Origin of the sequence: Candidatus Xenohaliotis californiensis, assembly GCF_963930935.1 — a bacterium.
Lineage (GTDB): Bacteria > Pseudomonadota > Alphaproteobacteria > Rickettsiales > CAWVOK01 > Xenohaliotis > Xenohaliotis californiensis.
On sequence record NZ_CAWVOK010000033.1, the window covers coordinates 1 to 57,671 of the forward strand.

General features: G+C 31.1%; 47 protein-coding genes, 4 tRNA genes and 1 rRNA gene (1 of these 52 running past the window's edge). 24 read left to right on the plus strand and 28 right to left on the minus strand.

The features are described from left to right. On the minus strand, positions 1–2,910 hold a 2,910-nt coding region (locus AABI72_RS04200; RefSeq protein ID WP_338364711.1), incomplete at its 3' end, for an efflux RND transporter permease subunit. A 104-nt stretch (positions 2,911–3,014) separates the two neighbouring features. Between AABI72_RS04200 and AABI72_RS04205 the strand changes: the two genes are divergently transcribed. Then, positions 3,015–3,100 (plus strand) — tRNA-Leu (locus AABI72_RS04205). A gap of 468 nt (positions 3,101–3,568) precedes the next feature. Here AABI72_RS04205 and AABI72_RS04210 read toward each other — a convergent pair. The 11 genes from AABI72_RS04210 to AABI72_RS04260 form a co-directional block, all read right to left on the minus strand. After that, complete coding sequence (locus AABI72_RS04210) at positions 3,569–4,648, minus strand: glycoside hydrolase family 3 N-terminal domain-containing protein (RefSeq protein ID WP_338364713.1); 1,080 nt, start codon at positions 4,646–4,648, stop codon at positions 3,569–3,571. Between the two features lie 66 nt (positions 4,649–4,714). Further along, on the minus strand, positions 4,715–4,897 hold the full coding sequence (locus AABI72_RS04215; protein ID WP_338364715.1) for a hypothetical protein: 183 nt from the start codon (positions 4,895–4,897) through the stop codon (positions 4,715–4,717). Then, a complete protein-coding gene (lspA, locus tag AABI72_RS04220; RefSeq protein ID WP_338364717.1) occupies positions 4,897–5,379 on the minus strand; it encodes a signal peptidase II in 483 nt (160 codons plus the stop codon). The genes AABI72_RS04215 and lspA overlap by 1 nt, the downstream gene beginning before the upstream one ends. Next, positions 5,366–6,286, minus strand: coding sequence for a SurA N-terminal domain-containing protein (locus tag AABI72_RS04225; RefSeq protein ID WP_338364719.1), 921 nt, complete (start codon positions 6,284–6,286; stop codon positions 5,366–5,368). Before AABI72_RS04225 ends, lspA begins: the two co-directional genes overlap by 14 nt. After that, a complete protein-coding gene (locus tag AABI72_RS04230) occupies positions 6,276–8,996 on the minus strand; it encodes an AsmA family protein (protein WP_338364722.1) in 2,721 nt (906 codons plus the stop codon). Before AABI72_RS04230 ends, AABI72_RS04225 begins: the two co-directional genes overlap by 11 nt. A 143-nt stretch (positions 8,997–9,139) precedes the next feature. Next, entirely contained in the window at positions 9,140–10,630 is a 1,491-nt protein-coding gene (locus AABI72_RS04235) for an ATP-binding cassette domain-containing protein (protein WP_338364724.1), read from the minus strand. A 128-nt stretch (positions 10,631–10,758) separates the two neighbouring features. Then, positions 10,759–11,793 (minus strand): phenylalanine--tRNA ligase subunit alpha, encoded by a 1,035-nt coding sequence (gene pheS, locus AABI72_RS04240; protein ID WP_338364726.1) that lies wholly within the window; start codon positions 11,791–11,793, stop codon positions 10,759–10,761. Positions 11,794–11,930: 137 nt separating this feature from the next. Then, entirely contained in the window at positions 11,931–13,376 is a 1,446-nt protein-coding gene (locus tag AABI72_RS04245; protein ID WP_338364728.1) for a hypothetical protein, read from the minus strand. Further along, a complete protein-coding gene (gene rplT / locus AABI72_RS04250) occupies positions 13,376–13,759 on the minus strand; it encodes a 50S ribosomal protein L20 (protein WP_338364730.1) in 384 nt (127 codons plus the stop codon). Before rplT ends, AABI72_RS04245 begins: the two co-directional genes overlap by 1 nt. Then, entirely contained in the window at positions 13,752–13,961 is a 210-nt protein-coding gene (locus tag AABI72_RS04255) for a bL35 family ribosomal protein (RefSeq protein WP_338364732.1), read from the minus strand. The genes rplT and AABI72_RS04255 overlap by 8 nt, the downstream gene beginning before the upstream one ends. Before the next feature lie 853 nt (positions 13,962–14,814). Next, positions 14,815–14,888, minus strand: a tRNA-Met gene (locus tag AABI72_RS04260). A gap of 97 nt (positions 14,889–14,985) precedes the next feature. On the opposite strand from AABI72_RS04260, the gene AABI72_RS04265 reads away from it, so the two are divergent. The 4 genes from AABI72_RS04265 to AABI72_RS04280 all read left to right on the plus strand — a co-directional run bounded on the left by AABI72_RS04265 (position 14,986) and on the right by AABI72_RS04280 (position 18,627). Continuing rightward, a complete protein-coding gene (locus AABI72_RS04265) occupies positions 14,986–15,546 on the plus strand; it encodes a DUF3833 family protein (RefSeq protein ID WP_338364734.1) in 561 nt (186 codons plus the stop codon). Then, on the plus strand, positions 15,533–16,222 hold the full coding sequence (locus tag AABI72_RS04270) for a metal ABC transporter ATP-binding protein (protein WP_338364736.1): 690 nt from the start codon (positions 15,533–15,535) through the stop codon (positions 16,220–16,222). Before AABI72_RS04265 ends, AABI72_RS04270 begins: the two co-directional genes overlap by 14 nt. Positions 16,223–16,382: 160 nt before the next feature. Continuing rightward, complete coding sequence (locus tag AABI72_RS04275) at positions 16,383–16,925, plus strand: inner membrane-spanning protein YciB (protein WP_338364738.1); 543 nt, start codon at positions 16,383–16,385, stop codon at positions 16,923–16,925. 82 nt (positions 16,926–17,007) lie between these two features. Further along, positions 17,008–18,627 carry a PHA/PHB synthase family protein gene (locus tag AABI72_RS04280; RefSeq protein WP_338364739.1) on the plus strand — a complete coding sequence of 540 codons (1,620 nt, stop codon included), beginning with the start codon at positions 17,008–17,010 and terminating at the stop codon, positions 18,625–18,627. Between the two features lie 42 nt (positions 18,628–18,669). Here the strand turns inward: AABI72_RS04280 and AABI72_RS04285 are convergent. Next, positions 18,670–18,746 (minus strand) — tRNA-Asp (locus AABI72_RS04285). Between the two features lie 155 nt (positions 18,747–18,901). On the opposite strand from AABI72_RS04285, the gene AABI72_RS04290 reads away from it, so the two are divergent. The 3 genes from AABI72_RS04290 (at position 18,902) to AABI72_RS04300 (ending at position 22,290) form a co-directional block, all read left to right on the plus strand. After that, positions 18,902–20,005 (plus strand): hypothetical protein, encoded by a 1,104-nt coding sequence (locus tag AABI72_RS04290; RefSeq protein WP_338364741.1) that lies wholly within the window; start codon positions 18,902–18,904, stop codon positions 20,003–20,005. A 213-nt stretch (positions 20,006–20,218) separates the two neighbouring features. Beyond that, complete coding sequence (locus tag AABI72_RS04295; RefSeq protein WP_338364743.1) at positions 20,219–21,217, plus strand: hypothetical protein; 999 nt, start codon at positions 20,219–20,221, stop codon at positions 21,215–21,217. Between the two features lie 203 nt (positions 21,218–21,420). After that, the gene (locus AABI72_RS04300) at positions 21,421–22,290 is read left to right on the plus strand and encodes a hypothetical protein (RefSeq protein ID WP_338364745.1); all 870 of its coding nucleotides are present in this window, start codon (positions 21,421–21,423) and stop codon (positions 22,288–22,290) included. Here the strand turns inward: AABI72_RS04300 and AABI72_RS04305 are convergent. From AABI72_RS04305 to AABI72_RS04320, 4 genes are all read right to left on the minus strand, one after another. Further along, positions 22,280–23,071: an AAA family ATPase gene (locus AABI72_RS04305; protein ID WP_338364747.1), complete on the minus strand. Its 792-nt coding sequence runs from the start codon at positions 23,069–23,071 to the stop codon at positions 22,280–22,282. The genes AABI72_RS04300 and AABI72_RS04305 overlap by 11 nt on opposite strands. A gap of 153 nt (positions 23,072–23,224) precedes the next feature. After that, positions 23,225–23,300: transfer RNA gene (locus AABI72_RS04310), tRNA-Ala, on the minus strand. Between the two features lie 45 nt (positions 23,301–23,345). Continuing rightward, a complete protein-coding gene (locus tag AABI72_RS04315; protein ID WP_338364749.1) occupies positions 23,346–23,900 on the minus strand; it encodes a hypothetical protein in 555 nt (184 codons plus the stop codon). A 350-nt stretch (positions 23,901–24,250) separates the two neighbouring features. After that, positions 24,251–25,243, minus strand: a complete 993-nt coding sequence (locus tag AABI72_RS04320) for a hypothetical protein (protein WP_338364752.1) — start codon at positions 25,241–25,243, stop codon at positions 24,251–24,253. Positions 25,244–25,700: 457 nt separating this feature from the next. Here AABI72_RS04320 and AABI72_RS04325 point away from each other — a divergent pair, with 457 nt between their 5' ends. Then, a complete protein-coding gene (locus tag AABI72_RS04325) occupies positions 25,701–27,077 on the plus strand; it encodes a hypothetical protein (RefSeq protein ID WP_338364754.1) in 1,377 nt (458 codons plus the stop codon). Positions 27,078–27,202: 125 nt separating this feature from the next. Next, positions 27,203–28,453 carry a hypothetical protein gene (locus AABI72_RS04330; RefSeq protein ID WP_338364756.1) on the plus strand — a complete coding sequence of 417 codons (1,251 nt, stop codon included), beginning with the start codon at positions 27,203–27,205 and terminating at the stop codon, positions 28,451–28,453. Between the two features lie 290 nt (positions 28,454–28,743). On the opposite strand, the gene AABI72_RS04335 is transcribed toward AABI72_RS04330, so the two are convergent. Further along, positions 28,744–29,649, minus strand: coding sequence for a bifunctional 5,10-methylenetetrahydrofolate dehydrogenase/5,10-methenyltetrahydrofolate cyclohydrolase (locus AABI72_RS04335; protein ID WP_338364758.1), 906 nt, complete (start codon positions 29,647–29,649; stop codon positions 28,744–28,746). A 246-nt stretch (positions 29,650–29,895) separates the two neighbouring features. Between AABI72_RS04335 and AABI72_RS04340 the strand changes: the two genes are divergently transcribed. Then, positions 29,896–32,166 (plus strand): histidine kinase dimerization/phospho-acceptor domain-containing protein, encoded by a 2,271-nt coding sequence (locus AABI72_RS04340; RefSeq protein WP_338364761.1) that lies wholly within the window; start codon positions 29,896–29,898, stop codon positions 32,164–32,166. A gap of 140 nt (positions 32,167–32,306) precedes the next feature. Beyond that, positions 32,307–33,623 carry a ribosome biogenesis GTPase Der gene (der, locus tag AABI72_RS04345; protein WP_338364763.1) on the plus strand — a complete coding sequence of 439 codons (1,317 nt, stop codon included), beginning with the start codon at positions 32,307–32,309 and terminating at the stop codon, positions 33,621–33,623. Positions 33,624–33,873: 250 nt separating this feature from the next. On the opposite strand, the gene groL is transcribed toward der, so the two are convergent. After that, complete coding sequence (gene groL / locus AABI72_RS04350; RefSeq protein ID WP_338364765.1) at positions 33,874–35,553, minus strand: chaperonin GroEL; 1,680 nt, start codon at positions 35,551–35,553, stop codon at positions 33,874–33,876. A 93-nt stretch (positions 35,554–35,646) separates the two neighbouring features. Next, the gene (groES, locus tag AABI72_RS04355; RefSeq protein WP_338364767.1) at positions 35,647–35,943 is read right to left on the minus strand and encodes a co-chaperone GroES; all 297 of its coding nucleotides are present in this window, start codon (positions 35,941–35,943) and stop codon (positions 35,647–35,649) included. 348 nt (positions 35,944–36,291) lie between these two features. Between groES and AABI72_RS04360 the strand changes: the two genes are divergently transcribed. The 5 genes from AABI72_RS04360 to AABI72_RS04380 all read left to right on the plus strand — a co-directional run bounded on the left by AABI72_RS04360 (position 36,292) and on the right by AABI72_RS04380 (position 41,709). Beyond that, complete coding sequence (locus AABI72_RS04360; RefSeq protein WP_338364770.1) at positions 36,292–37,740, plus strand: amino acid carrier protein; 1,449 nt, start codon at positions 36,292–36,294, stop codon at positions 37,738–37,740. A 26-nt stretch (positions 37,741–37,766) separates the two neighbouring features. Continuing rightward, positions 37,767–39,206, plus strand: coding sequence for an amino acid carrier protein (locus AABI72_RS04365; RefSeq protein ID WP_338364772.1), 1,440 nt, complete (start codon positions 37,767–37,769; stop codon positions 39,204–39,206). A gap of 105 nt (positions 39,207–39,311) precedes the next feature. Next, positions 39,312–39,899 carry a TlpA disulfide reductase family protein gene (locus AABI72_RS04370; protein WP_338364774.1) on the plus strand — a complete coding sequence of 196 codons (588 nt, stop codon included), beginning with the start codon at positions 39,312–39,314 and terminating at the stop codon, positions 39,897–39,899. Between the two features lie 2 nt (positions 39,900–39,901). Beyond that, positions 39,902–40,828 (plus strand): signal recognition particle-docking protein FtsY, encoded by a 927-nt coding sequence (ftsY, locus tag AABI72_RS04375; RefSeq protein WP_338364776.1) that lies wholly within the window; start codon positions 39,902–39,904, stop codon positions 40,826–40,828. Between the two features lie 95 nt (positions 40,829–40,923). After that, positions 40,924–41,709 carry an SDR family NAD(P)-dependent oxidoreductase gene (locus tag AABI72_RS04380; protein ID WP_338364778.1) on the plus strand — a complete coding sequence of 262 codons (786 nt, stop codon included), beginning with the start codon at positions 40,924–40,926 and terminating at the stop codon, positions 41,707–41,709. Positions 41,710–41,820: 111 nt separating this feature from the next. On the opposite strand, the gene AABI72_RS04385 is transcribed toward AABI72_RS04380, so the two are convergent. After that, a complete protein-coding gene (locus AABI72_RS04385; RefSeq protein ID WP_338364780.1) occupies positions 41,821–42,468 on the minus strand; it encodes a ribonuclease D in 648 nt (215 codons plus the stop codon). 69 nt (positions 42,469–42,537) lie between these two features. On the opposite strand from AABI72_RS04385, the gene rnhA reads away from it, so the two are divergent. Further along, positions 42,538–43,017 carry a ribonuclease HI gene (gene rnhA, locus AABI72_RS04390; RefSeq protein ID WP_410520608.1) on the plus strand — a complete coding sequence of 160 codons (480 nt, stop codon included), beginning with the start codon at positions 42,538–42,540 and terminating at the stop codon, positions 43,015–43,017. A gap of 2 nt (positions 43,018–43,019) precedes the next feature. On the opposite strand, the gene mltG is transcribed toward rnhA, so the two are convergent. Together mltG and rodA are read right to left on the minus strand one after the other, a co-directional pair. Next, complete coding sequence (mltG, locus tag AABI72_RS04395) at positions 43,020–43,979, minus strand: endolytic transglycosylase MltG (protein WP_338364783.1); 960 nt, start codon at positions 43,977–43,979, stop codon at positions 43,020–43,022. Further along, entirely contained in the window at positions 43,976–45,079 is a 1,104-nt protein-coding gene (rodA, locus tag AABI72_RS04400) for a rod shape-determining protein RodA (protein ID WP_338364788.1), read from the minus strand. Before rodA ends, mltG begins: the two co-directional genes overlap by 4 nt. Before the next feature lie 129 nt (positions 45,080–45,208). Here rodA and gshA point away from each other — a divergent pair, with 129 nt between their 5' ends. Then, on the plus strand, positions 45,209–46,411 hold the full coding sequence (gene gshA, locus AABI72_RS04405) for a glutamate--cysteine ligase (protein WP_338364789.1): 1,203 nt from the start codon (positions 45,209–45,211) through the stop codon (positions 46,409–46,411). On the opposite strand, the gene AABI72_RS04410 is transcribed toward gshA, so the two are convergent. The 3 genes from AABI72_RS04410 to AABI72_RS04420 all read right to left on the minus strand — a co-directional run bounded on the left by AABI72_RS04410 (position 46,394) and on the right by AABI72_RS04420 (position 49,508). After that, a complete protein-coding gene (locus AABI72_RS04410; protein WP_338364792.1) occupies positions 46,394–47,869 on the minus strand; it encodes a UDP-N-acetylmuramoyl-L-alanyl-D-glutamate--2,6-diaminopimelate ligase in 1,476 nt (491 codons plus the stop codon). The genes gshA and AABI72_RS04410 overlap by 18 nt on opposite strands. 4 nt (positions 47,870–47,873) lie before the next feature. Continuing rightward, on the minus strand, positions 47,874–48,581 hold the full coding sequence (locus tag AABI72_RS04415; RefSeq protein WP_338364795.1) for a Bax inhibitor-1/YccA family protein: 708 nt from the start codon (positions 48,579–48,581) through the stop codon (positions 47,874–47,876). 180 nt (positions 48,582–48,761) lie between these two features. Continuing rightward, positions 48,762–49,508, minus strand: a complete 747-nt coding sequence (locus AABI72_RS04420) for an RsmE family RNA methyltransferase (protein WP_338364797.1) — start codon at positions 49,506–49,508, stop codon at positions 48,762–48,764. A gap of 68 nt (positions 49,509–49,576) precedes the next feature. Here AABI72_RS04420 and ndk point away from each other — a divergent pair, with 68 nt between their 5' ends. Both ndk and AABI72_RS04430 read left to right on the plus strand, forming a co-directional pair. Next, positions 49,577–49,996, plus strand: coding sequence for a nucleoside-diphosphate kinase (ndk, locus tag AABI72_RS04425; RefSeq protein ID WP_338364800.1), 420 nt, complete (start codon positions 49,577–49,579; stop codon positions 49,994–49,996). Then, a complete protein-coding gene (locus AABI72_RS04430) occupies positions 49,993–51,294 on the plus strand; it encodes a phosphoglycerate kinase (protein ID WP_338364804.1) in 1,302 nt (433 codons plus the stop codon). Before ndk ends, AABI72_RS04430 begins: the two co-directional genes overlap by 4 nt. A 301-nt stretch (positions 51,295–51,595) precedes the next feature. On the opposite strand, the gene AABI72_RS04435 is transcribed toward AABI72_RS04430, so the two are convergent. Next, entirely contained in the window at positions 51,596–52,549 is a 954-nt protein-coding gene (locus AABI72_RS04435) for a hypothetical protein (protein ID WP_338364806.1), read from the minus strand. A gap of 347 nt (positions 52,550–52,896) precedes the next feature. Here AABI72_RS04435 and gltX point away from each other — a divergent pair, with 347 nt between their 5' ends. Next, positions 52,897–54,315, plus strand: coding sequence for a glutamate--tRNA ligase (gene gltX / locus AABI72_RS04440; RefSeq protein WP_338364808.1), 1,419 nt, complete (start codon positions 52,897–52,899; stop codon positions 54,313–54,315). Between the two features lie 171 nt (positions 54,316–54,486). Here gltX and AABI72_RS04445 read toward each other — a convergent pair. Continuing rightward, positions 54,487–55,990 (minus strand): 16S ribosomal RNA (locus tag AABI72_RS04445). A gap of 428 nt (positions 55,991–56,418) precedes the next feature. On the opposite strand from AABI72_RS04445, the gene gcvT reads away from it, so the two are divergent. Further along, complete coding sequence (gene gcvT, locus AABI72_RS04450) at positions 56,419–57,474, plus strand: glycine cleavage system aminomethyltransferase GcvT (protein ID WP_338364810.1); 1,056 nt, start codon at positions 56,419–56,421, stop codon at positions 57,472–57,474. 193 nt (positions 57,475–57,667) lie between these two features. Beyond that, positions 57,668–57,671, plus strand: partial view of a glycine cleavage system protein GcvH gene (gene gcvH, locus AABI72_RS04455; protein ID WP_338364812.1) — the 5' portion only. Its footprint extends 386 nt past the window's final position; the window shows 4 of its 390 coding nt (coding positions 1–4); it begins with the start codon at positions 57,668–57,670; its stop codon lies off the right edge, out of view.

Here is a 57,671-nt window from a genome sequence, read left to right on the forward strand (position 1 = left end):
AGTTGTTGCAGCTGTTAGCAGAATTCGTGCAATTCTGCTAACAGCTGCAACAACTATAGACTTTTTAACAGTCATACCAGAAGCAATATTCTTCATATAAGCATCAATTAATAAAATATTATTATTCACCACAACTCCAGCCAGAGTTATTGTTCCAATACCACACATAACTATACCAAATGGTCTAAAGGTTACCAACAAACCAAAAAAAACCCCTAATGTTGAAAAAAATATTGCAGTAACTATAGCAAACGTATATTTAACTCTATTAAATTGAGCTAAAAGCACCAATATTACTCCACTTACAGCTATAACAAAAGCCTTATATAAAAAACTCTTAGATTCATTTTGATCTTCATAATCACCTGCAAATTTTACTGCAACATCAGGATCATAGTTTGAAGCAATCCATTCAGAAACATCTTTAAGTCCTAACTCTATCGATGTATCTTTAGACAAGTTGGCAAGAATAGTTATTGCACGTATTCTATTAACCCTATGAATTTCTTCTATCTTATTATTAGGAATAATGCTAGTAAAGCTATCTATAGGTACTGAGCCATTAACAGATGGCACTCTTAGTGATTTTATGCTACCAAGATTTCTACTTTCTTCAGGAAAGCGAACTACTATATCCACCTCTTCTCTACCTGTTATTGGTCGATATGATGAAACTTTAGCGCCATTTGTTACCATACGTATAAAATTACCTATAACTGCATTGTTCAAACCATATAATGCAGCCTTTTCTCTATCTACAACAACATTCCATGAAATTTTTAACTTATTTATGTTATCTTCTATATTAAGAAATTTATCATTAGACTGCATAAAACCAACTAATCTAGAAGCATATAATTCAACCTTTTCAGGATAGCGTGATGACACTCTTATTTTCACTGGCTTGCTACCTTTTGGCCCTTGTGATTCTTTAATCACTGCAACATTAAAACCAGCAAAATCACTAACCCTTTCCCAAAGATCGGCAATGATAGCTGATGCTCTGCGTCTTTTAAGCCATTGCACCAACTCAAGCTGCATTGATCCAACTAAATCACCAGTAGACGACTCCTTGCCACTGCTTTGTGCACCAATTCGCGTATAAATAGCCTTAAATTCAGGTGCTAAATCTGCAATTCTTGATTCAATCTCCATCATTGCCAAATATTTTTCATGTATTGATAGATTGCCAGCAGAGCGTACATCAATAGAAAGATTGTCTGGCTCTACATCAGGAAAAAATTCCACACCCCTGCCAAACAAAAAATATCCTCCTATCATTACAAAAGACACAGATATAATAAGTGTAATATATCTTATTGGATTATTTAATGCACCCATTAGCATTTTTGCATATACTGCATAAAACCTCCTTAACCCATCCAACTCACCATTTTCTATTGCAAGTGTTGATTTTATCATTTTTTTTGATTTAGCAGATACACCACCAAATACTGCACCTAAAGTTGGCAGAAACACTATTGAAGTTAACAATGAACCAACCAATGTAGCTGATAAGGTTGTAGGCAGGTAGAATATAAACTCTCCCATTATACCTGGCCAAAAAACCAGTGGGAAAAAAACAATTATAGTAGTTGTTGTTGAAGAAATAATTGGTGCAACTACAGCCTTGGCAGCACTACCATAGGCTTCAAACCTACTGCTACCAGCAATCATTTGTCTATCTGCATATTCAGTAACAACTATTGCAGAATCAACTAAAATCCCTACAGAAAGTATTAAGGCAAACAAAACAACTATATTTAAAGTAAAACCAGCGTAAGAAACTATAATAATTCCTATTAAAAATGATATTGGTAATGACATTGCCACAAGCAATGCTGATCTTAACCCCATAAATACTGAAATAACAATTACTATCAACAATGTTGCAAATATAACATTATTCTCTAAGTCACTAAGATTATCTTTTATTGGAACAGAATTATCCTGAGAAAAAGAGATACTTATATTAGATGGTAAAAATGGTATATATTTATTAACCACAGACTTAACATCATCAATAACATCTAAAGCACTAGATCCAGTTTTTTTTGATACTTCCAGCACAACTGCTTTTTTAGAGTTAATACGTGCCATACTTGTTGGATCTTTAAATGAACTTTTTATCTGAGCAATATCCTTAAATAACACAACTTCACCCTGACGTACTAGCACAGGTGTTTCTAGTAATTCATTAGCATTTTCAATTAAGCCAGAAACTTCTATAGAAAACACTCCATTATCCTTTGATATCTCGCCAGCTGGTATCATAACATTGTTGTAAGCTAGGCTATTTAACACTTCATCAAGCCTAAGATTATATGCTTCAATCATAGTTGGTGATACCAATATCTCTACAACCTCTTCTCTTTTGCCAACAATTGATACCTCTACCACATTGTGCACCACCTCTATTTCATCACGTAAGCGATCTGCAGCCCAATACAACTCTCTGTCTGAAGCAGACCCAGATAAAGCTATATTTAGAACAGGAAACAAGCTGATATTTATTTCACGAGCAACCAGTGACAGTGCATCCCTAGGAATATCAGAGCGTATGCTATCAAGCTTACCACGCACATCAGCTAGTGCTTTATCACTATCAAAACCAACATTAAACTCCAACACCAATGATGCACTTCCACTATATGCTGATGAGCGCATCTCTTTAACTCCTTCTATGGCAGATAAATGGCTTTCCATTGGTTTAATCAAAAGTCGTTCACTATCCTCAGCAGAAATGCCTTCTAATCCAGTTGTAACATATATAATAGGAATCTTAACATCAGGTGACATCTCTTTGCTCATATGCAAATAATTATACCAACCAACAATTAATAGCATTAGAATAGTAAATATAATAACTCTATTACGTTGCAACAGCAGATCTATAAATGACTTAAGCACAAGATGACAATACTTATATTTATTCAAATATACACACAATAAGTATTACATGTACAGCTATTGTTGATTTTTATATAAATGACACATATAATCAACTATATTAAGCGGTTGTGGTGGAACTGGTAGACACGCAGCGTTGAGGTCGCTGTGGCAAATAGCCTTGGAAGTTCGAGTCTTCTCAACCGCACCATATAATGAACTTTTTGGTATATATGTTAAAATAAATACACACATTATTAATAAATTTATTAATAATTTTCTTGTTCATATCATATTATTAACATTATTGCAGTGAAATATTCATCTTGCATAAAATGAACGAACTAAGTGTATCATTGACAGCTATTGAAGATTGCAGACCTTATTATGAAAAATTAATGCCAGTAAACAACAGTTTGCTTCATTATCAAACTGTAACACAAGCATGCAACACTTAAAAAATCAGATCAAATTTTACTGAATCTATATTATGATATAATAGATAGAAATTTTTTGTCTAATTATTAAATGACAATGATTTAAAGCCTTATAAATCTTAGTATTTAGCTATAAATAATTCCATCATGCAAATTATTTCTACTAACTAATAAAGTTGACAATTTTTTCACTATGCTAACATTAAAGTAGTGCTCACAAAATAAAACTAAGTGATCATTAGTTATTTAATACTGCTAATTCTTTCTGCATCTTTCTGAATTTTTTTCCATGTTATATTTGTTAAAGCTGTTGATGACTCAGTTGACCTAGTTGGCAAAGCATCTGATATCTTGTTCAATAGCTCATCACTAGCTTCAGGTATTGATGCAAGGAATTCAGCATTTTTTGCAGCACCTTCTTCACAGTAAAGCACTATATCAACACCAGCATCAATTGCTCTTTCTGCCACTTTACATATATCTTTATCAATATTATATACAGCTTTCATTTCTATAGCATCAGTCACTAAAATCCCTGAAAATCCAATATGCTTACGTATAAAATCAATAACTTTTTTAGAAATAGAAGCTGGAGAGTCACCATCAAGGGCTCGATAAATAATATGGGAAACCATTGCCCATTTTGCATTATCTTTCAAATCCTGAAAAATTTTAGCATCAGATTCTGTCAATTCATCAAGTGAGCTAATGCTATAAGCAAAATCTTCATGTGTATCTTGCAATGTACAGCCATGTCCTGGAATATGCTTAACTACAGACAGAATACCATTTCCTTCCATTGCTTCTATAACAATCTTACAACTATTAACAATGCCATCAACTTTACTACTAAAAGTCCTGCTGTTTAAAATTTTTATAGTGGCATTCTCACGCCATAGATCAGCAACTGGAGAAAAATTAACGTTTATACCTAAATCTAACATTTTTTGTGCAGTAAGTATGTTTTGCTCTTTAAGAAGAGTATTAATATCTTTGTGCAAATTAAAAGACTCTAAACTATCTTTGCCATCTATGGACTCATGTGCACAACGAAAAAAACCTGCACTATATGTTCTTCCTCCATCTTCTTTTATGATGTCTTCTAACCTGCTAACTTCACCACCTTCTTGATCTATTGCTATATGCACATAATCATGATCCAATGTAATTTTTATCTCAGACACCAATTTTTTAAGCTGATCATAACTGCTAATGTTTCTTTTAAAAAGTACTACACCCAATGGCTTATAAGTTTTTAGATTCTGCTTCTCAGCATCTGTGAGCTTCTCTCCAGAGACACCAACAATCACTCTTCTCACCATAAGGCCATCCTTCTAAATAAAACACTATACTATAACTAAATCAATATACAATGCAAACAATATAAATTATTTAGTGCCAGTATCTTTAATTGATTCTAGATCATTTTCTAAAAATGGTGGTTTTAACAAATCTTGGTTATCAATGATATGCATACTACTATCAATAGATATTAAACCAATTTTTTTACCAATTTTTGTACCACAAGCAGGTAAAGTAAAGCATATAACAATAAGTAATAAATAACGCATTAAATCCTCTTCTTGGAAAAACCACTAAAAACAATCAAAATACTACCAAATGTTACAGCAGTATCAGCAAAATTAAAAGTTGGCCAATGATAGCTTTTAACATGAAAGTCTATAAAATCATAAACAGCTCCATAATGTAAACGATCATATACATTGCCCATAGCACCACCAATCATTAAAGAAATAGCAAGAGCAAAAACAATACAATCATTGTATTTCTTAATAAAAAGAAACAACAAATATATGGCTATAAAACAAGAAACAAAAACAAGCATTAATGGTGGTAAAGAATCCATTAAGCCAAAACCAACACCAGTATTCCAAACAGAAGTTAAATTAAAATAATTGTTTATTGAAACAAAATCATAATCCTTAAGCAAAGTAGAAACCATAAACTTTGTTAATCTGTCTACAAAAAAAACTATTAACAAAAGCACTAAAGCTGTTCCTATAGTCTTAGATGAATTTCTATTGCTGTTCACTTGCATAATACCTTGCCTTTATCTTATTTAAATAAGCCATCTTATTAGCTGATACTTTAAGTTCAAAAAGCTTTCTGTATACTTCCTCATCATCCAAAGACTTTGCTTTGTCCACAGAACACAAAACTATAAACTCATTATCATTAATAGCATTACTTAACTTACCAATTGACAATCCTTTTGTAATCTGCCTCTTAATTTCAGTATTCATATCAGCAAATAACAAAGAAGCATCTGAAGCAACTTGCAAGCCAAAGGTATTAGCAAATGATTCTATATCCTTACAATCAATGTAATTGCTATATGCACTGGAGTTAATTGTAGAAACATCTTCAGCAAATAAACTTTTTATATTATATATTTTACCATATCTATTATTATTTTGCTCATGCCACTCTACTATCTCAGCATCACTAACTGAGATGCTAGGAATCACCATCTCATTAACTAATTGGCGCCAAAGTAACTTAGCTTTAGCTTGTGCAAAAACTTTCTCCCAACTTAAACCATTTTCCACAATTTTTTTAGCAAATTCATCAATACTTCTAACTCTAAAAGAGTCTACCATATATTGCACAACCTCTCTATCAGAGAGCATAATACCAAAATGTTCTGCTTCATCTAAAATAAGTGTTTGCTCTATAAAATTATCTAAAACCAACTGCTTTAAATTATTATCAGGCAGTGGCTTACCAAAAAATGGACTCCTAGCAATAGCAATACCTTCTCTCATATCTTTATCAGATATTACATGCCCACCAACTATTGCAACAATCCCCATACTATGGGCAGTAAATATTACAAAAATTACAATAATTAAAGATACTCTTTGCATATTCAAAAAATTTTTTTTTATTTTACAAAAAATTTTTACAATAAGATACATAAAAATATCACTAATTTGCATCAAGTGGATTAATTCCTTGGAAAACCAATTTCTCTAACTGATCAGCATTAAAAGAACGTACTGGATACTTAACAAAACCTTTAAGCTCTAAATCAGCAGCAACTTTTTGCTTAGATGTAGGTGGGATAAAAAAAATGCGAACAATGCCATGCATTAATAAAGTGGGCAAATGAACATTAGCAGATATTGAGCTAGCAGTTCTACTAGTTAAGCTTGTTGCCTCAATCTTAGCTAACCCCTTTTCAATTAACATTTTTAAATCAGATGATTTAAACAATGTTTTACCAGAATATGCACTCTGTTCTGCAATTGACAACATCTCAGATTTTGTACTAGCAGCTGTTATATTATCAGCAAAACTATTAAAATCAACACCATTAACTGTAAATTTCCGCACAGCAACATTGCAGGCACCATTAGCATTACTCATAATATCAGCAATACTATTACCAGAACCATTAAAACTTCCACTAATACTAACATAGCCATCTCTAACTGATTTTAAATTAATAAACTCTGATAATTTTTCCATCTTTGCCTCAGCAAGTGAAAATGCTAAATTAGCCATAATTTTCCTATAAATTCCAATATAACCATTGATTGTAAATTTGCCATCAGCAAACATTGCACTAGAGTCCTCTATGTTAATATTGTTATTGCTTAAATTAACATTAAGTAAAACATTCTCCATTACTATATTGGCATAACTAAATTTATCCACTGATATTTCTATCTGTGCTCTAACATCTCGTAAAAAATCAATATCAATTGTTTTCCTAGGCCAAGAAAAATCAGCACCAGAATCAGTAACATTTCTAACAATATGATTACTATCTGACGAAAAATGCAAATACCTTGAATTCAACTTAGCATAAACTACAGGCATTGTAGAATTATAAATTATACGTACATCACCACGTAAATCAATATTAGAGGATGTAAGCTTCAATTGCTTAACAACAAGTGTATTGCTATACATCTCTAAGCTAAAAACAGAATCATGAATTACCTCAGATGCACCAACAACAAACTCTTTAACATGCACTTCTGCTTTTGCACGCAACTTTGGATTTGTTAACCAAGAAAAACTCTGTGACAAATCACGATTAGCTAAAGCATTGTGTAAGATGCTCACATCTAAAGTACCTACATCCAAGTTAGCCACCACCATTTGCTTGTCACCACCCCATTTATAGCGAAATGAGCCATTTAATTCATTGGCCTCTGCCTTAAAGGCTAAACTAACAAAAGATGCAATGTATGGTGCTAAAATTAAAGATGTCTTCAACTGAAATCTTCCTGACATATGATAAATACTGCTCAATGCATCATAACCAGGAAAGAGTGTCAAAAAAGCTGTGGCATCCATACCAGTAACATGCACAGAGCCATCAAACCTAGGACGCACTTGATTGCTATGCATGCTGCCAGAAACATGCATTACACTTTCTCCAGGCATCAAACATCTCATCTCATACAATGACAACTCACCAGCAGCAATATCTCCTTCAGCTACAAGTTCTTTAATGTTAAAATCACGATATTTAATTGAATCTATATGTATTGTAAAAAGACCATTTATAGTTTTAGGAATTTTAAAATCCATACTAGATATCATACTATTTTTATACTCTCCTCCTTTAATTGGCTGCATAGCACTTAAATCTATATTTTCTACATGCATATTTAATTCTGACTGAGCACTGGATGAAAAATTATATTTCAAATCCATTACACCATTAATGCTATTAGAAGTAAGTTTAAAATTATTAAAATCTATACCATTATTATTAGCAACAATATTGGCGTTAAGTATATATTTTTCATTCATAGAATAATTACCAAACACACTACCAGAAGCCCCTACTGATAGCATATCTAATGCTGTAGTAAGATTATCACCTTGTGCCTTTAGTGCACCTTTAAGGTGATATCCATTGTCATCAAGTATGCTATTGCCATCAAAACTTAAACCTATATGATATGCATCAACTCTTGCAGTAACTTCGTTAGAATTTTTATCAGTAGCATAAGAATCAACTTTCATTTTATAAACAATATTATTGATCAAAAATGACATATCTGCATCAACCTTGCCTTTATTAATTGTCATTTTACCACTAATCTTGTTTATTTCTTTATCCATCATTCTACTGCCAAAGATCAATGCACAATCAGTAAAATTAACAGATAGCATGCTCTCACCACCAGTAATATCAGATAACTGATCCAAGCTAAACTTAGCACCAGATATTTGCAAGTTATCAGCACTCACCACCCCAAATAATGCTCTATATATACCAAATTTAATTTGCATCTCTTCTATAATTGTAGAAGAGCTTGATGTATCATTACTGTCATGATTAATATACACATCCCTTAATACAATGCTACCTGGCACCAATGATCCACTTACACCACCTTGAACTACAACAGTAGAATTTAGTTTATCTGATAAAATTTTTGCTATTTTTTCCCCATATTTATTCCAGTCAATAAAAAATGTCTGTGCAGCCAAAACAATAAATGTAAATGCAAAAGATGATACTATAATTACTTTTACTATAGAGTTAATCAACTTTCTGTTTTTTTCAGTTCTGAAATTGTTAATGCGATGTAGTAACACTGAAAATACAGCAAACAATTTAAATAAATTAGCTATTAATAATTTAAGCAGTGATGACCAATTAATGCTTTTTAACTTATTCATTGTACCAAGAAATAAAAGTGATTTTTTTCAATTTCAACTAAAAATATAAATTTCTATTAAATTCTTGATATTGTATAGCATGAGATGCAAACAAGCTACAATAAAAGCCAAACAAATCTTAGAAGTCTAAACTATTAAAAGCATCAAAAACAATTACTGTCAGTTATTTGACCATTTTCAATACGATAAACTCTATGGCTCATTGATCTAACAACTTCCAGATTATGACTAACTAAAATATAAGACAAATTAAAATGTTCTTGCAATGAAAGTAACAGATGCACTATTCTTCTTTCATTTACAGCATCCAAAGAAGATGTGCATTCATCCATAATTACAACACTAGGACGCACTGCCAAAACTCTTGCAATTGCAATACGCTGCCTTTCACCACCACTGCATTCATGTGGATATTTATCAATAATACTTTCTTTTAACCCTACGCTACTTATCATGTTTGTAATAGTGTTATATATCTCATCTTTATTAGACAGCAAGTTATGTGTCACAATTCCCTCACTCACTATCTCTCCAACTCTCATTGAGGGATTCAAGCTACTAAATGGATCCTGTAACACAACCTGCATTTCTTGATGTCGGAGCTTATCATGCACTCCAACATCTTTACCCAATAACACTATCTTGCCAGTAGGTTTAATAATGCCCAAAATAGACTTAACAAGAGTTGACTTACCAGCACCACTTTCACCAATAATTCCTATAGTTTCTCTTCTATGTAATCCAAAGCTTATATTTTGTAGTATAGTCTTCTTTTTAACATGAAATAAAAAATTTTTTTTAGCTATATAGCTGAGATTGTTAATTTCTAAAACAAATTCTTTATCTGGCACTGATTGCACTCTAACTGGCTTATTAGAAAGCATAAGCTGCTTTGTGTATTTATGTTGTGGATTTTCATACACATCTTTTGTTATGCCACATTCACGTATAATACCTTTTTTAATAACACAAACTCTATCAGCTAGGCTACGAGTAAGTGATAAGTCATGTGTAATAAAAATTATTGACATTCCTTGTGTTTCTCGAAGGCCATGCAATAAATCAACAATACTTTCCTGTGTTTTAGCATCAAGTGCAGTTGTAGGTTCATCAGCAATAAGTATTCTTGGCTTATTTGCAATTGCAATTGCAATCATAACACGCTGCCTCTGGCCACCAGATATCTCATGTGGATATGTATTATATTGTCTTTTAAAATGAGCAATACCAACCATATCCAACAATTCCTCAGTTCTACTCCTAACATAATCACTATTAACAGAGTTATTATGAATTAAAATAGCCTCAGCTATTTGACTATGTATATCTTTTAATGGATTAAGCGATGCAAGTGGATCCTGAAAAACTATTGCTATCTTAGAACCCCTAATACTATAAAGTACCTTATTATCTACTTCTAATAAATTCATACCATCAAACAAAATTTTACCTGTCTGACGAGTAAAGCTACGATTAAGCTGCATAATAGAGTTAGCTATTAACGACTTACCAGAGCCACTCTCGCCAATAATTCCTAGTATTTCCCCAGCCCTCAGCTCTAATGAAACATTTTTTACAACATCAGTATCCTGATTAGCAAAACCAATAGACAAACCTCTAATGGAAAGCAACATTACACACCCAAAAAAATAAGCTTATTAAACACAATCTTAAAACAACTATCACAAATCTTGCTGACTTGGGAGAACTAGCATAATCAATAAGTTCATTTATAGCAAACATCTAAAAACTTCCAAACAAATCAACAAAATGGTGCAAAACCAGCTTTTTTCATCCACCTGATATCAGGATTAAAAAATCTACGTAAATCATTAATCCCATATTTTAACATAGCTAGCCTCTCTAAACCAATACCAAATGCAAATCCTTGATGATCCTTCTCACTTAAGTCCACAGATGACAAAACATTTTCATGCACCATGCCACAGCCCATAATTTCTAACCATTTATCACCAACATTACTAAGTTCAAAACAATCATTACTTTTTCTATATAGAACATCAACCTCAGAGCCTGGATCAACAAAAGGGAAAAAACTTGGTCTAAAACGAAACTTAAGCTTATTTGAATTAAAAAATTTCTTCAAAAACATAGAGATATACCATTGCATATTGGAAAAATTAATCTCTTTGTCTATACATAATCCTTCAATCTGTGTAAACATAGGTGTATGTGTAGCATCCCAATCTCTACGATATACCCTGCCAATAGAAAACATCATATATGGTGGTTTGCTATTCTTCATTGTTCTTATTTGCACTGAAGATGTTTGAGTGCGTAACATCAAACGCCCATTATTAGAATATTTATTAAAATAAAAGCTATCCTGCATCTGGCGTGCTGGATGATTCTGAGGAGTATTCAACAAAGTAAAATTATAATGCTCATCTTCTATTTCTGGACCAGTAGAAAATGCAAATCCCATACCGCTCAAAATATCATAAATTTCACTAGCCACTTTAGATAAAACATGCACAGAGCCAGAATACTCTTCACGAATTGGTAAGTAGTAATCTTCTTCATCCTGCTGTTCTATAGTCTTCATTGAGCTCAACACATTTTTCAATGCAGTATTAAACTCATTTTTTAAATTATTTAATTTCATTCCCACTATAGAGCGTTCTTCTACTGGCAGATTACGTAAATCATGGAGCTGAGCAGTAAGCAGTGCACTTTTGCCTAAATATTTAATACGCAACAGCTCACAATCCTTTATGTTTCTAACTTTTTGTAGATCATTATGGAATTTAGTGTGCAAAGTATCAAAGTTAAACATACAAAATGGATGAATGTATCCAACAATATGGCTGTAAGTTTAATAACAGCTTGAATACTTGTCAATTACAGTTAGTGATATTAGCAATTAATTATTAAAATGTATGCTGCACATAACAATTAATTGATACATGCCAATTAAGGTGATTGAGATTGAACTAATCCATCTTTTGCTGTTTCATGATCTGATAAAATAGTAGGTATTGCTTTATTAATATCTCTTCCCTGATCTTCTGTGGCAAATAAATTGCCATCATAGTTATCATATAATTTATTTAAATCATCCTCAGTAGATACAGCCTTGTCAGCATCATAATTTTCATCAACATCTGTAACATCTATTGGTTTATTAAATTCCTCATAATCTTGATTATTAGCAGATTTCATGCCAGTATTCTTAGTAGAGCCTAATATGTCTTTACTCAAATCATTTTCAGCACCTCCTTTCTTTGTCCACTCTGCTGGTGAATCTTTCTTACGAGAGTTTACTCCATCAACTGAGCGTATATCAAAAACTGAAAAACCATAGATATAGTGCCCATCTTGAGTAACCCCTCGAGTCAATGTACGTAGCATAAAATCTAAATGATCAGCAAGCTCTGGAGGAAAGCTATAAAATGCTCTATCTTTAAGGCATTTTTCCTTAGTGGTAAAATCACTACCATTGTCACTCATCAATCCAACAAAAAATAAGTCATCTTTACTACAACCAACTCGCTTAAGACTAAAACCATTATTATTCTCTGAATTATACATAACATTCCATTCAACAATACGCTCATCATTTGCAGGTGCTATAACAAGTGGCAATAATGCACCTTTGAAATGATTAGCTATAGATTGATCAAATAACAAAGGATTCACAACTCTCTTTGCAAGCTGTCTGATTGGACAAAGAATCTTTCTATGAATATCTTGCAACAAACCATATTTCTCACCAGTTAAGCATACAACTGTCAAAACAGATGCTATATTACAAATATCTTGAAATCTTAAAATAAAATCCTTACCCAAGGCATTTTTGTCTTGCACTAAAGTAACATCCTTGTTTTCTTTGATTTCATTTTCACGAGATTGTAAATCTTTCTCCAACATTGTTATTGCACCCATTATTGCAGAAACAAATGATTCTGGTGTTTGATTATTCTTAGGATTATGAGCCTGATCAGAAGATTTATCAGATGCATAATCAGAGCCAAACAATAAACGATATTCATATGGCAAAACTCTTGGACGTAAAAAATGCACCTGCATCCAATTTAGCACATCTACTCTTGGAGTATTTTCATCATATGCAGAATCTTTCACCCAATTATCTAAGAACAAATATATTTCAGATTCAGCTAAAGGATGTGGAAGCAATGTTATATTATCAGCAATAAAGCATAATATAGACACTGGGAGAAAAGCTGTCCAGTAAACAAACTTCTTAAAAAAATTTGATTCAGATGACATATTAAGCAAATTTGCTCTCAATCTATAAATTGTCTTGTAAACTGAGATATTAATACCATCATCTACTTTTGTAGCAAGGGCATTCTTTAAATCTGCAGGGTTAAAATAAGACTTTGGTTGTTTAGGCATTAGTCAACTTGCTTTGCCTCAGATGTAAATTTAATGGTTGGTGCAACCTTCTTAACTAATACACTAAATGCATTTGGCTGATTAATGCACATTTCAGACAAAGATTTACGATCTAAAGAAATATTTGCTTTGCTAAGTAAATTAATAAACTGTGAATATACCAAACCATGCTGTCTAACAGCTGCATTAATACGCTGAATCCATAAAGCACGCATTTGTCTCTTACGATTACGCCTATCACGATATGCATATTGTGCTGCACGTTCTACTGCCAATCTAGCTGTACGAAAACAATTTTTTGCCCTACCACGATAACCCTTAGCAAGTTTGATAAATTTTTTATGACGTGCCTTAGTTGTAACGCCACATTTAACTCTAGCCATTTAAGCCTCCTAATTTAAAATACTTCTTTACTATAGTAGCTGCACCACCTACTAGGGTTACAGTACCTTTTTGTACTCTATTAGCTCTTGAGCTTATCTTACGCATATTGTGCCTTTTTTTAGCTTGAGTAGCAATAACCTTACCATTTTTGGTTATTCTAAAACGCCCTTTTAAGCTACTTTTACTTTTTAATTTTGGCACTACAACCACCAATAAATTTTTAAAAAATTCTCTATAAAAAATATAACATAAATAAACATTTTCATCAAGAATAAATACTTAAAAAAATAAACAAATTGATTGAAAAATTTATATAAACACAGCATATGTTTAAGGAAAAATAAAAATGTTATCGTGTTTCTCAAAACACTACCTACTTAAAATGAAGGATGGTTGCTAAGTATTTGTGCATTAAAAAATGAAGATGAAGTTTTAACATTCATTAATGCTACTATCAAATAGATAGTCACTAAAGAATGGTTAAAACAAAATATTGCTTAAGTCAGATCAAAATAAAAGAATATTTTATAAAATGCTGTAATCTTAAAAGAATTTTTGACATCAGTTTTCTTTATCAAAGAGAGTATTTATCACATATTCCTCAAAGAAAATCAATTACCAAACAAAAAGTATAATTTATAATATTAAACTTTAGGAATCTATTTTAGAATAACCATTATTAACCATATTAATATTATATTTTAAATATTAATATCAGAATTCTAGTCCCCAAACCCCTCTAATACCTACACTGTAACAGTATTAACTTCTGCAAATCAATAATATAAAAGCTTATTTCCATGTTTCTATTAAGATGAAATAAAAGTAAATATTTAAATTAAAGCTATTATTTAAATCAATAAAATGTACTCCTACAAAAAATCCTAAATTTTTAAATAGAGTTAATTTATTATCAATATTTAACTAACAAAAAATGATAATTCTACTAACCAATAATCTAAGTAAAACAAAACATAATTACAAACTTAAAGCACAATCATTTCTAATCACATAGTTGAAATCTATAAAATTTGGTGCTATAATTTACTAAAAATAGCTGGAGAGGGATTCGAACCCCCGACACCAAGATTATGATTCTCGTGCTCTAACCAACTGAGCTATCCAGCTATTTAATCAGTATATATAATTACTGCTTGTGCTTCAACTGAATTCTACAATTTTCTAAGCATAATTATTAACTAATAAAAATTGCAATGAGGTAACCATGAATAGATTTCTAATTTTTTGCCTATCTATTGTATTTTGTCTTTATGTCTATGCAAATATAGGAATATTATATCCTATTCAAATTCAGACTGCAAAGGCAGTGCCTTATATGAGTATACAAAAATTTTTTAATGGTGAGATTATTGGCTGGGGTGTGGTCAAAAAATGGAATGGGGTAATGAAAAATATGATACACCTAAAGATTACAGGAACATGGACTGATAATGTTGGCAACATAATACAACATATTAAACTTGATAATGATGAAAATATAGAACTAGACTGGAAAATAAAGATAGACAATAAAAACTCCTATACCATCATGGCAAAACATTGCATACCTAGATCATCTGGCTTCCAGCATGGTAATATTAGCTCATTTAGTTGCAAAACTAGGAGCATGAAAAATGGCAGGGTTGGAGATTATACATTTGAGACTATGATGTATTTGGTTGATAAACATAATATGCTAGCCAATACTAAAATAAAACGCTATGGTTTTGTTATAGGAAGTGTGGTATTTAATCTACAGCATGTTTTAACAAATGAAAAAATCTAGTATGCATCTATTGCTACATGGAAAAAATTTATGCCTAAAACTTGGTCATAAGGAAGTATTAAATTCTATTAATATAAAAATCTGTAAAAATGAAATCACTGCAGTTATTGGACCAAATGGTGGGGGCAAAACATCTCTGTTAAAAATATTATGTGGAATTATAGAACCTCTCTCAGGACAAATATTGAAAAAAAATAACTTAATTATTGGTTATATACCACAAAAAATAAATATATGCACAATGATGCCGCTAAGCGTTAAAGAATTTATTAATCTCAACAATCAAAATACTAATAAAGAGTGGGGTGATAAAATATTCAATTTAACCAACATCAGAAGAATTATGGATTGCAGAATGCACTGTTTATCTGGTGGGGAAATGCAACGTGTTTTGCTAGTGCGTGCTATGCTGAAAAAACCAGACATACTAATTATGGATGAGCCAACTAATCATATGGACATTCATGCAAAAAACAATTTCTATAACTTATTACACAAAATACATAAACTATGGGAGTGTGGTATAGTGTATTCATCACATGATGTATCAACTGCAATGGATCAAGCCAACCATGTACTTTGCATTAATAAATATATTAGATGTCAAGGCTGCCCTAGGGAAGTAAGATGCAATCCTAACTTTCTAAATGCTTTTGATATGCTTGATTCAGCTTAAATAGTTTTGCTATAAATAATTTATTAAAATAATAAAAATTACTAATTTTGGTTACTTGTTTTTAAAAGGTTTATTAGTAAAATTTAATTACATTAAACAGCAAACTATATGCTACTTACTCCAACACTGTATATTATTTAACTCTTAACATGACAAACCTATGCTAACAAAAGCTATTCAAAACACTCTAAACTCTCTAAGTATAATAATTTTTTTTATAACATATAAAACAATGGGAATTTTATCTGCTTCGGCGGTACTAGTTGTTTTCAGTATTTTTCTCTTTGGTTTTAATTACTTAGTAATAAGATGGCTGCCAATAAGCAATATTATATCGCTTGCTATTATATGCATTTTTTCTTCAATGACAGTGGTCACTGGTGATGATAAATATGTAAAACTCCATATCACTTTATTAAATATCTTTTTTACTCTTATGTTGCTCACTGGTATACTGCTAAAAAAGAACTTCTTGCGTTTTATCATAGGAGACATGCTGCCATCAGGTGGGGCAATTTGGATTAATATCTCAAAATACTGGACTGCATTATTCTTTATCTTAGCAATTGTAAATGAAATAATTAGAACACTAGCCTCCACAACTATATGGATTTACTCAATCACCTTTGGTGCCAATATTGCAACATTTTGCTTGGTTATATTTCAGATAAGATATATAAAAAAACACCTTGCAATACGCTAAGAGATTGCCTAACAGATTAAGAATCTATTAATGATTAATTGATAGTGATAAGTCTAGTTTATCTGCAATCCTCATAATACTAATGACACAAGATATAGGCTTACCACCATGGTATGTGGACTTCATGCCTTTAATATCAACAGGATATCTACAATCTGTTTTTAGTGGATATATTAGCGAATTAAGCAATATATTTAATAATACAAATTTTTTGCAAAAACTATCCACCACAATGAGTGAAACATATATTAACACATTAAAAAATTTCACAAAAAATTCAACAAACAATCCACTGGTCAATATTTATGAAACACTTAACATAACACAAGAAACATTTAAAAATCTGCTGCTTAGTGAGATAAGGATTAAATGCAATGATGATAAAAACTTTGTAGCACTAAATTTTCTATTACAGATATTCTTTGATACATTTTCCACTCATAACAATATTTTTTTAAATCCTTGCTACTGGGAGAAAATCTTGGAAAATAATGGGGCAAATCTGATTAATGGTATTAAAAATTTCTACTATGATGCCTTTCTTAATTCTGGCACTATCTCTACAGTGGATAAAACTATGCACAGTATTGGTGATGATATAGCAAACACCCCAGGAATGGTAGTTTGGCAAAATGATCTAGTACAATTAATACGATACAAACCCTGCAACAAAGTTTATAGTATACCATTGCTTATAATACCACCTTTTATTAACAAATATTACATATTAGATATTGGCAAGGGAAAATCTATTGTTTCATGGCTTGTACAACAAGGATATGACACTTTCTTAGTCTCATGGTGCAATCCAACACCATCCATGACCAATCTTAAGGTTGAGGACTATGTTGTTGAGGGTATTAAAAAACCAATGGATGCTCTGCTTAAACTAATGAATGTAAGCAAGGTAAATGTAATGGGTTACTGTATTGGTGGAACCTTCTTAATGATGTTAGCTGGAGCACTTACAAAGCAAAAAAATTTTCCAATTAACAGCATTACATTACTTAATACACTATTAGATTTTAGTTTTCCTGGAGCAAGTGGTATATTTATCAAAGATGAGCTTGTTAACTTTTTACAGCACAATGTTGCACTCATTAGGGGTGATGCTATGTCTGGATTTTTCAGCTGGCTAAAACCAAATGAACTAATCTGGCACTATGTAATAAATAACTATTTTCTTGGGAAACAAGTTAAACAATCTAGTATAATGTATTGGAACAGTGACCCACCTAGGCTTGTAGGAAAAATGTTTGCAGAATACCTACAACTAACCTACCTTAACAATGTCCTAACTAAAGCAAATGGCATGAATATTTATAACAACCCAGTAGATCTTTCTGAAATTAACATTCCAATATATTGTCTGGCAGCAATAAAGGATCATATAACACCATTTGAGGCAACTTTTCAAAGTGCAAAAATGTTAAACAATGCAGTACTAACTGCTGTTGATTCTGGACATGTCATGAGTGTATTGAGCATACCTGAGTTTAAAAAATATGCATACTATAGCAAGATGCCAACAAATAAGGATATAGACTCATCAACATGGTTGAAAAATACAACATGTATAGAAAATAATACTTGGTGGGATCACTGGAATTCTTGGCAGAAACAATTGTCTGGTGAAAAAATAAAAAGTCAATCTATAAAAAAAATAGAAGATGCACCTGGTTCATATGTTAAAAGCAGATAGCTTAAGCTATATACCTATGTCCACTACTATGAATACTTGATTTGGCGGGAGTGACGGGGATCGAACCCGCGACCTTCGACGTGACAGGCCGACGCTCTAACCAGCTGAGCTACACCCCCACAAGCATGCATTATGTATTTATTTAAATTAAACTTTTTTCTATTCTGAGTCAACACAATATTACACTTTTTAACTAATACAAATTCTTAATTTTTCATAATTATTGCAACTTAATGGAAAATATTGTATTATAATCAATTATTTAATAAAAATTATGATTGTTGTGCCAAAAGAAGAAGAAGTAAGCAAATTATCAAACTTCATTAAACATTATCTGTATAACATGGTATGGAGTTTTATATTTATAAGCAGTGTGCTGCTTATCACTGCAATGGTATTTATTGCAACTTACCTAATTTTATTATATTGTCTTATGCCAATAGCTGCTATTAGTCCTGTTGCTACAATAGCAATCAGTATTATTAGCATTGTAATAAGCTTCATTACTGCTTTTGAGTTTGGCCTCTGGACATCTGTCCAATTTCAATCACTACCAATACTGCTCCATGAAAAACGTCCATTAGATAACTCCAAAGATAATGATAGTATAGTAGAATCAATACAAAGTATTAATGAGCTTATTGTAAAAGCAAAGAATACCCATGAAACTGAAGAATGCAGTGTATTGCTTAAACAAATTGAGACTCAAATCTCAGATATGGCTAGTGAAGATTACACTCATTGTAGTGAATCTGCATTTAGGAGATATTTCATTTTCCTAGTTAATGCCAAGGTATTTGTAAAAAAAATAAGAGAATTCACGCCAGATAGCCATATTGTTAAGCAGCTTATTATTAATTACAATCCTTTTATGGCAAGTGATAGATATCTATGTGGCAGCACAAGTAGTGATCTAAAAAAATTATCTGCAACACTCAGTGGAATAACTGAAATAGATGCTAGTACACAAAAACTTGTTGAAAATACTAGAATACTATTAGAAACAATTTTATCTGAAGCCAGCATATTTGTATCAGCTGTAGATGAAATATCTGAAAGTCTTGTGGCAAAAAACACTTGGGTTACTAGAACAAAACAGAATTTTGCAGACTACAATGCAACATTAAAAAATTTGTCAAAAGATCTAGAAAAAAACATTAATAGCTTTAAAGAAAATCCAAATAAAGACAATCTTAGTAAAATAAATGTCGACCTAAAATTATTGAATCAAGGCATTGAATCACGATATCAACTAGTTATGACAGGAAAACTAATGCCCACTAAAGTTTTTGTACAAGATAAACAACAAGTGCCAACAAATATTAGTGATTCTTCTCATCTTCTTCAAGAATCATCAGCTTCCTCCCTTAGCATATAAATTGATAATTATCTCAGAAGCAAATTTATTGAAAAGTTTATATTACTAAATTATCCTCGATAAGAAAAAACAGGCATATAAATATAATAGTCTATCTAACTTTATATTAAGTACTGCATTCAATTTTTACAATTCATGTATTACCCTGTATAAACAACATTTTAATAAAAAAATATTATAATATTAATTAATATAACTAATCCCAAAGAATATATGCCTTCTTCTCATGATATAAAAATATATGAATTAGATATAGTCAACAAAATGCTAGATGACTATCAAAAGCTTATAGATTCTAACAACAAGGATGGGCATAATAAACAAAGTGGCCATCATACAACAGAACAAAGAAAAATACTTGTTGACAATATAACAAAAAATATTGCTCTAAAATCAAGTAATCTAAACAAAAATTTCTTAACAACATGGTCTCAAAATAATCATATATCCTATGATAGACTAATGGCTACAACTAAAGCTGCAAGTAGCATTATGCCAGAATATAAACATAATCGCTCAGAAATAATAGCAAAATCATTATTTGATGAATTAGTTAAGTCAACCAACATGTCAGAAAGTGAAGCATGGCTTAGTTTATTAAATATGCTGTATACAACAACAAAAGATGATTTAGCAGAAAATAAAAAAACAGCAGATTTTTTTGCAAAATGGTCCAAAGAAAATGGACTAGAGCATAGGGATGTAAGGCATGCATTTATGATGCATCAACATAAATTTCTTAAAGGCAAATCAAAAACATTAAACTCTCATAACACACCCCAACAAACAGAAGAAGCAGAGCCTTTACTAGATGATGAACGTAAAATAATTAATGACAAAATATTAGATGTAATGGGCAGCATAACTTTAACCAAAGAAGAGATAGAGCTAGAAAAAATAAAATTAAAAGAACAATTAAGAAGAAGGGAATTAGGAATAGATGTGCAAAATGCAACAGAAATGCAAGAAGCAAATGCAATGCTTCAAGCAAAACAGGATATAATAGCAGAATTAGCAGACATGTTATATGATAGCACTGTTAAAATAGAAGATGTGCCTAGTAAAAAAAATATAAAGAAAAAAATACAAGATAAAATACTTGAAAATAAAAAAAATACTACAGCAACTATGCCATCTACTGCAATAAGTGCAGCAAGAACAAAAGAGGTCAAGACACCTGATAAATCTGTCAAAAACACACATTATAAATAACAAAACAATTCCAATAATTATCAATATGCTATACTAAAATTAATGCAAAGCATTTAAAATAAAAATTTAGCATAAATTTATACATCTACTCACTCTTTTGTTTTCATAGCACAAGCAACAATTACTTAAATTACATAAAATATAGTAATTTTTAATATTTATTTGTTAAAATATTAATATGAATTATAATAATAACAACAAATATGTATCAAACCCAAAACATACAACCAAAAATATACGAACTAGAAACAGCTGGTAAGATATTGCAACTTTATCAAAGACAGCATGCTATAAAAGGAGGCACATTAACCAATGATATTAATCTCATAAAAAAAAAATTAAAATCAAGAACAAACAACTCAATCAAAAAATATGTAAAACAATATGCAGCCAATCTAAACATTGAGTATCAATATGCAAGAAAAATCTTCATTAAATCAGCAAAACTATTGCAACAATACATAGAACAACCAGAAACAACAATATCATCTATTATGCTCACTAATTATATGGATAGTTTTGGAATAGAAAAACTACAGGCAAAAAAACAACTACTTAATACTTGCTGTCTTCTTGAGGCAGAAGATATTAGTATGAAAGAAGATTTAAATGAGGCTGATAAAGCTGCATTATTTATTGAAGGCTGGTGCATTGAGCAAAAGATTGATCTTGAGCAAGCAAAATTAATATACACAAGATCTGCTAATGCCACATACTTAAAGCCACACACAGATGATTTTGCCAAATCATTATCAGTATGGGATAAAATAAAAAACTTCTTCACCATTGGCAACAGTTCTTCATATGCAGATGATCCAATTTTACAAAAACAATCTTGGTTTAAAAAATTATGGAACAATCTTTTTTCTAGTGACAAACCCTATAGTAATCAAAAACATAAATATCACACAAAAACAACAGGTAAATTAACTAATAATACACCAACAACAGATAAAAGCATTCCCTATACAGATGACATGGAACATGCAGATAGTACAGCAAAAAGATTAGACAAAAAAATGCTGTCCAAAGCTTATAGCAGTGCATCCAAAAAGCAACATCTTAGGCAATAATTTCTTGGTGTTTGCTTAATATCTCTTTGGCAAGTAGTATATATGCTTGTGATCCTGCACAATGCATATCATGTATTATTGCTGGCTTACCATGTGATGATGCCTCTGAAAGCTTTACATTACGTGGTATTATTGTTTGATAAACTAGATTGTCCAAATTACTCCTTACATCCATCTCTACCTGCTCACACAGCTTATTACGTCTATCATACATACTTAATAACACCCCATCTATTTCTAATGCAGGATTAAGGTTTTGCTTTACCAAAGATATTGTTTTTAACAAATGACTAAGGCCTTCTAAAGCAAAAAATTCACATTGCATTGGAATAATCAATAAGCTTGCTGCAACAAGTGCATTAATTGTTAACAAGCCAAGTGATGGTGGGCAGTCAATAAAGATATAATCATAATTATCAATAATACATAAAATAGCATCATGTAAAATATGTTGCCATCTACGTGTATTAACCACTTCTAACTCTGCTGCAGATAAATCAACCTTTGATGGTATAAGATCTAACTTAGGTATAATTGTTTTTCTTATACTTTCCTCTATACCTATCTTTTTTATAATCACACCATAAACACTGTTGCTCCTCTGATGATAGTCTAGACCCATAGCTGTTGTTGCATTACCTTGTGGGTCAAGATCTATTAATAACGTTCGTTTGTTGGTTGTTGCTATTGCTGTGGCTAGATTGACACTAGTTGTTGTTTTCCCTACCCCACCTTTTTGGTTAACAATGGTTATTATTTTAGTAGAAAAATGGTGGTTCATTGCATACCAAGCATTACATACACAAGATCAACTATAGTCAAATAACTATAAAAATCAACAAGGCATAAAATATCCATATACCTATTAGTAATTTATTAAAATAATACCCAAACAAGACATTATTAGCATAATAATATAATGCTAATTATAGTATGGTGGAGCCAAGGGGACCCGAACCCCTGACCTCAACGCTGCCAGCGTTGCACTCTACCAGCTGAGCTATGGCCCCAACAAAATTATTATATATATTTTGTTAATGAAAACAACAAAACAATTAGCTGCGAATCTTGGAATTTCTAGCTTTCAATGTTGAATTATTCATTTTTAATTCTGGTGCCACAGCTGTAAAACTAAGACCAGTTGATGGACTATACAATTTTTTAGCATGACTGTACAACAAATAATCACTATCATTAATACTACTTATAGACTGCTTGTATATCTGCATTGCAGTATGAAACTTTATTTTATTGATAGACATATCTCGATGAATTTTAGATATCTTATCTTTTATATTTCTCACTGAGATAGAATCTTTCTTATATAAAAAACAGGAATATTTAACTTGCATCATTAGTTTCTTGCAATTCTGCATTTTTTGTAAAACACCATCAAAATCTCTATTTTCTACAGCTAATATGCTAATAATATAAATTTTCATATTTAATGTTTCTATATATGCATCTATATCATCTCTCAGAGTATTTAGATACTCTTTAGAGAAAACTATCCATGTCTTATGCATTGAGCTAAAAATAGCCATTACCAGTCTAAGTACAAATCTCCTAATATCTTGCTTTATCTGATGTTGTTTGTTAAAAAACATCATTATTCATATAAAAATACCTTCTTTTATTTTACTAAACAATACATAGTAAGCATAGCGTTAAATTAAATGAAACATAATTCCTAAAACCTTCATCAAACTATTTCTTGCTAATAATTAATAAAAAGCAGTATACAGGATAATAGAGAATATAATAATCAACAAAGCATTAAACATGGCAATGTTGCCAACATTTTATCTCTTGGACATCAAAAATATCAATATTATTTACTTCAATGTCTCTCTAAATATTAACAAAATACCCATAACTAAAAATTAAGTGGCATTGCATAGTTAAAACCTAAATTACAGCAAGTACATCAAAATTAATAAAATTGTTAAATTAATTAAATTTAACTATTAGTGAACCTTCTTAACCAATCTGGTAAATAGTAGAGAACTGTTGAATTCTTTTGCTTAGAGCTGATATTAATAAATTCCGAATTAACATCACAAACAAAATTTGAAACACTACTACAAATTTCATTAGTAGGCCCTCTTTCATTATCTTGATAATTTGTATGAGAGGTCACCATGCAACTTAGTGTAGCACCACCTGTAGTCATACATATTTTGTTTTCTTTAATATCAATACCAATAAATCTAATATTACCTGTGCCAGGCTTACCATCATCCATAATGACATCAACCGCTTTCAATAGCTTGGTGCTTAAAGTAGTATTAATTCTTTTTCGTGCACTATAATAGTTACTCTTATCATGAGAGGTAATTACTATACTATTAAACTTACTACCACCTGAGCTAAATGGATCAGTTGCTAGGTTTCCTAGATTAAGCAAATTATGCTCATCAATCCATAGACCTGATGCATATTTAGCATCAGCGCTTGTTGCCATGCCTTGATAGTCATTAGCAAAAATATTCCTGCCAAGCCTATGTACAGAAATAATGCCTGATAAAGCAAAATGACAATTTACCACATCAATCTCACTATCATGCACTAACATATCACCATTACCAGCTATAAAACTTGCATTAAGCTTGCTATTATCGAGAGAGCCAGAGTTATTATAATAACAGTTTTCTTTAATATTTTTATCCGACCAAATATATGTATCTCTAAAATCTCCAGGCAAATAATTATATGTAGAATAGAAGACATTCACAGCTTTTTCATATTCCATTAATTGACTAATTACGTGCTGCACCTTAGCAGCAAATATCATATTAGTCCCAACCAATACAACAACTAATATTAAAGATGTTGTTATTATGGCAACAGCTAACTCAATAATAGAAAAAGCCTTGTCATATAAAGCAAAAGAAAAGAGCTTTTTTATGCAGCTTTTAACAAATTTAGTAAATAGTACAATTATGCCAAACATTAATAAGTATAGTACTTAGTGTATAAAAATTGTTTATATGTAGTATACAGTGTCATGTATTACCAATGTCAAACAATTTTCTACATATGAAACTTAATAGTATATAGCACATAGTAACTGATATAATCACAACAAAGTGTATTATAGCACTGTTATTATAGATTAAATAAAATTAAAGATGCAAAAATACTTAGCAAAAAGCACTTATTATTTTTTCTATAGTAAATTTTATATTTAAACATTTCTTTTATAACAAATATGTTATATATTTATTATTTTAACATTAATTATTAAGATATATAACAATAAAAATATAAGAAAACTTAAGATATTTAAATTCAGCCCAGCCAAACCAAAAATTCTACTACAAATTCATATTGAATAATAAATTTAGTGTTAAAAATAAATAATAAATCTTCTTGTAAAAACAAAACTATTAGCAGTATTAAATAATTAAATGAAAAAACATTACCTGCAAAAATCAATAGCTATTAAAAAAAAATCTAAAATATCTTTACTATTCAAAAAAATATTAAAATTAACATCTACAGTCACATTAGCTGTCTTGACTATAGTAAAATTTATTATAACACCTGTAATTTACTGTATTACTAAGCCTGCATCCTATCTTATAGGATTATTTAAAGTTAAAACCAATAATAAGCTAGCAATAAAAGATACATCACAACAAAACCCTGCAAATGATGTGCAGGACAATACAATAGAGACACCAACAACACCTTACAGTGAGGACAGTGCAACAAATAATGTAAATAAAGATGAACAAATAAAGTGCAGCACAACACCATATGAAGATTCAACAGCTGAACAAGATTATGTAATAACCAACAGCCATATACAACAAAACATGATTCAAGCTTCTAACAATACAATAACAGAAACAGCTAGCACACATGAGACAACAAGCAAACCCACTACTGTAGCAGCACCTAAATCTGTAGTTGTGGAAACTGGAACTAATGCCTATAAGCCACCTATGCCTAAGTCTATAGTTGTGGAAACTGGAACTAATGCCTATAAGCCACCTACGCCTAAGTCTATAGTTGTGGAAACTGGAACTAATGCCTATAAGCCACTCAAGCCTATTGCAAAGACTGCATCATTAAATCCATCTAGTGCTGAGTATAGCTTGAATATAATAGAAAAAAATGCATGGTATGAAGATAGAACAATAAACCTCATAACAGAACATCTAAACAAAAAATATCAAGATAGTTGTGTATATCCTGTTTATGGATGTTGTCTAGCACATTCAATGTTTAGCAAAGATTATGATGCAGAAAATTTTATATCACTTTTCATTCCCCCAGAAGATTACAAACAACTAGATGATAAGATGCAAAAACATGGTAAACTAATATTAGCAATTCCATCAAATAATGCTGATATTAGCACAATTCAAAAAAACAGAACTGCAGGAACTCACTGGTATCTAACGCTATTAAAAATAACACCACCAAAACACAATGATACCTACCAGCTTACAATTTCATTAGTTAATACATCACCTATTGAACCATTTGATCATGATGTCCAAGAAAAAATAAAGGAATTTGTTTGTATGTTGCTCAAAAAAATTAAAAATTTAGATGTAAAAATAGATGATGAAGTCATAATACATAAAGCATCACATGCGAATATTGGTGATGGCAGTACTTGTGGTGGTTTTACTGTTCATTTTATAGAAAGAGCACTTATTGAAAATGATCTCTTAGAAAACAATTCTGCTGAACCACCAACAAAAATTAGAAGGGCACATGCAGAAATCATAAAAAGCATAATTAGTGAAAAAAAAAGTGTATTAGCATCATAAGCTAATACCTGAATTAAATATTGGGTAAAATTTACTTTGTATTATTAAATAACAATTACAGCTATCATGTAGCAAAAGCAAATAATTATAGCATGTAATTAATAAATATATTAAAGACTAAATAAATGTTATATCAATCTAAAAAAAATATATTACAAAAAAAACAAAAAGACATCATGTCATTCAAAAATAAAATCAGATGGCCTAAAATACTGTATACTCACAATCATAGCAAAATACAACCTAAGACCTCATTAGCTCATACTATTTTACAAAAGCATAAAAAAATGCAGATAAGCAAATCTAGAAAACCTAAAGATAGATTGTCCACTTTATTAAGTACAGATAAATCAAGACAGACAACAAAAAGCAAGAAAAAAAAGTGGTATAAAACTGCACATCCCTCAAAGAATTCTGTTGGAAGACAGCAATCTAGTGACAAACCAACTAAAACAAAAGCATCAGACAGCACAAATGGAATGCAGTCTATACTTAAAACATTAGAGCATAAACCAATAAAAGGCAATCTAGACAAAAATATGAGAATTGCTGCTTGGGTAGATCAAGTAGAAAAATGGAATAATGAATACAGGCTTGTGCCACAAAAAACAACTTTCTCAGAACCTAAAACCGTAAACAGTAAGCTAAATGGATTAAAATCAAAAAATACAAAAAAGCATTATCTCTCTAAAAGCGAAAATAATGATTATTTTAATATTAAACATTATGCCTATAACTTTCGCACAATACAAAGACTCTATGACACAATGCCTACAACAGAAAAATCAGCTGTTAGGTCTTATGTGCACTTTCATAAAGCTAAAAAAGGTCTTATTGAATACACAATTAAACCAAAAGAGCTAGCAAATGAAATAAATATAGCATTATCCAAACTCTGGGGGAGAGATCAAATAACAGTTTATATGCCAACCTTATTGTTTATTGATCAAAATGTTAAAAATGCTGGTCATTGGGTGCTTTTAGAAATAAATCTAATGAAAAAAGAACAAAGCAATAGTCAAGATCCATGCTATAACGTAGAATATATGGTTATTAACCCACTTAACAATTCCACCAAAGCACCACTTAAGATAAAAGATGGTATAGAAAAAGCAATAAATATAGCCGTAAGACCAGATAAACTTAGTAATATAGTAGTAAAAACACCAATCTTACAACCAGAAACAGATAACAGCTCTTGTGGTGCTATAGTATTAGAAATATTAAGAAACAGAATTGCTGGCATCCCAGTTACCAACATAAACAAAGGAAATACTTACAAATTAGAGGCAATAAAACAAATTAGAATGAACCATAAAGAGTGGTATAAACAACAGGCCTTGGTAAAAAAAAATAAACACAATCTAAGCAAATAATCTAAGATATCTTTGTTCAACAAGTAACATAAACATATAATAGTATAAACATCAGCTCATTTTAACAACAAACAGCAAACATCTCACTTATGTTTAGCCAGTGTATAATAAATATAATCAACTAATCATCAAGATTGCTTCTATTAAAAGCAATATGGATTAACTTATTGCTTAAGCCACATCCATTATGTATTTCTAAAAACTGACATTATAAATTATTTATTTACAACACAAATAAATTTAGAGCTAAATGGATGACAAGCATAGATTTGTGCCAGCAAAAGTTGATTTCAATTCAAGGCTGCATCTATTTCTACAAAATTATTGCCAATTCTAAGCTTCCTAGTTGTTGCAACTATAGTATTAAACATTAAGCAAGCTATTGTCATTGGCCCAACACCACCAGGCACAGGAGTAATTGCAGATGCCACCTGACTTACATCTGCAAAATCTACATCACCAGTTATTACACTCTTACCAGCAACATTTCTTCTGCTAATTCCAACATCAATAACTATAGCACCTTTTTTGACATAACTGGATTTAATCAAGCCAGGACATCCAGTAGCTGAGATTACTATATCTGCATCCCTGCACTCACTCTGTAAATTATATGTCATAGAATGTGCAACAGTTACAGTACATTGTGTTTGCAGCAATAATTGTGCAAGTGGGTTACCAACTATATTTGACTTACCAATTACAACTACTTTTTTACCAGATAATTTTTTTGTAACCAATTCTATTAAGATCATACAACCATGTGGTGTGCATGGTATTAATGCTTCATTGACTCTATTGGAAAACAATAGGCCAGAATTATGCACACCTAATCCATCAACATCCTTATTAGGATGGATTAGGTCAATAAGATTATTCTTGTTTATATATACTGGCAATGGCAGTTGCAGCAAAATACCATGGATATTATTGTCATTGTTTAATCTGTTGATAGTTTGCAGAACTTCATCTTCTAAAACATTGCTTGGGAATTTGTATACCATAGATCTCATTCCCAATGATTCAGCTCTTTTCTTTTTGTTAGCTACATAGATTAAACTTGCATCATCATCACCAATAATAACAACTGCCAAACATGGTACTTCTCTATATTTTGCATACATTACAGTCACTCTGTCTTGTAAATATGTGCAAATTTTATTAGCTATTTCTTTGCCATCTATAATATATACCATATGCAATAGATATAGTTAAATCAATAGTAGATTAAAACACTTTAACTTAAGATATTTAATAATTATACAACTTAAATGCAGCTTCTGTAAATCAATATAGATGAAACTCAATCATTTTAACAATTAATGAAGGTGAACATCTTTATTTAACAGACATATAGCAAGTATATATAAAGTATTGTTAGTTTGATAATTGATAATATAATAGAATAAGTTTGCTTTTATACAATGCTAATGATAAACAGCATGATAATATGGCTCATGAGCACAACATGGCTCGTTGCTATACTGTTAGTGTTAAAAAAAATATTCAGCAATCACTATATTAGTACTATTAATGCAATACCAGTACCAGTTTACTATATTAGTAACAGCCTACTAAAAGGTTTTGCTAACCACAACCTGAGAAATTTGCTCAACATCAGCAAAAATACTAGCAAACCAGAGGAGTTCCTGACAAAGCATATTAAAGAAGAAACTGCCATATTTCCATTAATCAAAATGACAATAAATAGCAATACTACAAATAACACATCTATTTCATTAAAAAATAAATCTAAAAAATTTTTATGCACTATTGCTCCTACAACAAGAAAAAATAAAAACTTAGGAGTAATAATAATATTTAACAATACTATGAACATATTATCTGATCTTGAAAAAAAAGAACAAGAAGTGCGGAAAATACAAAATACAATTACAGACTACCAGCAAGTTTTTAATCAATTGCCATATCTAGTATGGATACGCAACAAAAACATGAATATTGATTATTTCAACAATGAATATTATAAGTTTATAGAAGATCGTCATATTGGAAATCATAGTGACATTGCCGAGCTAAGCAATGAATGTATTATATTGGCGCAACAAACCATTACTACAAAGAATAACGTAGAATACACCATATCTCTAACCAATAAAAACACACTTCACACAATTTCTTTAGTAGAAATACCACTATTACACAATGGTGGTACTATGGGAATTGGTCATGATATTACATACAGCAAACAACTAGAAAAAGATAACTTAATAATATCAGATGCATATAAAAAATTCCTATCATCACTCTCTAATGCTATAGGTATATATAATTCATCCAGACATCTAACATTCTACAATGACTCATTTGCACATATATTCAATTTTGACCAAGCATGGTTAAATACTAAGCCAAGCTATGAGGAAATATTAGAGAAAATGCGCGAGAACAGAAAATTACCAGAGCAAGCAAATTTCCTAAAATTCAAAGAGGAACAAATAAATCTATTCAACAACTTAATTGATGTACACAATGAATTCCACTATTTGCCAGATAACACAGCACTACGTGTTGTTATCATACCAGGAGCAAAAGGAGATCTATTGTTCTCATATGAAGACATTACAGACAAACTAACCATGGAACAATCATACAACACAGCAGTTGCAGTTAGCAAAACAACAATAAATAATTTACATGAAGCAATAGCTGTATATGGAGACAATGGTAGGCTAAATCTCTTCAACCCTGCTTTACGTAAAATGTGGGACATTGATTCAGGATATCTAAAAACCATGCCACATATTTCAGAAGTATTAGAATCAACAAAAGGTAGTTACCGCCCAGAAAACTGGGAAAAATTTAGAGAAAATGAAATATTAGCTATAACCAACAAGATTGCTGGAAAGAAAAACTTTAAACTTAAAAATGGCAAATACATTAACAGAAATATTAGTTTACTGCCTAATGGAGCTGTACTTGTAACATATTATGAGGTTACTGCAACAAAGCTATTAGAAAAATCACTCCGTGAAAAAAATAATATGCTCACTGAACTTGCAAGCCTAAAAAGCAATCTTTTTTCTAGCATATCATATGAATTAAGATCGCCACTTACCTCTATTATAGGTTTTGCTGAAATGCTGTTAAACTTTTATAAAGAAGAACTAAAACCAGACAATTTGCACTATATATCTAACATATATCAATCTGCACAAGAGCTCTCTCAAATTATTAACAATATGCTAGACTTTTCTTTTATAGAAAATGGCGTGGTTGATTTGCAAAAGCAAAATATTGAAATCACTAGTATTATTCAATCATTAAAACAAGAACTAAAAAATAATATGCGCAGTGTGACACATACAAACATTGACTGCAGTGAAATTAAAAATATTATAGTACAGGTAGATAGTAAACTAATTGTCAAAGGTTTTGTACATCTTGCTAAATATGCATCACAACTTTTGGGTAAAGTAAACATAATTAATTTTACTAAACACTTACAGCAAAACAACAAAGATAAAAATAATGTTACTATATGCATTACATTATGCAATGATCTTAATGCAAAAACATCATCAGGATGCGCTAAGCCTAGAGAAAATGATGATGTAACAAATGTCAATCTTACAATTACTAAACGTTTTATTGAATGGCATGGTGGTAGTTTAAAAATTCTATCATCCAGCCAGCAATCTATTAGTTTTGCCTGTGTAATACCAATGCATGATGAAAAAATTAAGGCATAAACAATTAAACACAAAAATTATAATTAATCAAATAACATTCTAATGTGTATTGTGAAAATATATTAATATAGTCAATTTAACTTTTTGGACACATTATTTAATGGTATAATTATTAATATATCTTAAAATAAACTTCCATAATGCCAAACAATACAATTGCCATAGTTGGTAGACCCAATGTAGGTAAATCAACATTATTCAATAGACTAGCAATTGATACAAAATCTATTGTCAGCAACATCCCAGGTGTTACAAGAGATTATAATATTGGTCATTGCACATATAATGATAGTCTATATTGGTGTATTATAGACACAGCTGGACTAGATAATACTAATAAAGACAAAATATTAAATGCATCAAATGAAAAAACAATTCAAGCAATTAAATCTACAACTGCAGTGCTAATGGTTATTGATGGCAAGGATGGCATAACATCAGAAGATGAGTATTGGAGTAAATGGCTTAGAAAAAATTGTGTTCTGCAAAAAATAATCCTAGTAGTTAATAAGTGTGACCACAAAAAAACATTGGAAAATGCAGATTTGGTTCATACCTTAGGGTTTAAAGATTGTGTATTTATATCTGCAGAGCACAACATTGGAATTGCTGAATTACTTGAAAAAATCAAAGAATATGCAATAAACATTGATACTCTTGATACAGATAGACATAAAAATTTTATCAGACTTGCCATAATAGGTAGACCAAATGCAGGCAAATCAACATTAATCAACAGCATTATTGGGGTCAATAGAATGCTAACTGGATCTACCCCAGGACTAACTCGTGATTCAATTGAAATAGAACATACATACAATAATAGAAAAATTATTCTGTTTGATACATCTGGGCTACGCAAAAAAAGCAAGATAAATGAAATATTGGATAAATTATCTGCAGTAAATGCAATAAATACAATCAATTATGCTCATGTTGTAATAATACTAATAGATGCAACACTAGGATTTGAAAAACAAGATCTAGCATTAATTGGTTTAACAATACGTGAAGGAAGAGGTGTAGTTATTGCAATCAATAAATGGGATATGGTAACTCATAAACAAGCATATATAAAGCAGGCTGAACACCTCTGCACCAAACACATAGGTGGTATAAAAAATATACCAATTGTTACAATATCAGCAATTAATAATCAAATAAAAAATCTACTTGATAAAGCTATAACAGTTTTTGATTCATGGAACAATCGCATTATTACCAGCAAACTAAATCAATGGCTTGCTAAGACTGTGCAAAATCATCCACCAAAAATTAGTATGAGACGAGTAGTAAATATAAAATTTATAACACAAATAACTACTAGACCTCCTACTTTCTTTATTTCAACCAATATGCCTGATAATATTGATAATAGCTATAAAAATTATCTAATTAACTCATTGCACAAAAACTTCCAATTTATAGGAACACCATTGAGAATTAAATTTAAGTAGATATATTAGAGAAACTTTACCAAGCTGGTGAAAACACTGATATGCAGCATCAGAATAAATTTCTATCTGCAAATCACCTCAAAATATTTATAATAATAAAATCTATCAGAATCTTTTATTTAGCTAAATTCCATGCTATATATAGTAAATCAATTGACTGGAGATATACTCTCTCCAGTCTTTATAATAATATGTTTGTTAATTACTTGCATTGCAATCAATTGCACATGACTGTATGGAATGAGAATGGTTAAAAGCCCATGCCACCCATGCCACCCATGCCACCCATATCACCCATATCACCAGCACCACCATGACCATGACCATGACCTTGGCTATTAGTTTTATTTTCTGGTTTTTCTGCAACAACAGATTCCACAGTGATTATTATTGAGGCAGTAGAAATAGCACCACGTACTGCAGCACGAACCACTTTAGCAGGGTCAATTATGCCAGCTTCATAAGCATTTACATAACGAAAATTGCGAGAATCATAAATTAACTCTTTATCTTGTTTTTCCTGCAATTTAGTTGCTATTACTGAGCCATTTAGTCCTGAATTATTAATTATGCGTTGTAATGGTGAAACAAGTGCTCTTCTGATAATTTTAACACCATTTTCTTCATCTTCATCTTCACCCTTAATTTTAGATATGCGCTCAGCTATATAAAATAATGCTGATCCACCACCAGGCACAATACCTTCTTCTACTGCTGCTCTTGTTGCATTAAGTGCATCATCTACTCTATCTTTGCGCTCCTTAACTTCTATTTCAGTAGCACCACCAACTCTTATAACTGCAACACCACCTGCAAGTTTTGCAAGTCTTTCTTGTAATTTTTCTTTATCATAATCTGAAGTTGCTTGATTGACAAGATTGCGTATTTGGTTTGCACGAGCCTCAACAGAAGCTTTCTCACCCTCGCCATCAATAATTGTTGTAGAGTCTTGTGTAATCTTAATTTTTTTTGCTCTTCCAAGCATTTCTAGGGTCACTGATTCCATTTTAATTCCTGAATCATCACTCACAACATGAGCACCAGTAACATGAGCAATATCATGTAACATTTCTTTACGCCTTTCACCAAAACCAGGTGCCTTTACAGCTGCAACCTTAAGTTGTGCACGAAGCCTGTTAATTACCAGAGTTGCCAATGCTTCACCTTCAACATCTTCTGCTATAATTAATAATGGCTTGCCACTTTGCACTATTGCTTCTAGTAAAGGGAGTATTTGTTGTAGACTAGAGAGTTTCTTATCAAGAATAAGAATATATGCATTCTCTAGTTCTGCAATAGATTTTTCAGTATTAGTAATAAAGTATGGTGACAAATATCCCCTATCAAAAGACATACCTTGTACAACATCTAATTCAAGTGCATTAAGTCCTTTTCCTTCTTCTACTGTTATTACACCATCTTTCCCTACAGTCTCTATAGCTTCTGATATTATCTTCCCAATAAGTTTATCGCCATTAGCGGATATTGTTGCTACTTGTGCTGTTTCTTCTTTTGATCTAATATCTTTAACTATTGCTAAAATTTCCTTGTCAATTGCTTCTGCTGCTTTATGCATTCCTCTGCTAAGTGACATTGGATTGCTACCAGCTGCTATATGTTTAAAGCTATCGGCTATCATTGCTTGAAGCAATACACTACATGTAGTAGTTCCATCGCCAACAGAATCATCAGTTTTTTTAGCTGCTTGTTTTACAAGCTGTGCTCCAATGTTTTCAATTGGATCAGGCAATGTTATTGACTTAACAACTGTAACACCATCTTTGGTAAATTTAGTATCACCCCAGCTAGTACCAATAGCCACAGTTCTTCCCATAGGGCCAAGTGTTGCACCTGCAGCATTTACAACACAATCAAGACCAGCCTTAATTGAAATGCGTGCTTCAGAGCCCATTACTACAATATTTGCCATTTGTATCTCCTCATTTGTTATTGGTTTAAATTTTATTAACTAAATATTTATCATTCATTAGCTGTGAACAAAGGTTTGACCACAATTATCTGACTATTCTTCTATAATGGCCAATATATCTGATTCCTTTACAATTAGATATTTCTTGCCCTGTAGCATAACCTCAGTGCCTATCCACTTTGGATAAATTACTATATCACCACGCTTAACTGCCAGTGGTATAATCTTACCATCACTAGCTGCAGCACCTGGTCCTACATATAAAACTTTGCCTTTAATAGGTTTTTCTTTTGCAGTATCTGGTATAAATACGCCACCCAATGATACATCTTCCTCGCCAATAGTCTCTATAACAATCCTATCATGTAAAGGAATTATATTTAACGCCATTTTTGATACCCACATTGAAATTAGTTCAAGATATATTTAATATGTTTTTTTCACTTTTCAAGATACTTGAAAAATTATTTATCATTTTCAATTGATAATTTCTAATAATAGTTAAATAAACACTTGTTCAGTATTTTTAATTGAATATAAACTGAATTCAGTGCATTACATTATATTTGCCTAACTACACTGCCTTAATTTTTAGTTAAAAAATTTTAATTTTAAGCAAAAAAACTTAAGTATAGACAATGCTATATTTATTCTTAGTCTAAATAATTTACTTTATACTCTTGTATTATTAATATTTTTTTAATAAAATAGAATATTTAGTTATTTATATGTCACTTTATGAATACTGCTTTAGAGTTAGCATCTACTAATAATTTTGTTGACTATTTTAATACTTTTGTCAATAACACCAATACTTTGCTTGACAAAATATTATTCTTTAAAATTTATGGTTTTCCTTTCTTAATACTAATTGCAATTTTAGCTTTCATTGCTTGCAATTTTTTATTTAATTTTGTCAGTATTAGATTATTTAAACATAGTATTGATGTAGTTCGTGGAAAATACACATCATTAGATGATCCTGGCTCTATTACACACTCTCAAGCTATATTCACTGCTGCTCTTAGCACTGTTGGTTTAGGCAGTGTTGCTGGTGTAGCTTTTGCTATAACAATTGGTGGTCCAGGATCTATTTTCTGGATAATGTTTGCTGGATGGTTAGGCATGTCTGCTAAATTTGCTGAAGTTACTTTAGGGCATAAATATAGAACCTTTAAAGAGGATGGCTTAATTAGTGGTGGTCCATTTCTCTATATGCGCAAAGGTATGGCTGAAGTAGGTTGGAAAAAAATAGGTGCTACATTAGGTGCCATTTATGCCGTAACTATGATGCTTACTTCATTTGGTGCTGCTAATATGTTCCAAACCAATCAAGCAGCCTTGGTTATATCTAGTGATTTTCCCTTGCTTGCTAGCCACCCAACATTAATTACTTTAATTATAGTTGTTCCTATTGCTATAGTTGTATTGGGTAATGCCAAAAGCATAGCAAAATTAGCAGGATCTGTGGTTCCATTCATGACAGTATTCTATATTGTTGCTTCTATTATTGTATTAACCGTTAATTACAAAAATCTTATACCATCATTAATGCTAATTATAAAAGATGCATTTGCACCGCAAGCTTTTGTAGGTGGTGTAGTTGGTTCTATGGTAGCTGGCTTCTCTCGTGCTGTTTTTGCAACTGAATCTGGTGGTGGTACTGCTGCTATTGCACATGCTCCATCTAAAACAAAAGAACCTATAAGAGAAGGAACTACAGTTTTCTTAGAAGTAATATTAGCACTTACTGTGTGTTTGATGACTGGCTTAGTTATTGTTGCTACAAATGTGCACCAAGACATAGACTGTGCAAAAGGTGTTTTATTAACTAAAGCAGCATTTAAAACTGTGCATCCATACTTTGCAGTAGTGCTTACTATAGCTGTGTATTTCTTAGCAGTTACTACTGTAATGGGATGGGGTTATTTTGGAACTATGGCATGCTTATATGTGTTTGGAAATAAAGGAGTTATTTTTTATAAAATTATTTTCTTACTAGTTGCTTGGTGTGGTGCAGCAACTGGTGAAGCAGATCATGTAATTAAGCTTTGTGACTATATATGGGCTATAGTAATGCTACCTAATTTATTTTGTGTATTATTTATGAGCCCAATGATTCGTAATGATTTAAAATCATATGTTGATAGATACAAAGCTGGCAGTTTTAAAGCTAATTTTAAATAATCATAATCAATCAGTTCGGTATATTAATGAGTGTTATAAAAAATTTTGAAGCTTTTGTTAGTTGTTTAAATTGTTCTATTGATGTAATAAATGCTTTTTTTGAAAAATTTTTCTTTTTTAAAATTTATGGCTTTCCATTTCTTTTACTATTAGTGCTTATAGCATTTATTTTATCTAATTTTGTTTTTAAATTTGTTAGCATAAGACTTTTACTTCACACTTGGGACATTATACGAGATAAGTTCACTGCTCCTAATGATCCAGGAACAATTTCTCACACACAAGCAGTGTATACTGAAGCACTGAGTACCTTAGGATTGGGCAGCGTTGCTGGCGTTGCTATTGCTATTGCTATGGCTGGCCCTGGAGCTATTTTGTGGCTAATTGTTGCTGGATTACTAGGTATGAGCACTAAATTTGCTGAAGTTACTTTAGGGCATAAATATAGAGTCTTCAATAAAAGTGGCACAATTAATGGAGGACCTTTTTTATATATAAAAAAAGGTCTAAGTGAAATTGGCTATCCTAAAATAGGAATTGTTATTGGTACTATTTATGCATTTACTATGATCCTTGCATCAGTTGGCACATCAACTATTTTCCAAACCAATCAAACCGTTATGATGTTAGCTGAAGATATGCATGTTAAATCTTTTCCTTTGCTGCCAATAATAATGGTTGTAACTCCAGTTGTTGTAATAGTTCTTTTTAAGCTAGATAAAATAGCCAAAATTGCTGATACTGTCATACCATTTATGACAATCTTTTATGTACTTGCATCTATTTTAGTTCTATTAATGCATTATAAAAATATTTTACCATCTTTTGCACTTATTTGGCATGATGCATTCAATCCTGCTTCAATTCAAGGTGGAATTACTGGTTCTATAGTTGTTGGTTTTGCACGTGCTATGTATGCAACCACTTCTGGAAGTGGAACTTCTGCAATAGCACATGCACCATCAAAGACTAGTGAGCATGTTCGAGAAGGTTGTGCAGCTTTTATAGATGTATTGTTAGCACTATTAATGTGCTTAATGACAGGCATGGTTGTAATTGTTACAGGTGTCTACTCTAAACATGGAGTTGATTGTGAGCGAGGTATTGCAATAGCAAAAGAAGCCTTTTCTACTGTACACCCATATTTTTCCAAAACACTCACAATTGCAGTATTTTTGCTAGCATTAACTACTGTAATAGGTTGGAGTTACTATGGAAGTATGGCATGGATGTATTTGTTTGGTGAACAAACAGTATTTATATATAAAATAATATTTGTATTATTTACTATTTATGCTGCTATTGCTGGTAATGCAAGTGGCATTCTCAAGCTCTGTGATCATATTTGGACCATAGTTATGGTACCAAATTTGCTTACAGTATTTTTATTAGCAAAACCAATTCGGCATGATATAAAAAGCTATATAGACAGATGGAAAAAAGGGCTCTTTCATGTATATAAATAATTTTACTGCTTTTTTGCTACTTTATTGCAGCCCAATTATTTGTAGTATTATTCATTATAAATAAAATAACAATAGATTTTCTATGAATGCTTAGTGTGTTGTGTTATGAATAAATTTTATATATCTTATATATTACTTGCCCTAAGTTTTGCTTTAGTGACTACTAGCAATGATATGCTTATATTCAATGATTTAGATGCTGTTGATAACAAAAACAATAATAATAACATCTCATTATTTGCACCATTTAACAGGGTAGCTATTAAATTCTTTGTTGCTGATGATGACAATAATTTAATTTTCTCTGATAATTTAAAAGGCAGAATAGTGCTAGTATATCTGTGGTCAACTTGGTGCATGGATTGCATTAAAGGTTTGCAAACATTAAATAAACTAACACCCTATCTCAAAGAGACTAGTCTACAGAATGTTGATATATTGCCAATAGCTATAGGGTCTACTGTACAGCAAGCAAAAGAGTTCTATATGCAAAATAATATAAAAAATCTGAGATTATTTTTTGATGTAGAGCACAATGTTATTAAAACATTTAGTAGGTTAAATATTGAGACAATACCAAGCTTAATTTTAATAGATACCAACTCACTTGTGGCAGCAGTACATATTGGTATACTACAGTCTAGTGTAAATTATTTATATAATTTTATTGGTGAATTATCTGAACAGGATTAGCTATGTGGTTGTCAAAATTAAAAAAAACAAATAAAAAAGAGGTGTCATTGAATAGTAAGTCAATTGTTAGAAGAATAAACAATATTTTGTTTGGCACTGGCTCATACTTAAATGCAGATGCATTATCTAAAATAGAAAAAATATTAATTGAAGCTGATTTTGGCTACAAGATTACTCAAGAGCTACTGAGTAGTATTAAAAATGCTAAAATGGATGTCAATTCAAATAACATTATTAGCCCAATACTTAGCCAATATGTAAAATCAATATTAACACCATCTATTAAACCACTAGAGAATTCATTTATCCACAAACCATATGTTATAATGGTTTGTGGTGTTAATGGCAGTGGCAAAACCACAACTATTGGTAAGATAGCATATAAATATAGAAATATGGGACTAAAAACTCTTATAGCTGCCTGTGACACCTTCCGTGCATCTGCAGTTGAACAATTAGGTATTTGGGCTGAACGTGCTAAGTGTGATTTCTTTGCAGGCAGTGAAAATGCTGATCCTGCTAGTGTAGCATATAAAGCTTTAGATAAGGCATTAAATAATTATTATGATTTATTAATTGTAGATACAGCTGGTAGATTACACACTCAAAATAATCTTATGGCAGAGCTAGCAAAAATTGCAAGAGTATTAAGCAAACAGATACCAGAAGCACCGCACGATATTCTTTTAGTTTTAGATACCACAACTGGACAGAATGCTTTAAACCAAGTTGGACACTTTCTCTCATTAATCAATATTACTGGCTTAGTACTTACTAAACTTGATGGAACAGCTAAAGCTGGTGCTATAGTTAATATAATAAGCAACCACAATAATCTCAAAATAAGAGCTATTGGTAATGGTGAAAAAATAACTGATTTGTCTGACTTTGTTTTGGATGATTTTTGTGCCAAAATAAGTGTCACTTAATTTGATTGTATCATATTGTTAATATATATTGATATAAAAAACATTGATTTGTATCTTAACATACCTTTTTTGTTTGTGTCTTATTTGAGGAGTATATGGGTTATGCATTAATAACAGGCTCTAGTGCTGGTATAGGTTTAGCTATTGCTTATGAACTAGCTGCTATAGGATATGATATAATTATTGCTGCACGCAGCACTGATAAAATGAATGAAGCCAAACAGTTATTAGAAGAAATATATGGTGTGCATGTTATAACTATTGCAGTTAATTTAGCAAATTCTAATGGCCCTCTAGAACTGTTTAGTAAAGTTAATGATATGAATATTGAAATTGTGGTAAATAGTGCAGGTGTTACACTGCATGGCTTCCACATAGACCTTGAAGCTAGTAAAGTTAATGATATGTTAAATTTAAATATTGTTTCCTTGACACTAATTTGTAGTTTATTTGCAAATAGTATGCGTAGCCATGGTGTGCATGGCTATATTGTTAATATATCTTCTATTGTTGCCTATAGTCCAATAGCTAATATGGCTGCTTACTCTGCTAGCAAAAGTTATGTTTTAAATTTTTCTGAATCACTGAGAAGAGAGCTGGAAGATTATGGAATTTCAGTTACATGTGTCTGCCCTGGTCCAGTTGATACTGAATTCTTTCAAAAAGGTTCACTAAAAAATCAATTCCCCAAGCTATCAGCAAAAACTATCAGCTCACCTCAACATGTTGCTTCACTAATTGTTCACAGTATGTTTGCTAAAAAAAGAGTTTTGATCATAGGTTGGTCTTTTAAAATATTAGTTTTTATTTCTTGGCTCTTGCCTAAAATGCTTTTTCTTTATGTTAGCAAAGCAATAATAAATCATAAATCTAAAAAATAGCTATACCATTCTAATACTTAATAGAGATAAACAAATCAACAAACATCTTAATTAACAAAATAAATCTTTTTATTAATGCATTAGTGTAAAAAAATATCAAATCTAACTTTATTAAAATTGTTGTGAATGAAAAGCTGAATGATTAAACAATGCCATAGGATCCCAACCATTGATATCCAATTCTACCATTGGATGCAAACATTCAAAACAACGCTTAGCAAGATCATATCTGTTATTTTCTCTTAATAGAAGATCTAGTGCATCACGCAGACTATGTAAGTGCAACACATCTGATGCAGCATATAATATTTGTTCTTTGCTTAATTTCTCAGCACCCCAGTTTGAACACTGCTGTTGTTTATTTAGCCTAACTCCCAGAAGCTCATAGCAAAGCTCTCTAAGACTATGTGCTGAAGTATATGTACGAACCAATCTAGAAGCAATTTTAGTACAATAAACAGGCTCAGACCATGTATTTAAATAAAAATATAATGCTGCAACATCAAAACGTGCATAGTGGAATATTTTTACCCTGTTCTTGTCTGACAAAACTTTTTTTAAATTAGGCGCAGAGTAGTTGTTATCATTAAATTTCACAAGACATATATTACCATTTGTGTCTTTAAGTTGCACAAGACACAATTTATCTCTTGTGATCTTGAGACCCATTGCTTCAGTATCAACTGCCAGATCACCAATGAGCTCAATGTTATCTGGCAGATCATTTGTGTATAATTTGACATTATCAATTATTGACATATAATTAATAGCTTATTGTTATTAATAGTAGATAATAATAAAATTTTTATACATTTAAGTCAAACAATAATGAGTAAATATTCACATATTACTGTATATACAGATGGCTCATGTTTAGGCAATCCAGGCTATGGTGGCTGGGCTATTGTGTTTGTAGCTGATGACAACACAGAAATTGAGACTATTTGTGACTCATCTAAAAATATTACAACTAATAACATTATGGAACTTACTGCTGCTATTATGGGATTGCAATACTGCGTAACTGGTAAAAGATTTGCAGCTGAAACAGTAACAATTCACACAGATAGTAATTATGTAAAAAAAGGTATAACGGAATGGATTACAAAATGGAAGAAAAACAATTGGACTACAGTGAATAAAACACTAGTAAAAAATAGAGATCTTTGGGAAAAACTTAGCTTTTTGGATAACTCTTTAAATGTTGATTGGCAATGGGTAAAAGCACATGCAAATAATAAGTTTAACAATAAAGCTGACAAATGTGCAAGAGAGATGGCTAAAGCAACACAACCATTATGGCAATAATGCTACCCTGCAGCTTGTTCTATATTTTTGAGTTTGATTTTCCTTCTTATTGCATTATGCTCTTTGAGAGTTTTGGAGAAAATATGACAACCATCATCTGAAACAAAGTATAAATTATCTGTTTTGCTGGGATGTAAGGCAGCTTTTATTGATTCATATCCAGGATTGGTTATTGGAGCAGGGGGCAGTGCACTAATATAATAAGTATTATACTCTGATGGTATTTGTAAATCTTTTTTTGTCAATGTACGATTCAAATCCCATCTACCATTAGTTAATGCATATATTACAGTTGGATCAGATTGTAACTTCATTTTTTTATACAATCTATTTATAAACACACCAGATATCTCACTTTTTTCATCATTATTTGCAGCCTCTTTCTCAATGATTGATGCTAGAATTATGGCATCTTTTTTATTTGCTATAGGTATTGACATATTTCGTTCATGCCAAAGCTTCTCAGCAGTATTATACATTTGCTGCTTCATTGCATTAACTAATGAATTAATATTATCGCCATGCCTAATATAATAAGTGCTTGGATACAATTCTCCCTCATTAATATCCTTACTCAAAGTACCAAACAATTCTTCTTTTTTTTGTAATATATCTAGTATTTGATATGTAGTTAAACCCTCAGGAATAGTAATCTTATGCACTAATGCATCACGCTCTGAAAGAGATTGGATAATTTTTAGTATATTATTAGATTGCATTACATATTTCCCTGGCTTAAGTAAATGTTGCTTTTGCAAGATATATGTAACAATCATAAAAGTTGTTTTATTTCGTATTATATGTTTTTCCACAAGATTGCTAGCTATCTTCCTAAGTGTATCACCAGGATCAACAATAACCATTTCCTTTATCTCATTAGATCCACTATTCAACATTATGGTAAATGATAGCAATGTGGAACATACTGCTATTAACAAGATAAAAACAAAAATAATTTTCATTTACTAATAACACCTTTGTTATATTTATTTATATTTATCAAAAGTGCTAAACTCAAGAGACTTCCTAATAGGGAACTTCCACCATAAGACACTAATGGCAATGGAACTCCAACAACTGGCAAAATACCAATTACCATACCAATATTTATAAACATATGAACAAATAACATAGCAGCTATACCAATAGCAACTAATCTATTAAACATGATATCTGATTGATTTGCAATTTTAGCTATTCTAGATATTATTATACAATAACATATTATAAACAATATACCACCAAACATACCAAATTCTTCTAACAATATTGTAAAGATAAAATCAGTTTGCTTTTCTGGTAAAAAGTCTAGCTGGCTCTGACTTCCATGTAAAAATCCCTTACCCCATAAACCACCTGAACCTATTGCAATCTGTGATTGAATAGCATTATATGATGATCCAAGTGGATCTCTAGTTGGATTAAAAAAACTAAGTACACGTTTTTTCTGATAATCATGTAATATATACCATATAATAGGAAGCATTCCTAATGCTGCAAAAAACATAGTAAAAAGATGCTTTAATGCAATACCACTGGCAAAAAATAAAATAGTGGTAATAAAAATAATAATAGCACAAGTACCAAAATTTGGCTGAAGAAATATCAACAAAGTTGGAAATAACGCTAATATAATTGCCCAAACCATATAATAATACTTGTTTATAGCATAACTATTTAGTGAGTTAAAATATCTTGCTAATGCCATAATAATAGCAATTTTGCAAATTTCTGATGGCTGTATGTTGAAATATTTAAATTTAATCCATCTGCTTGCACCCATAATTTGTGAACCAAACAATGCTAAATAAATAAGAGCAAGTAAAGATATTATATATACACTATATGAGGATGACTGTATTTTACTGTTAGGTATAAAAACTATAAGCAAAAAGAGTGGTATAAAAATAATTGCTACAACTATATGACGATATGCCCATGGCCTTAAATTACCATGTGCTGCAGAGTATTGTTCTATTATGCCAATAGCAAGTAAAACAATAAATGCTATTATTAGCACCAGATCAAAACCAATAAAAAAATGCTTTATCTTGCTCAACATATATTATATGTAATTAGTATTGTTGCTTGTTATTTTTATTTTATTTGATAAGCATAGCTGTTATGATAATATCTTCTTTCTAGAGAATTCTCAAAGTAAAAATTTTAGTTAAAAATACTATCTAAAGCAATGGAATTATTACATAGTTTACAAAAAAATTTAATAAAGATTAATGAATGGCTAGATAATGAAAAAACAAAACTAGAGCCAAATATTTATATATCTGCTGATATACGTAGCAGTGGTAGCAAAATTGCCCCTGTGGACATTAACTTCTTCCCAGCTTGTTTTAATAACTTATCACAAAAATCTCGCATTAAAACCTCACAAAGCTTTAGTGAATTTTTCCATAATGCAAAAGTGCAGAATATTCTAATAATTCCAGAGAATTACACAAGAAATATAATGTATTTAAAAAATGTGCTAGCAATACAAAAAATAATTAAGATATCTGGATTGTCTTGTGCAATTGGCAGTACAATGATTACAGAAGATATCACAATACCATTAGGTAATGGAGAACAAATAACAATACATGCAATGGAAAAAACTGAATATGTTTTGCATAATACTGCTATTCATAATCCAGATGCATTATTATTAAACACTGATTTAACTAGTGGTACAATAGACTTGCCAGCTAAACTTAAACATAAAATATTTCCTGAACAAGTATTTGGATGGCACAACCGACAAAAAAGTAAATCTTTTGATATATATAACAATGTTTGTATGAATTTTGCAAAAGAATTTGCTCTAGATCCATGGTTTTTTTCTGCAATATCTACAAGTTGCCATGGAATTTCATTTAAAGAGCGAGCTAATATAGACTTGCTAGCTGAAAAAATAAACCAAACAATAGAACAAATATCAGAAGCATATAAATCTCATGGTGTAAAAAGCAGACCAGCTGTTTTTGTTAAAGCAAATAATGGAAGTCATGGCATGGGCATCTTTATTGCCAAATCAGGTGATGATATTATGGCCATGAATAAAAAAAATAGGGACAGTATGCATAAGATAAAGCATCAAAGTATAGTTGATAGTGTTGTTATACAAGAAGCAATCCCAACCAATGAATTTGATAACACTGCACCAAAAGAACATATAGCACTGTTAGTTGCTGGCAATCTTATAACTTTTATAGCCCGTAGCAATAAGAATAAAAATGCAGGTGATAATTTGAATCAATTAGGTGCAACTTTTAAAGATGAACTAGAGAAATTAAATGATCCTATGTATAAAATTATTGCTAAATTAGTAGCAATTGCAGCAGCTAATGAAAGAAAGATAATGCTTGAAAATAGTCAATCATTAGATATTAGAAAATAACAAGCTTTTTGTTACATTGATATCATTTTTATCTGCTAGGCCCTCTGTAGTGCCATATTTTTCATGACCTTTGCCTAAAATCATTAGCACATCACCTTTACCTAGCATTGATAGACCATACTTTATTGCCTCTTGTCTATCTGGCATTTCCAGCACATTGCTATTTGTCTTTATGCCTGCAATAATATCTTTTCTTATTCTCTTGGGATTTTCAGTACGTGGATTATCATCTGTAATAATAATAAAATCACTGTAAGCTGACACAATCTCACCAACAATAGGTCTTTTTTCTTTATCGCGATCACCACCACAACCTACAATTGTTACAATTTTATTCATAACATCTACATACTCTTTAGCACTTTTTAATGCATATAAAACACCATTAGGGTTGTGTGCATAATCAACAATGACATCACCATTAGAACTCTTTATTAAACTCATTCTACCAGCTAAATTTTTTACTTCTGACAACATTTTAGAGATAGATTTAGGACTAAATCCCCATGGCAATAATGCAGCAACTGCACACATTAAATTCTGTATTTGAAATGCCCCAATTAAAGAAGTTTGGAAATTACACAACTCACCACATATGTTTAGTGATATTTTAGATTGCCAGCCATCAATTTTATTATGTTTAATTAAGTATATATCACCATCTCTGCCATATGAAATAGTCTGCAATTTACGTTTTATGCAAGTATTTTTTAAGTCTTCCATATAAATAGATTCACTGTTAATTATAGCAGTGCCATTTGGTAATAAAAATTTGGTAAAAAGCTCCTTTTTTACCTGCCAATATGATTCCATATTGTTATGATAATCCATGTGATCGTGAGATAGATTAGTAAAGGCTGCAATATCTATAGGCAAACCAACAATTCTCTGTTGATCAATACCATGGCTTGATGCCTCTATTGCTGCATATACAGCACCATTCTCAGCAGCATTACTCAACACTTTATTAATTGAAATAATATCTGGAGTTGTGAGATTAGGGATATTTAATTTTATATTTGTTTCATTCATTACAACTCCCATAGTACCTATGGTAAGTGACTTTTCACCTAATAAAGAAAGAATTTGATGCATAAATGAAACAACAGAACTTTTACCATTTGTCCCTGTTATGGCAGCAATTCTTTCAATATTAGGTTTATAAAATATACGTGATAATTTAGCAGCAAATAATCTAGTATCTTCAGATCTTATGAATATTACATTTGCATATTTTTGCAATAATACATCATTGATATATATATTATTTATAGCAATTATTGCAGCACCCTGCATTACTGCATGTTCAATAAAAACAGATGCCTTAAAATTAGCATCATTCATTACAATAAAAAGATCTCCAGGATTTACAGCTCTGGAGTCCATGTGCAGATTAGAAAAATTGTAATTTACTATATTATTTAAAAACTCTTGCTCACTAACAGTATTTTCTGTCATTAAACTATCTTTTATTATCACCCATTAAATAAAGCATGCTAATAAAAATATTGATAAAATCAAAATACAAATTTAATGCACCAATTATTGCCATTTTTGCACCTTGTTCTGAATCAGAATACTGATAATAAAGTGATTTAATTTTTTGTGCATCATATGCCGTTAATCCAGTAAAAACAATAACTGAAATGAAAGAAATAGCAAATTGCATAGCTGAACTACGGGCGAAAATATTAACTAATGAAGCAATTAAAATACCAATAAGCCCCATTATCATAAATGATCCAAGCTCTGTCAGATCTCTATTTGTAGTGTGTCCATATATATTCATTGCACCAAACATTGATGCTGTGATAAAAAATGCTTTAGCCATGCCACCAATTTTAAAAACTAGCAACAATGATGAAAGTGATACACCCATAACCCCAGAAAAACCCCAAAGACAATTTTGTGCCATAGATAGTGGCATAGTGTGAATTCTAGATGTAAAATAAATAACAAATATTATTGGTGCTAATGAAAACAGCCATCCTATTGGAGTGGAGTGTACTAAATAAAATATTTTAGGCATGCTTGCTACTGCAAAAGCTGAAATGGCTGTTATTAGTAAAGCTATTGACATATATCTGTAAACAGATAAAGTATACTCTCTTAAGCCTACATCATACTTAGCTGATGATGCTGTAGCTGTGTGAGTTTGTTTAAACAACATAGTTAAGCCTTAAAATTAGGTGATAGTTAACATTAAAAATTTTAAACCTTAATGCAATGTATGTCAATGGCTCATGGTAATTCAGTTACACTCTTTAGTAAAAAATAAATCTTTTCATGCACACTACTTGGGTCAAAACTTATCGTTTACTTTACAATAACATTTACTTTTTATTATGTTTTATTCAAGAACTTTTGGTTCTTGCCATTGTTTTTTGAGAAATAATACACACGATAGTGCTGTGGTTGCAGCTGTATCAGCTCTTAATATATTACTACCCAAACCAACCTCAATAACATTTTTTTTTTGCTTAAGCATGCTGGCTTCTGTATTGCTAAAGCCTGCCTCTGGTCCAATAAGTACTCCTATTTGCTCACTAGATTCAATGATGCTATTAACTTTTGTCATTGTTTTCTTTACATGCTCATAGCACCAGATAACTGTATGCTTATTAAAAATTGTACTATTGATAAGTTCTAAAAATGTAGTTGCTTGGAGTAACTTTGGTATGGACAATCTACCCGATTGTTCACATGCTTCAATGATATGCATTGCTGATCTTTGTGCATTAAACATAGCAACATTATATTCAGTAAGTACTGGTATTATATTATCTACACCAAGTTCAACACACTGTCTTAATGCAATTTTCATACTTTTCTCCTTAACCACTGAAATAAAAAGTGAGACACCATTACTAACATTTTTCTTTCCTGTAGGTTTTTTTATTTGCAGCAATACCTCTCTTTTGCTTATGCTCAATAAGCTAGCAATCCACTCATTGATATCATTAAAAATAACAATTTGATCACCACACTTTAATCTCATAACTTTTATGCAATAATAAGTATTTCGTATATCTAACTTAATATTTGCACCAATATACATATCATCAGATTGGTAAATCCTAGCTTTATGTCTTTTCATGTTAAAAATCCTAGATATATTTATAAAATGTAATATAATTTTTTATATTATAATTTTTAGAAAATTACATGAATGAAATAACTCTTTCTATACTTAAACCTGATGCAGTATCAAAAAATATTACTGGATCAATTAATAAAATGATTGAAGATATTGGTCTGAAGATTGTTGCACAAAAAATGGTTTTACTCAATGAAAAGCTTGTTAAAAAATTCTATGATATACACAAAGACAAGCCATTTTTTGATGATTTAGTTAATTATATGCTTCAAGGACCAGTAGTGCTGCAAGTTTTATCTGGCGATAATGCAGTGATTAAATATCGCAATCTCATGGGAGCAACCAACCCTAAAGATGCTGCTGCTGGAACAATTAGAGCAACTTTTTCAAAAAGTATTGATGCTAACACAGTACATGGATCTGATAGCATAGAAAATGCAGCCAAAGAAATAGACCTTTTCTTCAAAAAATCAGAAATCTTTACATGAAATGCTTATCCACAGAACTATTATCATCTGAGCGTAATTGGAAAAAAACAATTGTTTTACTGCGCATAGATCTAAACTTATCAGCAAGTGAATTGGAGTATATAAATAAATTCAATAAAAAATTACAAAATGATCTAAATACAACAATAAACAATCAATCAATATCAAGGGTTGATGTTATTATACCAACAATTAGGGCATTGCTTAAAAAAAATGCTAAAATAATAATTTTATCCCACTTCCAGCGACCTAGAGGAAAAACAATAACATCAATGTCGTTATATAATTTATTCAAAGATATAAGGGCATATTTACATGCAATGCTCTATAATGAATGTAGAATAACAGAGGAAGACATAAAATTTATGCATACTTTTAATGCAGATGCTGTATGCAATAAATTTAAATCTGAAACAAAAATACTAATGCTTGAAAATTTAAGATTTTCTCCAGAGGAGGAAAAAAATGGCAAGGCATTTGCAAAAGAATTGGCCAAAATGGGTGATATATATGTTAATGAAGCTTTTTCGTGCTCACATAGGAAACATGCATCTATACATGCTATTACAGAATTCCTGCCATCATTTGCTGGTCTGTACTTAGAATCTGAAGTTAAATCTTTGCAACAATCATTAAGTAAACAGTCTAGGCCACGACTAGCTATTATAGGGGGTAGTAAAGTATCAACGAAGCTTAATACTCTTATAGGTGTAGGTGCTAAGGTTGAAAATCTTTTAATTGCTGGTGCAATGGCTAACACTTTTCTAGTTGCTAAAGGTTATAGCGTAGGAGCATCATTTTATGAGCCAGAATATGTACAAGAAGCAAAAAATATTCTAAAATCATCAATAGCATTAAAACTTATACTGCCTATTGATGTTATGGTTTCTTCCAAAAGTGGTAGTGTGATGGCTGTTAACATTGAGTCAGTGCCTGCAGACACAGTAATACAAGACATTGGCCCAAAGACAATTGATTTTTTTAGAAAAAAAATCATACTAGCACATTCTATAATATGGAATGGTCCGGTAGGTGTGTTTGAAAAGAAAGAGTTTAGCAATGGCTGTATTGTCATGGCTATGACAATATGCAGTGCTTATGCCAAAGGTGCTGTAGTAGTAATTGGTGGCGGTGATACACTATCTGCCATATCAGCTGTTCTTTTTTCTGCTGCTAACCATAAGTATAATAAAAATGGAATTATGCATCTTTCAACCGCAGGTGGGGCGTTTTTAGAGTGGTTAGAAGGTAAATTGCTACCTGGAATTAGTGCACTTAACAGCAATCTCCAACAATAATAACTTAATTTAAATTAAACCATAAGTAGGGTATTTTTAGAATGGTTAGAAGATAAATTGCTAAATTTTAATATAATTCAATACAATCAACAAAATAAGAAAGTGTAAAATATATAAATCAATGAATTTAACTCAGCAAAGATAGAGAATATTTTTAATTAAATAAAACTTAATCCTACAGATAATGCATGAGTAAAATCTCTGCAACTCTGCTAAATTAATTGATTAACAACTTTTAATAAGATTACTGCAGCTGGATTATTATTTGCTTTACAAACTAGATTTATTACTAAATAATTTCCTATTCTTTATGCAGGAAATCATAAGGATCTTTATATGGTTTTTGCAATAAAGGACTTGTGTAGTGCACATATCCTACATTTCTGCTTTTCTCACTAATCATATAGCTGCTATCAGTATTGCAATGGTATTCACCATCTATTATTTCATAATCACTACAACATGATGACAAACCATTACAAGTGCTGTCATTATAATTTATTATACAATTTTTAGCATTAGTAATTTTTGTAACACACTGTAATTTACCTGTACCAGGTTTTCCATCATCAATTTTATTGTCTATCATATACAACTGCTTTGCATTCATGCTTGTATTGTTTAATGAATATCTATATTTCTTAGAATTATCCACAGCAGATACCCAAGAATGCATCCTTGAGAGTATTATTTCATACTGACCATCTCTATTATGATGTGTCGCCAAGAAATTGTCTTTTGCAATTTTTATACCACTAATTCTATGGTTATCACCAATATTATATCCATTTAGAACCACAGGTTCAATTTTAGTATGATTAAGCACCCCTGCAAGCTTTAGATGACATGGAGCAGCTGTGATTTCATAAAATGAATCAGTATTATCAGATTTTATAATCATTCCCTCTGTTGATCCTCCAAAATTACTCCATTTCATCATATTATTACCATTACCATTAATGCCTTTTGTAAATTGATTTTCAGTGCCACTAACAACATCCCAATAAATACAGTGTTTGTTAAATTTACTAACATCCCAATATTTAGTAGCATCTGGCATATCACCAGGAAAATAATTATATGATTCATGAAATAAATGAATAGCTTGCTCTAATATATGTATATCTTTAACAATCATTCTGCTTAGTGCAGCATTGTGCCAGTATCCTGATATAAAAAATGACATTACTATTCCAGTAACAATAAGGGTAAAAATCACAGCATCAAAAATGTTAGTTTGTCTATGTGTAAGCATAGTGCTTTAATTATATTCATAATTTTCAGTAGAACATAAAATATCTAGAAAATAAAGATAAAAAATAACCATACAACATTGATAATTTGCTCATTAAATTACAGCTTGCGGTGATTACATTTCTATATAGATCATCTGTATATATTTTGAGAAAAATCTATTGGAATAAATTATTATATAAAATCCCAAAATCATTGTTAAACAAAACATTTATCATATTTTAATTAAACATTCCAAAAATTTTTTGTTAGGAAATTGATCAAAAAGTATTTTGACTTGTTTAGTAATAATTCATAGAATTAAGTTATTATTTTAACCTATTTTATGCAAAATTTGAGAAAAAATTTATGCAAAATTTAAAAGATAAAAATAACATAAATCAAATTATAACTCGATTTGCTCCAAGTCCAACTGGTTTTTTACATCTAGGAAATGCTAGAACTGCATTACTATGTTGGCTGTATGCACGTACAAATAATGGAAAATTTATTCTTAGAATTGATGACACAGATAAAGAGCGTTGCTCTCGTGAATATGAAGATGCTATATATAAAGAACTAAAATGGCTTGGGTTAAATTGGGATTTTTCAGAAAAGCAAAGCAATCAGAATGATGCCTTCTCAGAAAAAGTAACATTCTTGAAAAAACAGGGTTTTCTATATCCATGTTATGAAACTAAAGAAGAGCTTGAATTAAAACGCAAACATTTAATATGCTCTGGTTTGCCACCTATATACAACAGAGAAGCACTTAAACTAACTGATAGCAAAAAAAGGCAATATGAAGATAATGGCCAAAAACCACATTGGCGTTTTAAAATGTCTTATGATAAACCAATAGTTTGGCATGATCTTGTACGTGGTGAAGTTAAATTTAATCCAACAAAAATATCTGATCCAATAGTTATCAGAAGCAATGGTGTTTATACCTATTTGTTAATATCTGTGATTAGTGACATTTTACATGGTATTACTGATATTATACGTGGCGAAGATCATATTACCAATACAGCATTACAAATACAAATGTTTGAATCTCTTGGTGTTAAACAACCAAAATTAGCTCATTTGTCATTAATTTCTCCTGAAGAAGGAAAAATTTCTAAAAGAAAAGGAGTTAATGAGTATAGCTTATCATCTTTAAGAAACAATGGCATTTTGCCATTAGCAATTATTAACTATCTCACTGCTATTGGACATTCTCATTATAATTGTAGATTATACTGTTCTATAAAAGAAATTGTTAAAAATTTTGATATTAGATGGTATGGAGGTGGTTTAACAAAAATAAATGTTAAGGATATTTATCAAGTTAACACCAAGGTTATACATAACACTCATTATAGTGAGATTTGCTCTAGATTGTCCAGTGATTTATCTGCAAGGTTGAGTAGTGATAAGTGGAATTTATTATGTGCTAATATAAATAATATAAATGAGATTAGCGCTTGGCTTGATATTCTAGATGGTTTGCTTCCTGTATCAAACGTTTTAGATAGATTAGACAAAGAGTTGCTTAATATAGCATTAGAAAAAATACCCAATAACTGGTTGGATAAAGCTAATATAACCATGAAAAGTGTTGGGTTATGGATAAATTTAATTGGTATTACAGTTGGTAAAAAAGGTAAAAATTTATTTTTACCTTTACGTTTAGCAATAACTGGCAAAGAAAATGGTCCTGAAATCTTTAAGATAATTCAAATACTAGGTGTAGGTGAGTTGAAATCTAGAATAGAAAATTGCATATTAAAAATAAAGGAATAGTGCAAATATAGATTCAGCTATAACAAACTGATTGAAATATGGCAATAAAAAGAAAGTAATTAATGAAAATATAATTATATAATTGTGAATAAAATTTAGATAACAAACACAAAGACAGTGACCATATGAGAATAATTTCAACACCATAAGATGTTTAGTTATTCTTAAAAGTAAGGAGGTAGTCCAACCGCAGGTTCACCTACTGTTACCTTGTTACGACTTCACCCCAGTTGTCGCCCCCACTGTGAGTGGTTATCTCCTGAAAAACAGGTTGAATTGCCACTTTAAAGTATGGACGGCTCCCATGGCGTGACGGGCAGTGTGTACAAGACCTGAGAACGTATTCACCGTGACATGGTGATCCACGATTACTAGCGATTCCTACTTCATGTTCCCGAGTTGCAGAGAACAATCTGAACTGAGACAACTTTTAAGAGATTTGCTTTATCTCACAATATTGCTTCTCATTGTAGTTGCCATTGTAGTACGTTTGCAGCCCCCCTCATAAGGGCCATGATGACTTGACGTCATCCCCACCTTCCTCCAACTTATCGCTGGCAGTTTCTTTAAAGTTCCCGACATTACTCGCTGGCAACTAAAGATAGGGGTTGCGCTCGTTATGGGACTTAACCCAACATCTCACGACACGAGCTGACGACAGCCATGCAACACCTGTGAAGAACCCAGCCAAACTGAGGCCATCTGTTAAAATGGATTTAGTTCTTCATGTCAAGAAAGGGTAAGGTTATGCGCGTTGCATCGAATTAAGCAACATACTCCACCGCTTGTGCAGGTCCCCGTCAATTCCTTTGAGTTTTAGTCTTGCGACCGTAATCCCCAGGTGGAGTGCTTAATGCGTTAGCTACAATACCAAGGTAAAAACCCTGACATTTAGCACTCATCGTTTACAGCATGGACTACCAGGGTATCTAATCCTGTTTGCTCCCCATGCCTTCGTGTCTCAGTGTCAGTATAGACCCAGGCAACCGTCTTCACCTCTGGTATTCCTCCTAATATCTACAAATTCCACCTTTACACTAGGAATTCTGTTACCCTCTATCTAACTCTAGTTATAGTAGTTTTGAAAGCAATGCCAAAGTTAAGCTCTGGAATTTCACTTTCAACTTACTAAACCACCTACACACCCTTTACACCCAGTAATTCCGAATAACGCTTGCCCCCTTTGTATTACCGCGGCTGCTGGCACAAAGTTAGCCGGGACTTTTTCTGTGGGTACCGTCATTATCTTCCCCACTAAAAGAGCTTTACAACCCTAAGGCCTTCTTCACTCATGCGGTATGGCAGGATCAGGCTTGCGCCCATTGTCCATGATTCCCTACTGCTGCCTTCCGTAGAAGTCTGGACCGTGTCTCAGTTCCAGTGTGGCTGATCATTCTCTCAAACCAGCTATAGATCATCGTCTTGGTAGGCATTTACCCCACCAACTAACTAATCTAACTTGGACTCATTCAAAAGCGGAATAAACCTTTCCCCCTCAGGGTATTATCTTGTATTAGCTACCATTTCTGATAGTTATTCATGTCTTCTGAGTAGATTTCCAAGCATTACTCACCCGTCTGCTACTTGCCTTCAGTAAACTGAAGGCACGTTCAACTTGCATGTATTAAGCCTACCGCTAGCGTTCATTCTGAGCCAGGATCAAACTCTCAAATTGAGTTTGAAACATATCATCATAAATGATAATCCAAAAAAATTTACTAGTCACTGCCTTTGTGTTGGCTATCTATTTAAAATTCACACTATCAAAAAACTGCTTAACTTAAATACAGTCAACTTTCTATGTGATTAATTGTAAGCATAAAAACAACATTGTCAACAATTTTTAACCAATTTTTCTAATTTATTGCTAGCCAAGCCTTATAAACAAATAATATCAACTTGAATAACGTTACTCATATCTCCTTAGACTATCTGTGGATAATTGAAATAGATCAAAAATTTTAACAACATACCTCATGCTAGTTGATAAAATTAAAAAACAACATTTACTAAGTAATTAAATATTAATTTGTATTACTATCCAGATATTTTTATAGTTATAGATGTTATTCTAACCAAAAGTTAATTACTGAGATATATACAATGGAAATAAAAAAAACATTTTTATATCAATATCATCAAGATAAAGCAGCAAAAATGTCTTTATTTGCTGACTATTTACTTCCTGTTTACTATAAAAAATATGGTGCTATTGAAGAGCATAATTGGACTAGAAAAAATGCCTCTATTTTTGATGTCTCACACATGCCACAATTGCTAATCACAGATCCTAATGCTATACAAATCCTAAAAAAAATAACACCTTCTTTATTTCATAACACACCAATAAATAAAGCAAAATACACTGTAATTCTAAACAAAAATGGTGGTATAATAGATGATTGGATAGTAACAAAATTATCTAATGAATCCTTCTATGCTGTAATCAATGCTAATGGTGCAATTAAATGCATTACATGGCTTAAAGAACACTTCAAAATAATCAATGTGTTAAATAAATCATTAATTGCACTGCAAGGGCCTGAATCGAAAGAAGTGTTAAGAAATGCTATACCAAACATTATCATACCTAAAAAATTTGAGATGCTTTATTCTAAATGGGATAGCATTGAAATTGGTGTAACTCGTATAGGATATACGGGAGAAGATGGCTTTGAGTTAAGCATTACAAATAATGCTGTAGTTAAACTTTGGAATCTACTTTTAAACATGGACAAAGTTCAACCAGCCGGTCTAGCTGCCAGAGATAGCTTGCGTTTAGAAGCTGGATATCCTTTGTGTGGTAGCGATATAAATGATAAAATATCACCAGTTGAGGCCAACTTAAGCTGGTTAATTAAAAGCACTGATTGTTATAACAGTAATAAAATACAGAATCAAATTCAACATGGCACAGAATATAAACGCATAGGATTTAAACTTAGCAAAAAAAGAATACCTAGAAATAATAATACTGTATTCAATACAGCTGGCATTAAAATAGGTGCTATAACCAGTGCAGCATTCATGCCTAATGCTAACTGCACAGGTGGACAAATGTATGTAAAATCTAATGTTAAACCTGGCGACTTGATAAATGTTGATTTCTTTGGAAGTCTAATAAAAGCCTATGTGCATAATTTAGTATTCTTAACTTAAAAATATACCTACATTGCTGGAAATAAAACATTGTCAAAATAGTGTAATTATCCTAATATTGAAAACTATCAGCTTTGTTTTTGTAATTATTAATTTATAAACTCTAGACTAATTGCTGTTTAACAAAAAACAATAATAATTAAACATAACTATTGGCTATTTTTAATACAATTATAAGTTAGGAGGATATACAATGT

Bases quoted from the DNA above. Each gene is read 5' to 3' on its own strand.
- AABI72_RS04365 (WP_338364772.1), top strand. From the start codon at position 37,767: ATGAGTGTTATAAAAAATTTTGAAGCTTTTGTTAGTTGTTTAAATTGT.
- AABI72_RS04315 (WP_338364749.1), bottom strand. From the start codon at position 23,900: ATGATGTTTTTTAACAAACAACATCAGATAAAGCAAGATATTAGGAGA.
- AABI72_RS04370 (WP_338364774.1), top strand. From the start codon at position 39,312: ATGAATAAATTTTATATATCTTATATATTACTTGCCCTAAGTTTTGCT.
- rplT (WP_338364730.1), bottom strand. From the start codon at position 13,759: ATGGCTAGAGTTAAATGTGGCGTTACAACTAAGGCACGTCATAAAAAA.
- AABI72_RS04305 (WP_338364747.1), bottom strand. From the start codon at position 23,071: ATGAACCACCATTTTTCTACTAAAATAATAACCATTGTTAACCAAAAA.
- AABI72_RS04410 (WP_338364792.1), bottom strand. From the start codon at position 47,869: ATGACAGAAAATACTGTTAGTGAGCAAGAGTTTTTAAATAATATAGTA.
- mltG (WP_338364783.1), bottom strand. From the start codon at position 43,979: ATGAAAATTATTTTTGTTTTTATCTTGTTAATAGCAGTATGTTCCACA.
- gltX (WP_338364808.1), top strand. From the start codon at position 52,897: ATGCAAAATTTAAAAGATAAAAATAACATAAATCAAATTATAACTCGA.
- AABI72_RS04265 (WP_338364734.1), top strand. From the start codon at position 14,986: ATGAATAGATTTCTAATTTTTTGCCTATCTATTGTATTTTGTCTTTAT.
- AABI72_RS04280 (WP_338364739.1), top strand. From the start codon at position 17,008: ATGACACAAGATATAGGCTTACCACCATGGTATGTGGACTTCATGCCT.
- AABI72_RS04325 (WP_338364754.1), top strand. From the start codon at position 25,701: ATGAAAAAACATTACCTGCAAAAATCAATAGCTATTAAAAAAAAATCT.
- AABI72_RS04330 (WP_338364756.1), top strand. From the start codon at position 27,203: ATGTTATATCAATCTAAAAAAAATATATTACAAAAAAAACAAAAAGAC.
- AABI72_RS04210 (WP_338364713.1), bottom strand. From the start codon at position 4,648: ATGGTGAGAAGAGTGATTGTTGGTGTCTCTGGAGAGAAGCTCACAGAT.
- AABI72_RS04290 (WP_338364741.1), top strand. From the start codon at position 18,902: ATGATTGTTGTGCCAAAAGAAGAAGAAGTAAGCAAATTATCAAACTTC.
- groL (WP_338364765.1), bottom strand. From the start codon at position 35,553: ATGGCAAATATTGTAGTAATGGGCTCTGAAGCACGCATTTCAATTAAG.
- AABI72_RS04230 (WP_338364722.1), bottom strand. From the start codon at position 8,996: ATGAATAAGTTAAAAAGCATTAATTGGTCATCACTGCTTAAATTATTA.
- AABI72_RS04245 (WP_338364728.1), bottom strand. From the start codon at position 13,376: ATGCCTAAACAACCAAAGTCTTATTTTAACCCTGCAGATTTAAAGAAT.
- AABI72_RS04415 (WP_338364795.1), bottom strand. From the start codon at position 48,581: ATGTTGTTTAAACAAACTCACACAGCTACAGCATCATCAGCTAAGTAT.
- AABI72_RS04275 (WP_338364738.1), top strand. From the start codon at position 16,383: ATGCTAACAAAAGCTATTCAAAACACTCTAAACTCTCTAAGTATAATA.
- AABI72_RS04295 (WP_338364743.1), top strand. From the start codon at position 20,219: ATGCCTTCTTCTCATGATATAAAAATATATGAATTAGATATAGTCAAC.
- rodA (WP_338364788.1), bottom strand. From the start codon at position 45,079: ATGTTGAGCAAGATAAAGCATTTTTTTATTGGTTTTGATCTGGTGCTA.
- AABI72_RS04380 (WP_338364778.1), top strand. From the start codon at position 40,924: ATGGGTTATGCATTAATAACAGGCTCTAGTGCTGGTATAGGTTTAGCT.
- AABI72_RS04320 (WP_338364752.1), bottom strand. From the start codon at position 25,243: ATGTTTGGCATAATTGTACTATTTACTAAATTTGTTAAAAGCTGCATA.
- AABI72_RS04335 (WP_338364758.1), bottom strand. From the start codon at position 29,649: ATGGTATATATTATAGATGGCAAAGAAATAGCTAATAAAATTTGCACA.
- pheS (WP_338364726.1), bottom strand. From the start codon at position 11,793: ATGTTTAACTTTGATACTTTGCACACTAAATTCCATAATGATCTACAA.
- AABI72_RS04225 (WP_338364719.1), bottom strand. From the start codon at position 6,286: ATGCAAATTAGTGATATTTTTATGTATCTTATTGTAAAAATTTTTTGT.
- AABI72_RS04235 (WP_338364724.1), bottom strand. From the start codon at position 10,630: ATGTTGCTTTCCATTAGAGGTTTGTCTATTGGTTTTGCTAATCAGGAT.
- der (WP_338364763.1), top strand. From the start codon at position 32,307: ATGCCAAACAATACAATTGCCATAGTTGGTAGACCCAATGTAGGTAAA.
- ftsY (WP_338364776.1), top strand. From the start codon at position 39,902: ATGTGGTTGTCAAAATTAAAAAAAACAAATAAAAAAGAGGTGTCATTG.
- AABI72_RS04430 (WP_338364804.1), top strand. From the start codon at position 49,993: ATGAAATGCTTATCCACAGAACTATTATCATCTGAGCGTAATTGGAAA.
- gcvT (WP_338364810.1), top strand. From the start codon at position 56,419: ATGGAAATAAAAAAAACATTTTTATATCAATATCATCAAGATAAAGCA.
- AABI72_RS04340 (WP_338364761.1), top strand. From the start codon at position 29,896: ATGATAATATGGCTCATGAGCACAACATGGCTCGTTGCTATACTGTTA.
- AABI72_RS04215 (WP_338364715.1), bottom strand. From the start codon at position 4,897: ATGCGTTATTTATTACTTATTGTTATATGCTTTACTTTACCTGCTTGT.
- AABI72_RS04420 (WP_338364797.1), bottom strand. From the start codon at position 49,508: ATGAAAAGACATAAAGCTAGGATTTACCAATCTGATGATATGTATATT.
- ndk (WP_338364800.1), top strand. From the start codon at position 49,577: ATGAATGAAATAACTCTTTCTATACTTAAACCTGATGCAGTATCAAAA.
- AABI72_RS04270 (WP_338364736.1), top strand. From the start codon at position 15,533: ATGAAAAAATCTAGTATGCATCTATTGCTACATGGAAAAAATTTATGC.
- gshA (WP_338364789.1), top strand. From the start codon at position 45,209: ATGGAATTATTACATAGTTTACAAAAAAATTTAATAAAGATTAATGAA.
- rnhA (WP_410520608.1), top strand. From the start codon at position 42,538: ATGAGTAAATATTCACATATTACTGTATATACAGATGGCTCATGTTTA.
- AABI72_RS04385 (WP_338364780.1), bottom strand. From the start codon at position 42,468: ATGTCAATAATTGATAATGTCAAATTATACACAAATGATCTGCCAGAT.
- AABI72_RS04360 (WP_338364770.1), top strand. From the start codon at position 36,292: ATGAATACTGCTTTAGAGTTAGCATCTACTAATAATTTTGTTGACTAT.
- AABI72_RS04300 (WP_338364745.1), top strand. From the start codon at position 21,421: ATGTATCAAACCCAAAACATACAACCAAAAATATACGAACTAGAAACA.
- groES (WP_338364767.1), bottom strand. From the start codon at position 35,943: ATGGCGTTAAATATAATTCCTTTACATGATAGGATTGTTATAGAGACT.
- AABI72_RS04435 (WP_338364806.1), bottom strand. From the start codon at position 52,549: ATGCTTACACATAGACAAACTAACATTTTTGATGCTGTGATTTTTACC.